We start from the raw sequence: 47023 nt of genomic DNA, 5'->3' as shown, positions 1-47023 counted from the left end.
CCAGGACCACACGAACTCAAGCGGTGTGGATTGTTTCGCCAACGTCAACGTCCCGCCGCGCATACGGAACGCGCTGCGGGTGTAGTGCGCCGACTGTTTGCCGTTTCGGTTTTTGAAGCTCGGGTACTTGGCGCGTCCGGCGAAGAAGTTCGCGAATGCGGTGTGCTGATGCCGCAGGGTCTGTTGCAGCGGAACGCTGGATACCTCGGACAAAAACGCCAACTCACTGGTGCGTTTCCATTCCGACAGGGCGGCGTCGGTCTCGGTGTAGGACGTTTTCGTGCCGTGCGCGTGGTAGGCGCGGTGCCGCTGGTCGAGGGTCTTGTTCCACACGAGGCGTACGCACCCGAACGTGCGACCCAACTGGGCCGCCTGGTCCGAGTCCGGGTAGGCCCGGCACTTATACGCCGTCCGCATACCGATCATTTTACACAACTAGCGATCATGAGTAAGCATGTGGGTGCGTGGTCACCCAACAGCACTCGGGATCGCTTTCCTCTCCAGCCCGAAGGCCGGAGCTTCCAGCGATTGGAGCTTGGTGATTGACCCGCGTCGACTGACCGTGCTGCGCGCACTGGCCGACCACGGCACGGTGCGCGCAGCGGCCGAGACGCTGTACCTCACCCCGTCCGCGGTCTCGCAGCAGCTCACCGCCCTGGAGCAGGAGGCGGGACAGGCACTGCTGATCCGCAGGGGCAGGCGGGTCGAGCTGACCGCGGCCGGGGAGCTGCTCGCCGAGCACGCGAAGGCCGTGCTGGCCGAGGTGGAACGCGCCGAGGCCAGCATGGCGGCCTGCGCCGCGGGCACCGTCGGGCGCGTCGAGGTGGCCTCGTTCGCCTCCGCCATCACGCGAGTGGTGGCACCGTCCATCACCGCGCTGCGCGCCACCGCTCCCGGGGTGACGGTGCTGGTGCGCGACGCCGAGGCGCACAACAGCCTGCTCATGCTGCTCGCCGGCGAGACCGACATCGCGATCTCGATGGAGTACGGCGCGACCGTCCGCTCCGACGAGGACCGGCTCACCAGGTATCCGCTCTACGCCGAACCGTTCGACGCGGTGCTACCACCGCGCCATCCGCTCTGCGAACGGGAGAGCCTGCCGGTGACCGAGCTCGGCGAGTCCGACTGGATCGCGCCGCTACCGGGCAACCCCTGCCGGGAGGTGGCGCAGACCTGCTTCGCAGACGCGGGATTCGCCCCACCCATCACCCACACCTCGGACGACTTCCACGCGGTGGTGGCCCTGGTGGCCGCCGGGACGGGCATGGCGCTGGTACCGCGCAGCGCCATCCCGACCGAGCACGGCGCCGAGGTGCGGCCGTTGCGCGACCGGGTCCCCACCAGGCGGGTCTTCGCGGCCGTGCGGCGCGGCAGGGAGGAGCACCCGCTGCTCCGGCGAGTGCTGGATGCCCTGCTCGCCTGCTCCGAAGAACTCTGACCGGATTTCGCCATCCCGGTCTCCGCGGGTAGTCGCTTGGTGGAGCCTCTCACCCGACTCTCGCTGCGTTGTTGGGCCGGTCGGTTGTTGGGCCGGTCGCTCCGGCGCGGCGATTTCGCGAGAAATCGACGCCGCCCCGAGGTCGAGCGGCGGTGCCGAGTACGGGAGCGGTGGGGTTCGGGGCGATGGGTCGGGGATTCCCCCTCGAGGTGGTTCGGCGCGGGGTGGTTCGGCGCCGTCGGCGCGTGAGATGCGGCATACTCGCGGAACACCCGCCGTTCGGGGAAACGTCCGACGATCGGCGTCCGACACACGGCGGAGGACGGCGAACAGCCGCGAATCACGCCAGGCTCGAAAGGAACGGCACATGGCACAGCAGGACAGCGAGCGGGCCGACAACGACTCCTCCGAGTCCCGGCAGCCCGTCCGGGTGGGCACTTCGGCCGGCTCCTCGGAAGGCAGGACCAACATCGCTGCCACGGTGGTGCAGAAGATCGCGGCTATCGCGGCGCGCGAGATCTCCGGGGTTCACGCGATGGGAGGCGGCGTTTCCCGCGCTTTCGGCGCGCTGCGGGAACGCATCCCCGGCGGTAGCGGCACCTCGACCGTCTCGGGCGTGCGGGTCGAGGTCGGCGAGAAGCAGACGGCGGTGGACCTGGACGTGGTGGTGGAGTACGGCCTGTCCATCGTGGAGCTGACCAGGAGCGTGCGGCGGAACGTGATCGAGTCCGTGGAACGCATGACCGGGCTGGAGGTCATCGAGGTCAACATCGACGTCAACGACATCCACCTGCCCTCCGAGGACGAGGAGGCGGAACCGGCGTCCTCCCGGGTCGAGTGAGTCGCGCACACCGGTGAGCACGGCCGGAGCGCGCACACCGTGCTGCGAATGGGGAGCGATACCACCTCCGGGCATGCACGCGGGTGCCCACCGGTGGTGTGATGCGGTGGAAGGATTCGACGAAAGCGAGCGGCAATGGCGCCTGTGGAACGACAGCTGATCATCGGGGGTGGCTTCCGGGAAGCGGCCGACGGCCGAAGGACCACCGACAACGACCCCCTGACCGGCGAGGTGTTCGCAACCGTCGCGGCGGCCTCGGTCTCCGATGTCACCGAGGCGGTCGACGCGGCCGCGGCCGCGTTCGACGAGTGGTCGCGCACCGGGGCTCTGCGGCGCAGGGAGATCCTGCTGCGGGCCGCGGACCTGCTGGGGCAGTACACCGAACAGGCCGTCGAGCTGATGGCCGGTGAGGTCGGCGGCACTCGGCCGTGGGCGATGTTCAACGTCGAGCTGGCCGCCGACATCCTGCGCGAGGCCGCCGCGGCCACCACCGGACCGCGCGGCGAGGTGCTCACCTCCTCCGACCCCGACGAGTGGAGTTTCGCGCTGCGTCAACCCGCCGGAGTGGTCGCCGCCTTCGCGCCGTGGAACGCACCGCTGATCCTCGGCACCCGCTCGTTCGCCACCGCACTGGCCATGGGCAACACCGTGGTGCTCAAACCGAGCGAACAGGCCCCGCTGGCGGCCGGTCTGTGGCTGGCCGGGATCCTGCGGGAGGCCGGGCTGCCGGACGGCGTGCTCAACGTGGTCACCAACGACGGCGCGGACGGCGCCGAGATCGGCAACGCCCTGATCGCCGACCGCAGGGTCCGGCGGGTCAACTTCACCGGATCCACCGAGGTCGGGCGTTCCATCGGGATCGAGGCCGCCCGCCACCTCAAACCCGCCGTGCTGGAACTGGGTGGCAAGAACTCGGTGCTGGTGCTCGACGACGCCGACCTGGACTACGCGGTGGACGCGGTGACCTTCGGCGCGTTCATGAACGCGGGCCAGATCTGCATGTCGGCCGACCGGGTGCTGGTGCCCGAGACGATGCGGGAGGAGTTCGGCGAACGCCTGGGCAAGAAGGTAGCCGGACTCCCCTTCGGTGATCCCCGGGAGACGGACACCGTGATCGGCCCGGTGATCGACGAACCGGCCGCGCGACGGATCGCCTCACTGGTCGACGACGCACTGGCCCGGGGAGCCGTGGCGCACTGCGGCGGGCAACCACCGGAGGGGGCGATGTACCGGCCGACCGTGCTGAGCGAGGTCGCACCGGAGCACCGGATCTACTCGGAGGAGATCTTCGGCCCGGTAACCACGGTGCTCGGCTACGAATCCGTCGAGGAGGCGATCGGGGTGGTCAACGACACGCCGTACGGGCTGACCGGTGGCGTGATCACCACCGACACGCGGAAGGGCTGGGAGATCGCGCGGCGTGTCGAGACCGGCATCTTCCACATCAACGACCAGTCGGTCGGCGATCAGCCGCAGGCGCCGTTCGGCGGGATCAAGGACTCCGGTTTCGGCCACTTCGGCGGGCGCAGCGGCGTCGAGGCGTTCACCGACACCCGCTGGGTGACCTTCCGGGAGCGGCAGGCGCGGTACCCGTTCTGAGAACTCATTGGAGTTTTCCGATCGGGTTGTCGGGTCGCTCGCTCGGCGGAACCTCTCGCACGGCTCTCGCTGCGGGGAGGCCCGACATCGGGTAGCGGCCTACACAACGTCGGGCCTTCCTCGCGAGAGCCGCACGGGAGAACCCGCGGCTGCTCGCGTTGGTAACGTGGCTTTCGACGTATCGGAACCGAAAATGCCCCACCTCTGTCGACAACACGACAGGAAAGCATCAGTTCAGCGCGCGTTGACCTCCCCGCCCCGAGGTCGAGTGATGCGTCCCCGCTCAGCGCACCGGTCGTCCGGCTTGCCACACCCGGTGGGTCAGCGGAACCCCGGGGCGATAGGCCAGCCAGGACGCGGCGGGGGCGTCCAGCGCGTGCACATCGGCACGGGCGCCCGGACGCAGCACGCCGAGCGCTCCCTCACCGGTGTCGCGCCGCAGTGCCCGGGCCCCTCCCCTCGTGGCCGCGTACACCGCCTCGGACACGGTCATCCGCAGTTGCAGCACCGCCGTGGCGACGCAGAACGCCATGGACGAGGTGTAGGACGAGCCGGGGTTGCAGTTGGTGGCCAGTGCCACCGTGGCCCCGGCGTCGAGCAGCTCCCTGGCGGGCGGCAGCGGTTGCCGCGTGGACAGGTCGCAGGCGGGCAGCAGGGTCGCCACGGTCCCCGACCCGGCGAGCGCGGCGATGTCGGCACCGGTGAGGTGCGTGCAGTGGTCCACACTGGCCGCTCCCAGCTCCACGGCCAGCGCCACGCCCGGGCCCGGTTCCAGCTGGTTGCCGTGCACCCGCAGCCCCAGGCCGCGTTCCCGAGCGGCCAGCAGCACGCGGCGGGCCTGCTCGGCGTCGAACGCGCCGCGTTCGCAGAACACGTCGCACCAGGACACGTGCTCGGCGACCGCGTCGAGCATCGGCCCGCACACCAGATCCAGGTAGCCCTCGGCGTCCCGTTCGGGAGGCACGAGATGGGCGCCGAGGTAGGTGACCTCGTCCACCTCGGCCGCCGCGATGCGGGCGGCGCGCAGCTCGTCCTCGACGGTCAGCCCGTAGCCGGTCTTGGTCTCCAACGAGGTCGTGCCCTGCGCGGCCGCCTCGGCGATGTGGGCACGCAGGTTCGCGGCGAGCCGCTCGTCGTCGGCCGCGCGGGTGGCGCGCACGGTCTCGGCGATCCCGCCCGCGGTGTAGGGCTGTCCGGCCATGCGGGCGGTGAACTCGGCGGTGCGATCACCGGCGAAGACCAGGTGGGTGTGGCTGTCGACCCAACCGGGCAGCACGGCTCGCCCTTCGAGATCGACGCGGTTGTCGGCCCGCGGTGCGCGCCCGGCCGCACCGACCCAGGCCACCCGGTCCCCCTCGAGCACCAGGGCAGCGTCGGTCCGCGTTCCCAGTTCCTCGTCGTTGGTGGTCAGCTCGGAGATTCCGGTGATAAGGGTGGACGTCATCGATCTTCCTCGTCACGTGGGTGGACTCGCGCGGAAACCTCGCCGCTCACGAGTCCTCGACCAGTTCCCGAATGCTTTCGCGCAACGTGCCCGCCACGTCCGGCACGAGCTGGTGGACGCCCTCGCGGACCACCCGCCTGCCGTCGACGACCACATCGGTCACGTCCCCCGACGTCGCCGCGGTCACAGCGGCACGCGGGGGAACCCCGGCCAGCCGCGGGCTGTCCAGGTCCAGGGTGACCAGATCCGCGCGGGCGCCGAGTTCGATGCTGCCCGCGTCCGGCCAGCCCAGCGCACGATGTCCGGTTCCGGTGGCCATCATCGTGAGCTCGTCCGGGGAGAAGTGGCCGCGCACCTCGCTGCGCAGCCGCATGCCGGACTCGACGGCACGTGCCTCGGCGAACGGATCGATCACCGAGTGCCCGTCACTGCCCAGCGACAGCGGGCAGCCCGCCACCGAGAGCTCGTCGGCCGGACCTGTCCCGTCCGCCAGGTCCGACTCGGTGGTGGGGCACAGGCACACCCCGGCGCCGCTGCGTCCCAGCCTGGCGATGTCGCCCGCCGTCGGGTGCGTGGCGTGCACCGCCGTGGTGGCGGTTCGCAGTATCCCCTGCTCCTCCAACAACTGGGTGGGGGTGCGACCGTGCACCGCGAGGCAGGCGTCGTTCTCCGCACGCTGCTCGGACAGGTGAACGTGCAGCGGCACCCCTCGGGTGCGGGCGAACTCGCGCACCACCGGCATGGCGGCTTTCGGCACGGCCCGCACCGAGTGCAGCGCGGCACCGAGGATCACCCCGTCGTGGCTGCCGTCGAATCCGTGCACCCGCTGGGCCCACTCGTCCGCGGTGTCGTCGGAGAACCTGGTCTGCACCCCTTCCGGCGGAGGGCCGAAACCACTGCTGAGATAGCAGGTGTCCAGCAGGGTCAGCCTGATCCCGGCCTCGCGGGCCGCTGCCACCAGCGCCGCGCTCATGGCGTTGGGATCGTCGTAGCGCTGCCCGCCCGGGGCGTGGTGCAGGTAGTGGAACTCCCCTACGGCGGTGAACCCCGCCAGCACCATCTCCGCGTACACCCCCAGGGCCAGCCGGTAGTAGGTGTCCGGGTCCAGTCGCTCGGCCACGCGGTACATCCGGTCGCGCCAGGTCCAGAACGTGCCGCGTTGCTCCGCTCCCCTGCCGCGCAGTGCGCGGTGGAAGGCGTGCGAGTGCACGTTCGCGGCACCGGGCAGGGTCAAGCCGCGCAGTCGTGGGGTGTCCGGCGGTGGTTCGACCGCCGGGGTGACGCCGGTGATTCGCGCACCGTCGGTCTCGATCAGCACGTCACGGCCGGGGCCGTCCTGCAGCCAGGCCCACTCGCACCAGTAGGACATCCGTTCGGGCAGCTCCTCTCGTGTCACGGGCACCGCCTGTTGTCGAGGCCGACGGACGTCGGGTCCGGCGGTCATCGGCTCCACCGCCGCAGCACCGTCGCGAGCGCTTCGGCACCGGCGTCGCAGTCGGCCGGTTCGGCGTGCTCCTCCGGAGCGTGACTGACACCGGTGGGGTTGCGCACGAACAACATGCCGGTGGGCATCCGCGCGGCGAGCACCCCGGCGTCGTGCCCGGCGCCGGTGGGCAGTTCCGGTGCGTCCAACATCGTGGTGAGTTCGTCGCGCAGTGAACCGTCGAAGGACACCGTGTCCGAATAGGACTCCTCGGACAGTCGCACCGAGCACCCCTCCTCGGCTGCCAGCACGCCCGCACGGCGGTGGAGCTCGTCGACCATTCCCCTGGTGTCGGCGTCGGTGTGCGCGCGGGCGTCCAGCCAGACGTCGACCGAGGCGGCGATCACGTTGGTTCCCGACGGGAGCGGCTGGATACGTCCGACCGTGGCTCTGGCGTCGTCGTGGTTCGCGGCGACGCGACGGGCTTCGGCGACCAGCAGCGAGGCGGGCAGCATCGGATCCCTGCGGTCACCCAGTGGGGTGGCTCCGGCGTGGTTGCCCTGTCCGGTGAACCGGAACCGCCACCTGCCGTGGGCGAGCATCGTGGACGCCACCCCGACGGGTCGCTGTCGGTGTACCAGTCCCCTGCCCTGCTCCACGTGCAGTTCCAGGAACCGGGACACCCGAGCCAGGTTGGACTCGTCCGGTCCGGTGTGGTCCGGGTTCTTCCCGGCAGCGCGCATCGCCTCGGCCAGTGTGGTTCCCGAGTCGTCACGCAGCCCGAGCACTCGCTCCGGCGCCACGGTTCCGGCCGCCAACCGGGAACCCAGACAGGGGAGCCCGAAACGCCCGCCCTCCTCCTCGGCGAAGACCACCAGGGCCAGCGGACGACCGGGGCGGAATCCCTCGGCACGCAACCGGTCCACCGCGGACAGGGCGCTGACCACGCCCAGCGGCCCGTCGAACTCGCCGCCGCCGGGTACGGAGTCGAGATGACTGCCGGTCGCGACCGCCCCCTCGCCGGGGCCGGACACTCCGGGTCCCGACCACCAGGCCCAGAGGTTGCCGTTGCCGTCGGGCACGACCTCCAGCCCCCGTCGTGCGGCCTGTTCGACGAACCACTCGCGCAGCTCGTGCTCCGGGGCTTCGAAGACGTGCCGGGAGTACCCGCCACGGCCGTGGTCCCTACCCACTCGCTCGATGTCGGCGAGCAGCTCACTCGGCGTGGACACCGTTCCCTCCGTTCACTCGCTCCTCGGAGCTTCCCGCTCTCCGGTGGCCGTTGCCGGTTCCGTTCCCCGCCCGTTCCGTTCCCCGCCCGGAGATTTCGCGAGAAATCGACGCCCACCGACGATCAACCGCGCGGCTTTCATCAGCCGCCCAGGCTTCGTCAAGGTCGTGGAATTCGGACACCGCGTTCGTCGGCCACCTCGCGCGCCCTGTCGTAACCCGCGTCGACGTGGCGCATCACCCCCGTGCCGGGGTCGTTGGTCAGCACCCGACGCAGCTTGCGCTCCGCCAGCTCACTGCCGTCGGCCACGATCACCTGACCCGCGTGCAGCGACTTGCCGATACCGACACCACCCCCGTTGTGCACGGACACCCAGGTCGCACCGGATGCCGTGTTGACGAGGGCGTTGAGCAGCGGCCAGTCCGCGACGGCGTCGGAACCGTCTGCCATCGCCTCGGTCTCGCGGTAGGGCGAGGCCACCGAACCGGTGTCCAGATGGTCCCTTCCCAGCACCACCGGGGCACGCAGTTCGCCGGAGGCGACCATCTCGTTGAACCGCACCCCAGCCAGTTCGCGCTGTCCGTAGCCCAACCAGCAGATGCGGGCGGGAAGCCCCTGGAACGAGACCCGCTCGCCCGCCATCCGGATCCAGCGGGCCAGGTGCTCGTCCTCACCGAACAGCTCCAGGATCGCCCGGTCGGTGGCGGCGATGTCGGCCGGATCGCCGGACAGCGCGGCCCACCGGAACGGCCCCTTGCCCTCGCAGAACTGCGGCCGGATGTAGGCGGGCACGAAGCCCGGGTAGTCGAAGGCTCGCCCGTAACCGGCGGTGCGGGCCTCGCCGCGCAGCGAGTTTCCGTAGTCGAACACCTCGGCCCCCGCGTCGTGGAAGCCGACCATCGCCTCGACGTGCCGGGCCATGGACTCCCTGGCGCGCGCGGTGAACTCCTCCGGGGCGCGGCCGGCGTAGTCGGCCCAGTCCGCGGTGGACACCCCGACGGGCAGGTAGGACAGCGGATCGTGCGCGGAGGTCTGGTCGGTGACGATGTCCGCCTCGACACCGCGCCGCAGCAGTTCCGGCAGCACCTCGGCCGCGTTGCCGATCACCGCCACCGAGCGGGGTTCGCGGCGTTTCCTGGCCGACTCGACGCGTTCGAGCGCGTCGTCGAGCCCCTCGGCCACCTCGTCCAGATAACCGTGCCCGACACGGCGGTGCGCCCGGTCCGCGTCGCACTCGACCACCAGCGCCACCCCCTCGTTCATGGTCACCGCGAGCGGCTGGGCACCGCCCATCCCGCCCAGTCCGGCGGTGACGGTGAGGGTTCCGGCCAGTGTCCCGCCGAAGCGTTTCGCGGCCACCGCCCCGAATGTCTCGTAGGTGCCCTGCAGGATCCCCTGCGTACCGATGTAGATCCAGGAGCCGGCGGTCATCTGGCCGTACATCGTCAGCCCCAGCGAGTCGAGCCTGCGGAACTCCGGCCAGTTCGACCAGTCCCCGACCAGGTTCGCGTTGGCGATCAGCACCCGCGGCGCCCACTCGTGGGTGCGCAGCACCCCGACCGGTTTGCCCGACTGCACCAGCAGGGTCTCGTCCTCGGAGAGCTCGGTCAGCTCACGCACGATCGCGTCGTAGCTGGCCCAGTCCCTGGCGGCCTTGCCGGTGCCGCCGTAGACGACCAGGTCGTCCGGCCGCTCGGCCACCTCGGGATCCAGGTTGTTGCGCAGCATGCGCAGCGGCGCTTCGGTGCTCCAGCTCCGCGCGGTCAGTTCGGTTCCGCGCGGGGCGCGCACGGTACGGCTCGCGGTTGTCACGAGTGGCCTCCGAGTACGGGATCGACGTGTTCGGCCGCCGCCCGGTGGACCTCGCCGGAGGCGAGCAGCTGTTCGGCGGCCAGGATCTGGGGAGCGACGTGCTCGTCCGGCCCCGGACCGGACACCTGGGTGCGCAGCAGGTCACGCACCGCAGCCGTGGCGGGTGCCGGACGCAACGGCGCGCGCAGGTCGAGCGCCCGGGCGGCTGTCAGCAGCTCGACGGCCAGCACCTTGCGCAGCCCGGACACGGCGGTGCGCAGCTTGCGGGCGGCCGACCAGCCCATGGACACGTGGTCCTCCTGCATCGCGCTGGTCGGGATGGAGTCGACCGAGGCGGGATTCGCCGCGCGCTTGAGGTCGGTGACCACGCCTGCCTGGGTGTAGTGCGCGATCATGTAGCCCGAGTCCACCCCGGGGTCGTCCGCGAGGAAGGCGGGCAGGCCCTGCGACCTGGCGACGTCGAGCATCCGGTCGGTACGGCGCTCGGCGATGCCCGCGACGTCGGCAAGCGGTATCGCGAGGAAGTCGAGCACGTGTGCCAGCGGCGCGCCGTGGAAGTTGCCGTTGGACTCCACGCGCCCGTCGTCGAGCACCACCGGGTTGTCGATCGCGGCGGCGAGCTCGCGTTCGGCGACGGTGGCGGCGTGCTCGATGGTGTCGCGCGCGGAGCCGTGCACCTGGGGTGAGCAGCGCATCGAATAGGCGTCCTGCACCCTGGTGCAGTCGGGTCCGCGGTGACTGGCCACCACGGGTGAGTCGGCGAGCAGCGCACGCATCCGCGCGGCCGAGTGGGCCTGTCCCGGATGCGGACGCAGCGCCTGCAGGTCGGCCGCGAACGCGCGGTCGGTGCCCAGCAGCGCCTCCACGCTCATCGCGGCGGTGACGTCGGCGACGTCGACCAGTTCGGACAGGTCGCGCAGTGCCAGCACCAGCATCCCCAGCATGCCGTCGGTGCCGTTGGTCAGTGCGAGACCTTCCTTCTCGGCCAGCGTGACCGGCCGGATTCCCGCCTCCGGCAGCGCCTCGGCGGCGGGTCTGCGCGCTCCCGCCGCGTCGAACACCTCGCCCTCACCGGTCAGCGCCAGCGCCACGGCGGCCAGCGGCGCCAGGTCGCCGGAGCAGCCCAGCGAACCGTACTCGTGGACCACCGGGACGATGCCGGAGTTGAGCAGCTCGGCCAGCGCGTGCGCGGTCTCGGGGCGCACCCCGGTGCGGCCGGTGGCCACGGTGTGCAGCCGCAGCAGCATCAGCGCGCGCACCACCTCCGGCTCCACCGGATCGCCCGCCCCGGCCGCGTGGGAGCGCACGAACGACGCCTGCAGCGCGGCCCGCCGTTCCGGTGGGATGTGGCGGATGGCCAGCGCGCCGAAGCCGGTGGAGACCCCGTAGGTGGGTTGTTCGGCGGCGGCGAGGGTGTCGATGTGCTTGCGGGTGTCGCCGATGCCCTGTTCAGCCGATTCGGAGAGCCGCACGCTCGCCCGCCCCCGGGCCACCGCCATCACCTGTTCGACGGTGAGTGGTTCCGGCCCGACCTCGGTGGGCGCGGTGCCGGAATGTCCCGGGACCGGATGCTGGGTGGGCGGATGCTCGACGTTGTACCGCATGGGTCCATCCCATCGCGGGACGCGCCTGCCGGAAAGCCGGGATACGGTGTTCGTGTCTGGGATTTCAGACACCGGCGCGTTGCCGGGTAGGCATACCGTTCCGGGGCGTCGGTCAGCCGGATCGGGATCGGCGAGCTCGGTGCGGCGGGCTCGGTTCAGCCGGTCGGGCCGGTCGCGTTCGAAGGAGAGAGCTCTTGGGATCCAGCAGCGACGTTCCGGCGCTGCGACGCGGACTCGCGGTGTTGCGGGTGCTGGCGGCACGGCCCGGACCGGTGTCGGCGGCGGTGATCGCGCGGGAGCTGGAGCTGCCCCGCTCCACGACGTATCACCTGCTGGCGGAGCTGACCGAGGCCGGTTTCGTGACCCACCTGCCCGAGGAACGACGCTACGGGCTGGGGGTGGCGAGTTTCGAACTGGGCTCGGCCTACCTGCGGCACGAGCCGCTGGAACGGCTGGCCGGACCGTTGCTGCGGGATCTGGTGGACCGGGTGGGTTACAACGCCCACCTCGGCGTGCTGCACGGCAACGAACTGTTTTACCTGATCAAGGAACGGCCGTCACGACCGCAGACGCTGGTCACCGACGTGGGCGTGCGGCTGCCCGCGCAACTGACCGCCTCGGGCAGAGCGATGCTGGCGCACCTGCCGCGCACCCAGGTCCGGGCGCTGTTCCCCCGCGCGGACAGTTTCGTGCTGCGCACCGAGCGGGGACCGCGGGACCTTCCCGAACTGCGGCGACTGCTCACGCGGGAGCACCGGATGGGGTGGTCGGTGGAGGACGGCCAGATCACCGAGGGGTTCGCCTCGGTCGCCAGCGCGGCGTTCGACCACGGCGGGCGTCCCACCGCCGCCATCAGCGTCACCATGCGGCACCACTGCGAACCGGTCGAGACGGCCGCGGCGGAGAGCGGACGATCCCGCGCACCGTGCGGGGCGAACTGGCCGGAACTCGCCCGGCTGGTGCGGGCGACAGCCGACGAGCTGACCAACCGGATAGGTGGGCGAACCGGCCGAGGTGATTGAGCCGCGACCCGACGTCCACGCGGCCGGCCGACACCGGTCGTGGTCAACGGTCGAGTCCGGACCGCTCCGGAACTCGGCAGCGCGCTACCGCCGGTCCTCGACGAACCGGGACCTCGGCGGAGGGGATGGGCCGTACCGGTGGCGGTGCAGGATCAGCAGCGCGAAGTAGCCGACGATACCCAGGATCGCGAGTAGGGCCAGCGCCTTGGATCCCCGCTGACCCGGCAGCATCAGGTTGGCACCGTTCAGCGCGATCATCAGCCCGAGCAGCAGCTGGTTGCGCCCGGCCGCGCGACTCGCGGCTGTGCCGCGAGCCCAGGGGCGTACCGCCACCCTCCCGGTCCAGCCCAGGGTCCCGAACAGCACGGCCGCAGCACTGCCGACGAATCCGACCGCCAGGGAAACGAGCAGGAACCAGTCCGTCATCCCGCCAGCCGCTTCGCGGCGTAGGGCGACTGCGAACCCGGCTGCGGCCGGGGACCGTACTTCCTGCGGTGCAGGATCGACAGGGTGAAGAAAGCGACCATGGTCACCACCAGCAGGGCGCTCAGCGGACCGAATCCCGTGCCGGGCACGGCTGCCGCGACACCGTTCATTCCGATGATCAGGCCGAGCAACATCTGGTTCCGGCCGCCCTCCCGGTTCGCCCGGGTCCAACGCGCCCAGCAACTGGCGGAGACCTTACCCGCCCAGCCGAGCGCGCCGTAGACGATGAACATCGCGCCGACGAGCAGCGCGAACACCAGCCACACGACATCGAAGGAGTCCATGACTCCGCGATACCAAACAACCGGCCCCGTTGTCCGACACGTTACGAAATCTCCACAGCGGACTGCCTCGGACAGCGGAACCGCCGTCCGAGCCGGTCGGGTGCGACGAACGCAGGGCCCTGACCGGACGGACGCCGCGCGGTCAGGGTGTCGCGGGAGTCGGGAGCACGCTCTCGGGCTCGGTGTCGTACTCCAGCTCCATGTCGTGGTCGATCCCCTCGCCACCGGTCAGGCGCAGCCGGACCGAGTCGGGTTCGGGACCACGGGCCGCCAGTGTGTAGTCACCTTCCGGAAGACCGTCGAACGCGTAGCTACCGTCGACTTCCGGGCTGGTCACGGCCACACTGGTACCGCGCTCGTCGAGCAGGACCAGGCGGAGCTCGGTCAGCGGGGTGCCGTCCGTACGGGCTCGCACGGTGCCCCGGATCCGCCCCGAGGCGAACAGCTCGAGATCGTGGTGGGTGTTCTCCCCGGCCCCGCACGTCACGGCAACCGCAGCGGGCCGGTGTCCGGGGGCCGAGGCGGTGAGCGTGTAGGTGCCCGCCTCCAGCCGGGGAAGCCGGTAGTCCCCCGCCGGTCCGGTGGTCGCCGCGTCGAGCACCTCTCCCCGGAAATCGGTGATCGTGACCGTGGCCCCGGCCAGCCCGCCGTCACCGCTGCCGGTGACAGTGCCGGTGACAGCGGCTGTGGGGTCACCGATTCCGCTGCCACCCACGGTCATGTCGCGACGGGTGGACCGATCGCCGACGCTGATCGTGCGGACTCCGGGAGCGTGTTCCCCGGATGCAGCCACGAGCAGGTAGTTCCGCTGAACACCCTGCGGCGTCTCCGACTCGGAGTCGGCGGGTGCGGACTAGCTCCCCTCCTCCTGAGCTCCGGAACTCACGTCGGCCTCGGCGTTACGCTCGGTGCCCAGCGGCTTCTCCCGCTGCAGCAGCGCTAGTACGAACGCCGCACCCAGCAGCGGGACGAAGTAGAAGAACACCGGCGGCAGCGCTCCGGCGAACGCCTCGACGAAGCCGTCGCGCAGCCGCGGCGGCATCTTCTCGAGTGCCTCCGGGGTGATGCTGCTGGCGTCGGTCGAGGCCTGCTCGGCCAACCGCGGCGGCAGCGTCTGGTCCAGCTGGTCGGACAGCCTGCTGTTGAACAGCGTTCCCACCAGCGCGGTACCCACGGAGGCACCGAGCTGCCGGAAGAAGTTGACTCCGGAGGTCGCCGATCCCAGGTCGGCCCGGGACACCGAGTTCTGCACGGCGGTGGTGAGCACCGGCATGATGGAGCCGATCCCGGCGCCGAGCAGCACCATGTAGAGGCCCGACTGCACGCGGGTGGTTTCGACGCCCATCGTGGACAGCAGGTACATCCCGACGCCTGCCAGCACCGTGCCGTAGATCGGGAAGATCTTGTAGCGCCCGAACCGCGTGATCAGCTGTCCGGTGAGGAACGAGGCCCCCATCATGCCGATGACCATGGGCAGCATCAGCAGCCCGGAGTTGGTCGCTCCCGCGCCACCGACGATCTGCAGATAGGTGGGAATGTAGGTCACGGCTCCGAACATGGCCAGCCCGACCGCCAGGCCCAGGGACACGCAGATCACGAAGATGCGGTCGGTGAACAGCCGCAGCGGGATCACCGGTTCGGTGGCGCGACGTTCGGCGAAGACCCAGCCCACGGTCAGTACGACGAACCCGGCCAGCAGCCCGAGGATCGTCGGGCTTTCCCAGGCGTAGTCGGTACCGCCCCAGCTGGTGACCAGCACCAGGCACGTGACGGCTCCCGCCATCAGCGCCGCCCCGGGATAGTCGATGCGCGGGGACCGGTCGCTGCCGGGAAGCTTGAGCACCAGGCTGACCACGGTGATCGCCACCGCACCCAGCGGAATGTTGATGTAGAAGATCCAGCGCCAGTTCAGCTGCTCGGTGAAGAACCCACCCAGCAGCGGCCCCAGCACCGTGCCGATTCCGATCAGCGGCGCCAGCATGCTCATGTAGCGTCCCCGCTCCCGGGGACTGGTGATCTCGCCGATGATCGACTGCGCACCGACCATCAGTCCACCGGCCCCGACTCCCTGGACGGCGCGGAAGGCGATGAAGGCGTTCATCGACTGCGCGATTCCGGCCAGCACGGAGCCGAGCAGGAACATGCCGATGGAGAACAGGAAAACGGGTTTGCGGCCGAGCAGATCCCCCAACTTGCCGTACAACGGCATGGTGACGACCTGGCCGAGCAGATAGGCGGTTACCGTCCAGGAGATCCGGTCGAAACCGTCCAGTTCACCGGCGATCGTGGGCAACGCCGTGGACACGATCGTCTGGTCCAGCGCCGCCAGCAGGATGCTCAGGATCAGACCGACGAAAATCAACCAGATGCGGCCCTGACTCAGCCGCGTCCCCTCTTCCGGAGGTGAGGTTTTCTCCCCGGTGGGTGACGTGGTCGCGTCGCGGGCGCGCGAGGGCGCGGCGTTCGGCAACGAAACTCCTCGTCGTCAACAGGCGGTGTCGCTCGTGGAGCGCGCGGTGTGGGGTCCCCGGTCATACCCGGCACCGGGGAGCCGTTCGGTTTCAGAGGCCGAGCTGAAGACGGTCGAAGGCCTCGTCGATCAACGCGTCGAGTTCGGCGTCACTGCCGCCGTGCCAGTGCTGGAAGGTCACGCGAGCCACCGTGGTGACCGTCGCCGCCACCAGCTTGGGGCGTAGCTCGCTCTCGACGCCCACGCCGAGGTGTTCCGCCACCGCTTCGGCGATGGCACGTTCGGCGGCGGCGAAGTTGGCCATGTGCTGCGGCAGCAGTGCCGGACACTCGGAGAGCAGCCGTTTGCGCAGCAGCATCTCCTCGCGCATGTCGACGACATCGACCGCTGCATCGTGCAGGGCCCGTCGCAGGATCGACAGCAACGGCTGATCGGAGGCGGCCTCCAGGGCCGCGCTGATCCGGCACTGGAGCTCGGCTCCGTCACCGACCAGAGCTTCTTCCTTGCTGCCGAAGTAGTTAAAAAATGTTCGTGTCGAGACTCCGGCCTCCTGGCCGATCGCCTCTACCGTGACCTGGTCCACACCGTGAGTCGCGGCCAGTCGCAGTGCCGCACCGCGGAGCGCACGGCGGGTGGCCCGCTTCTTGCGCTCGCGCAGACCCGCACCGGCAGTCACGTGTGTCGTCGTCACGCGGCTATTATTGCGCTCCATGCAAATTTTCGCAACATGCAAAATCATGTCGCCCGCCACACTTCGACACCTCGGTCGTATTTGCTTAATTGGCAACTTTCCGTGCCAAACACGCATGGCGGTTCTAGCGTGGGACACATGAGCCACCCACACGCGAACGCGACTCACCACGATGCCGCGCACGACCACCAGCACGACCGGGATCACCAGCACGACCGGGATCAGGCCGAGATCCTCGAACTGGACGCGGAAGTGCTCGCCGAGCACATCGCTTCGATCGCCGCGTGGCTGCCAGTCACGGCCGCTCCCCGCGAGATCGTGGACCTGGGCTGCGGGACGGGAGCAGGAACGTTCGCCCTGCTCAACCACTTTCCCGGGGCGCGCGTAACGGCGGTCGACTCCTCGGTCGGGCACCTCCAGCGGCTGGAGGAGAAAGCACGTGCCGTGGGGGCGGCGGAGCGCGTGCGTACCGTGCAGGCCGATCTCGACGCCGACTGGCCCGACCTCGGCACGCCGGACCTGGTGTGGGCGTCAGCCTCGATGCACCACATGGCCGATCCCGACCGCGCGCTGCGCCGGATCAACGAGATCCTCGCTCCCGGTGGGCTGCTCGCCGTCGTCGAGCTGGCGGGTTTCCCCCGTTTTCTGCCCGAGAACGCCCCGGAGGACCGACCCGGTCTGGAGGAGCGTTGCCACGCCGCGAGCGAGCGCCGCCACGCCGAGCACCTGCCCCACCGGGGCGCCGACTGGGGACCGAAGCTGACCGCCGCCGGCTTCACCGTGGTGGGTGAGCGCGGCGTCACCGTCGACATCGAGGGTTCCCGCGACGAAGCGGTCGGCAGGTACGCCCTCGGCAGCCTGCGGCGCATCCGCGGCGGCATCGCCGAGACACTGGCGGCCGAGGACCTGAGTGCGCTCGACCGGCTGCTCGACACCGAGGGGCCGGGCAGCATCCTGCGCCGCGACGACCTCGCGGTGCGCACCGAACGCACCGTCTGGGCCGCGCGCTCCGGGACCTGACTTCCGAGCGACCGCTGTCCGGAACAACCGCTGCCCGATACCAGCGCTGCCCGATACCAGCGCTGCCCGATACCAGCGCTGCCCGATACCAGCGCTGCCCGATACTAGTGTTGCCGGGCACCCGCTCATGCGGCGGGGAGCTCCCGCCGAGCGAGTGCCCGGCAACCCGGGCGGCAGCGCCGCGTCAGAGTTCGAGGCCGCGTCAGAGCTCGAGCTGGTCCACGAACCGTTTGGCCAGATCCTTCGGATTGGCCTTGTCCACCGACATCTTCTTGTTCATACGGGTGAGATCGGCCGTGGTCAGCTGTTCGGAAACCCTGTTGAGCACCTCGGCCCGCTCGTCGTTCAACGCCCCCTCGTGTGCCAGCGGCAGCACGTTCTGCGCGGGGAACATGTTCTTCGGGTCGTCCAGGGTCGCCAGGTTGTCGCGGTCGATCGCGGCCGTGGTGCTGAACAGGTTGGCCACCTGGATACGGCCGTCGTTGAGCGCGTCGACCCGAACGCTGCCCGCTTCCAGATTCTTGATGTCGGCGAAGGTGCAGCCGTACACCTCGGAGATGCGCTGCTTCCAGCGCGGTGCCCACTCGGAGGGCGCTCCCAGCACGAGGTCGCCACAACGCGATCCCAGATCCGACATGGAACGCAGCCCGGCCTCGGCGGTCTCGCTCGTCACCGTGAGCACGTCGGAGTTCTCGGCCGCGGAGTAGTCCAGCACCCGAAGGCTGTCCGGCAACGCTCCCTCGAGCTCCCGGTAGATCTTCTCGGAGCCGGTGGCCGAGGCGTTCTCCTCGAAGTGCCGCAGCAGGTTGCCCGTGTACTCCGGAATCACCGAGATCTCACCGTCGCGGACCGCGCCGACGTAGACCTCGCGAGCACCGATGCGGCCCTTGGTCGTGACCTCGGCACCGGTGCCGCGCAGCGCTTCGGCGTAGATCTCCATCAACAGCTGGCTCTCGCTGAAGTTGGCCGATCCCACGACGATAGGCCCGCCCGAGTCGGCACCCGACTCGGTGGGATCGGCGCATCCGGACAGCAGTCCCGTGGCGGCCACCAAGGCGACCACCGGTGCTACCAGCCGCTTCATCGTTGTTTCCTCCTGCCTCGGGGCCGTGCCCCGGTGTTCGCGGCGGTAAGCGTCACCCCGCGTGGTACGAGCAACCAGGTGAGCCCCGCCAGTGCCAGATCGACCAGCACGGCCAGCAGCGCGATCAGGATCGCTGCCGAGGCCATCTGGTCGTAGCGCCCGATCGTCTGCCCCTCGATCAGCAACTGCCCCAGACCGCCGAGACCGACATAAGCCGCCACCGCCGTGGTCGCCATGACCTGCAACATCGCGTTGCGCACCCCGCCCATCAGCAGGGTGAGCGCGTTGGGAAGCTCCACCTGCCACAACCGCTGCTTCGAGGTCATGCCCATGCCCTTGGCGGCATCCACCGCCTGGGAGGGAACGGCACGCACACCGGCGTAGGTGCCGGACAGCACCGCGGGAAAAGCGAGTACCACCAGCGCGGCCAGCGCGATGCTTCCCCGGAACAACACCGCGAGCCCGGTCACCAGACCAAGCGTGGGCAGGGCGCGCATGGCGTTGCTGAATCCCACGACGAACACCGAACCTCGACCGGTGTGTCCGATGTAGAGGCCGAGCGGAACCGCCAGCAGGGCAGCGGCGCAGACCGCGAACAAGCAGTAGAGCAGGTGCAGCCACGCCTGGCGCAGCACACCTTCGTCGCCGGTCCAGTTGGACGGGTCGAGCAGCCAGGCCGCTATGTCGGTGATCAAGAAGCGATCACCGCCCGCCCGGCGCGTTCCCAGGGAGTCAGCAGGCGGCAGCCGAGCACCAGCAGCAGATCGACCAGCAGCGCCAGCAGCACGGTGAGCACGATTCCGACCGGTATCTGCACCAGGTCCCGCTCGAAACCGACCATGAACAACCGCCCCAGCCCGCCGGTCCCCACCAGAGCACCCACGCTGACCAGGCTGATGTTGCTCACTGAGGCCACCCGCACTCCCGAGGTCAACGCAGGGACCGCCAGTGGCAGCTCCACCGTGAGGAACCGGCGGTGCGGGCGGTAGCCCATCGCGGTGGCAGCGATCGTGACGTGGGTGGGCACCGCCTCCAGGGCGTCGAGCACCGGGCGCACGAGCAGCGCGGTGGTGTAGAGCGTCAGCGCGATGACGACGTTGAGCGACGAGGTGAAGTCGGTACCGAGCAGGCTGGGCAACAGCACGAACACCGCGAGTGACGGGATGGTGTAGACGATGCCCGCGGTGCCGAGCAGTGCCGCCCGCGACCAGCCGACCCGTTGGGCGATCCTGCCCAGCGGCAGCGCCAGCAGCACCCCGGCCAGCAGCGGAACCAGCGAGAGGTAGACGTGTTGGCCGATCTGCTCCAGCAGCACCTCGCGGTTGGACGGACTGGAGAAGTACCTGAGCAGTTCGTCCATCACTGGACAGCACCCTCGGCGACCGCAGGATGTCGCCGTGATTCCAGGATGTCGAGCACCTGTCGGGCCGTGACCACGCCGAGGTGGACGCCGTCCTCGTCCACGACGACCCCGAGACCGGAGGGAGCCGACAGGGCAGCGTCCAGCGCGCCGCGCAGCGGGGCACCGCTGGTGTGCAGCGATCCACCCGCGGTCAGCTGGTCCTCGGTGAGCTGGCCGTGGATGGGGGCTCCCGGCGGGAGCCAGCCGCGTGGCCGGTCGTGCGGGTCGAGCACCAGCACCCACTCGGCCTGGCTGGGAACATCCGCGCTGGTGTCGCCGATGCGAACGGTGTCCACGGAACCGGGGACGAGCCCGTCCGAATCCACGAAGGACAGTCTGCGGTAGCCGCGGTCCCGCCCGACGAACGAGGTCACGAAGTCGTCGGCGGGTTCCGCCAGCAGTTGTTCGGGAGGCGCGTACTGCGCGAGGTAACCACCCTGCCGCAGCACCGCGACGTTCTCGCCGAGCTTGACCGCCTCGTCGATGTCGTGCGTGACGAACAGGACGGTCTTGCCCAGCTCGCCCTGCAACCGCAGCAGCTCGTCCTGCAGCCCCTCCCGCACCACGGGATCGACGGCGCTGAACGGTTCGTCCATCAGCAGCACGGGCGGATCGGCGGCCAGTGCACGAGCGACCCCCACCCGCTGCTGCTGCCCACCGGAAAGCTGGACCGGGTAGCGCTTCCGGAGCTCGGCCGGCAGTCCCACGCGTTCCAGCAGACCCTCGGCCCGACGCCGCGCGTCACGTCGGCTGTGTCCGAACAGCCGGGGCACGGTGGCGACGTTGTCGCGAACCGTGCGGTGCGGGAACAGTCCCGCCTGCTGGATCACGTAGCCGATACCCCTGCGCAGCCCGGCCGGGTCGGAATCGCGAACATCGTCGCCGTCGACCAGTACCGCCCCCGAGGACGGTTCGATCATCCGGTTGACCATCCGCAGCAGTGTGGTCTTGCCACAACCGGAGGGGCCGACCAGCACGGTTATCGTTCCCACGGGAACGGTCAGGCTCAACTCCTGCACGGCGACCGTGCCGTCGTCGTACTGCTTGCGCACGGACCGGAACTCGATCACCGAGCCCCCTCCCGGATCACCGACGGTCACTCGCCGACCGTCGCAAGCCTCGCCGAGCTTAACCCGATCAGCTGTCTCACGCGATGTAATGAGACTTACGCGTAACCACCGTTCCGTTCCGACAGCGGAAGTCACACGAACGTGCCCTGCGAAACTCACACCTGTGACACCGATGAACACGTTTCGAGCAAGACGGGCGCCGGAGTGTGGGACACCCGCTGGTGTGCACAATTGGTTGCGCACCGCCGAACCGGACGAGTGCGGACACCGACAGCGGGACGGGACATGAGCACCCAGGTTGAAGTCGCCACCGACTCCACGGGAGTCGAGGCGGTTCGCGAGCGACTCCACCACGAAGGCGTGCTCGCACGTCCGCTGCGGCACGTTTTCGCACTGCTGACACGCCGGCCGCACACCCTGCCGGAGCTGGTGCGGCTCTGCCGCACACCGCGCAGAACGGTGGAGGAACTGATTCGGCTGGCGGGCGAGGACGTCGAGCGAGGCCCGGAGGGCTACCGGCTGCGGGACTCGGCTCACGAGCTCTATCGGGAACGGATCCTGTTCGGCGAGCACGAGGCCCCACGGGAGGACGAGGAGGCCGAGCGGCTCCTCCGCGAGTTCATCGCCACCGGCCCGGTGCCCTGCGCCGCGCTGGACCACGTGACGGCCACCGCCGGGACCGCGGTGCGCCGCGCCGCGTGGCTGCGCGACAACTACGACCTGCACCGGGCTCACCTGCTGCTGCTCGGTGATCACGACCTGACCTCGCTGGCGAGCTGCCTGCTGGTTCCGGAGCTGCGGGTCACCGTGGTCGACCTCGACGAGCGGATCCTCGCCCACATCGACGGAATCGCGGCCGAGCACCAGCTGTCGGTGCACACCGTGCACGCGGACCTGCGGTTCGGACTGCCGACGGCGTTGGTGGACGGTTTCGAGCTGGTCTTCAGCGACCCGCCCTACACCCCCGAGGGGATGGGGCTGTTCACCGCGCGGGCCGCGGAGGCCATGGCCGACGGCAACAGCAGACTGCTGCTGGCCTACGGCTTCAGCCCGCGCACACCGGCACTGGGGCACAAGGTGCAGCAGGAACTGCTGCGGCTGGGCATGGTGTTCGAGAACATCGTCGCCGATTTCAACGAGTACCACGGGGCCGAGGCCATCGGGAGCACGAGCGCGCTGTACGTGTGCCTACCCACCGCGAAAGCCCACAAGTCGACGGGTGAGCGGCAGGCGATCTACACCCACGGCCCGCAGTCGCTGGAAAGCGGCGAGGAAGCTCCCGGCACCGATTTCCTGCGGGCGCTCGGTGGGACCGTCGGCAGCGAGGTGGGGGAACTGCGTTCGCCCGGCTGGCAACGTCCGCTGCGGACCGGTGGAGCGGTCCCGGTTTTCGACCTCCGCGCCGATCCCGGACCGTGGTTGCTGCGGATGCTGCTCGCCTGCAACGCAGATCGGGCGGGTTTCCTCGTGCCGAACCGGCATCCCGACATCACCAGCGAGCACGCGCAGAGCTCGCTGTCGCACGTGGTGGGAGCCAAGTACTCGCTGCGCTTCCAACGCGGCAAACCGGACGCCAACCACGCGGTCGTGGTCGCGGAACGCCGGAAACAGGGCGGCGGGATCGCCGGGTACCTCTCGCACCGGGCACACGGCAAGATCGGCAACGTCTGGCGCGAGGCTCTGATCGCGAACTCCGAGACCCCGCTGACCAAGCGTGCGGCGAAGGCGCACGTCGAAGCGCTCGTGGCCGACAGCGCCGATCTGGGGCTGCGGCTGATCGACCTCCCCCGCCACCGGCTGAGCACGTTGCTGCACACCGAAGCCGACTCGTGAACCCTTCACACGCGCCGCGTCGGGGTAGGCGTCGATTTCCCGCGAAATCGCCGCGCCGGAACCGCCGTCGGGACGCGGCCATGCGGGTAAGCAACGCGATTGTCCCCGGTGCGTGAGTCGGATGCATTGCGAGGCCGGGCCGCTCGCCGCGTAGGTCGCTACTCAAGAGCCGGCCCAACACAGCAAGGCGCCGACTCACGTGCCGGCTACCCGGCCACGCAATCCAAGTTCCGACACGGGTTCTAATTCGGCCCGCGTGCGGCGATGAGGGACCCTCCGGCGAGCATGGCGTGGAACTCGGCGGCGGGAACCGGCGGCGAGAAGAACCAGCCCTGGTGCTCGAATACCCCCGCGCCGAGCAGGGTGTCGAACTGCTGCGCGTTCTCGACCCCCTCGGCGATGCAGGAACGCCCCATGGCGTTGGCCATGTCCACCACGGCCTTGGCCACCGCGAAGTCGCTGTTGTCGGAGTGGATGTCGGCCACGAACCGGCGGTCGACCTTGATGATCTGCGCGGGTAGTTCCTTGAGCCGCGCCAACGACGAGAAACCGGTGCCGAAGTCGTCCACGGCGAACCTCGCACCCCGGTCGACCAGTTCCGTCATGGCCGCCCGAGCACGCGAGGGCAGATCGACCAGGGAACTCTCCACCAGTTCCAGCACCACTCTGTCCCAGGAGATACCCGCCTGGTTCACGCAGTCGGTGACGTAGTCGACGAAATCGTGATCGCCGGGAACCATCCCGGCCAGATTCACCGCCACCGACACCGCCGTCGCGCCGGATCCGGGCCACTCCGCCGCCTCGCGCAGCGAGGTGCGCAGCACCCAGCGGTCTATCTCGCGCATCAGCCCGCCCTGATCGGCGACCGGCAGGAAGGTCCCGGGGGAAAGCAGGCCACGTTCCTGGTGCGGCCACCGCAGCAGGGCCTCGGCGCTGACGATGATTCCGCGCCGATCCACCACCGGCTGGTAGTACAGCGTCAGCTGGTCGTGGTGCAACGCCTCCCGCAGCTGGCCCTCCAGGTGGAGCTGGCTGTCCGCCGAAGCCATCAACGACGGCCCGGCCAACGACACCCTGCCGGGCCCACCCCGCTTGGCCTCGAACATGGCGGCGTCGGCGAAGCGGAGCAGATCGGCACCGTCGTTGGTCCCGTCCGGCACGGAGGCACCGATGGAGGCCGACACCCGAACCAACTGGCCACGTACCGGAACGGCGGTTCGTAACAGACCGGAGACCCTGGTGGCCAGCGAGTCGGTACCCCCCACCTCGTGGACGTCGGAACAGATGACCACGAACTCGTCCCCGGAAATACGAGCGGCGACACAGCCGTCGGGCAGCCCGCCCTCCAACCGCCGGGCCAGTGCCACGAGCAGGTCGTCCCCCGCGTCGTGGCCGAGCGAGTCGTTGATCCGCTTGAAGTTGTCGATGTCGCAGAACAACACCGCGATGCGATCGGGGTCGCCCTCCGCGAGCATGTTGCCCAGCATTTCCTTGACCGCGGCCCGGTTGGGCAGTCCGGTCAGCTCGTCGTGGGTGGCCTGGAACCGCAGGGCCTCCGCGTTGCGGCGCCGTTCGGTGACGTCCTGGAAGACCACCAGCCAGGACTTCGTTCCGTCGTCGCGCACCGACAACGAACTGTGCAGCTCGCAGTAAACCGGTCGACCGTCGGAGCGGGCCAGCATCCGCTGCAGCGGTTCGTCGCGCCTACCGTTCGAGGCGTCCCGCAGCTCGGTTCCGCCGAGGCCGCCCCCTGGGTCGTCGGGATGCGTTATCCCGCTGACCGTATTGCCCCGCAGCTCCTGCAACCGGTAGCCGAGCAGGTCGCACATCGCGTCGTTGGCGTCGATCAACCGCTCGGTCTCGTCGAACAGCCCGATGCCGACCGGAACGACGCTTACCAGGTCGGTGAATCGCTGGCTGGAACGTTCCATGCGGGTGACGGCGGTGCGCTGCTCGGTCACGTCCTGGGCGGTCCCGACCAGCAGTGGGCGGTCGGCGACGTCGGTTATCACCGCTCCGTGACAGAGCAGAATCCGCATCTCCCCGTCCGGACGGATATAGCGGTACTCGATCTCGAGGGGAATGTGGTTCTCGATCAACTCCTGCCAGCAGCGGTCGACCCGCGGGCTGTCCTCCGGATGAATGTGATCGAGGTAGTACTCGTACGTGGTCTCGGTACCGGGAGGTGTACCGGTGATCTCCAGCAGGGTTTCGGACAACCGGAGCGTGTTGGTGTGCGGGTTCCCCTCCCAGGTGCCCAATCCGGCCACGCGCTGCGCGTTCTGCAACTTGCGGCGTTCGTTGGCCAGCGTCCGCGCGGTGGGGGTCATCAGGTCGGAGACGTCGACGAGCAACGTGACCGTCAACTTCGGGTTTCCGCGGTTCGGCCAGCTCAGGACACGGAACCAGATGTCCTGGGCACGATCGCTCGGCTTGGCGAACTCCCCCTCGACGGTCAGTAACTCGTTCAGGGAGCGCCCCGGCAGAGCACCACCGGAGTTCGCTCCCAGCAGCGTGGCGGCCTGATCGGTGGCGCGGATGATCGTCCCGGACGGACTGCTCAACAGCGCGGGTGCATCGGGCAACGGTTCCATCGCCGCGTCGAGATCGGCGGTCACACCGGGACCGACCGGCTGGTACGTCTCCGGGGGATGTGGTTTCCCCCGCCCCGTTCGCCGGTCCTGTCTGCTGCGTTCGGTCACGGACCAACCTCCGCATCGCCACTGCGTTCGCGCTACGCCCCCGACCGGCTGATCGTTCAATAGTGGCATGAACCACAACTGATAATTCCAACCATACCGGCGTTCGGGTGAAAAGCTAAGCCGCGACGTCACCGTTACGGCTGACTCTCCTCAAGCTGAGACGTGGAGCCGCCGACAACGTGACGCGCTGTCGAACAAATCACACAGTGACGTTCGGAACCGGGAACGTGCACGGGTTGGGTGCCACCGGGATCCCGCCGACCCGCCCGGCCGCTCGACGCGTCTCTCAGCCGGTCGTGGCGAAACGACTCGGGGCCGGTCGACGACAGGCCCTGTCGTCGACCGGCCCCGTCCTCTCGTACGGTTCCGGTTCGGCTTCCACCACGGGAACCAACCTGCCGAGTAGTCCCGCCCCACGAGGCATCCGACTGACGCGCCGGGAAGACGCGAACTCGCCCCCGAGAGGCGAATACGCTGTTCAGGCCGTGGCCACCCCGTCCTTCCGGGCGGCCTCGGCGACCGCGTCGGCGACCTCCGGCGCGACCCTGGGATCCAGCGGGCTGGGCACGATGTAGTCGGCGGCCAGCTCCTCCGAGGCGACGGCCGCGATGGCCTCGGCGGCGGCGACCTTCATCCGGTCACTGATCATCCGGGAACCGGCGTGGAGAGCCCCCTTGAAGATCCCGGGGAACGCCAGCACGTTGTTGATCTGGTTCGGGAAGTCGCTACGTCCGGTGGCGACCACACTCGCGTGCCTGGCCGCGACCTCCGGATGAATCTCGGGATCCGGATTGGACAGCGCGAACACGACGGCGTCGTCGGCCATCGTCTCCACCAGCTCCTCCGGAATGGTGCCCGCGGAGACGCCGATGAGCACATCGGCACCGCGCAGGGCTTCGGGCAATCCGCCGGTGACGTGCCGGGGGTTCGTGCGCTCGGCCAGTTCCGCCTTGATCGGGGTCAGGTTGTCCCTGCCGGAGTGGATCACACCTCGCGAGTCCGCCACGACGACCTCACCGACACCGGCGGCCTCCAGGATCTCGGCACAGGCCACCCCCGCGGCCCCCGCCCCGGAGATCACCACGCGCAGCGAACCGAAGTCGCGTCCCGAGAGCCGGCAGGCGTTGCGCAGCGCGGCGAGGGTCACGACCGCCGTCCCGTGCTGGTCGTCGTGCATGACCGGGCAGTCCAGGGCCTCGACCAGCCTGCGTTCGAGATCGAAGCACCGCGGCGCGGCCACGTCCTCCAGATTGACCGCTCCGAACGAGGGACGCAGCCGGACCAGGGTTTCCACGATCTCGTCGTTGTCGGTGGTGTCCAGCACCAACGGGATGGAGTCCAGACCGGCGAAGTTCTTGAACAGCGCCGCCTTGCCCTCCATGACCGGCAGCGAAGCACGCGGACCGATGTCACCGAGCCCCAGCACGGCGGTGCCGTCACTGACGACCGCCACCAGCCCACTGGTCCAGGTGTAGCGAGAAGTCAGCGTCTGGTCCGCGTTGATCGCACGGCTGACCTTGGCCACACCCGGCGTATACGCGATGGAGAGGTCGCGCGGACTCGTCAACGGGGCGGTGGGGGCGATGGCCAGCTTTCCGCCCTCGTGCGCTCCGAATATCTCCTCGTGGGTCAACTCCGCGTTCGGCGTTGCCGATGCGGACGCGGAATCGGACGTGTTCTGATGATCACTAACTGTGGTCACGGCGTCCTCCTGTTGCCTTGACCTGGCCACCGGGAGCGACTCCCGGGCGGCAGATGGGCGACGTCGCACGCCGTGTGGACTGGTGCCACTCGACGAGGCGTCTAGGGGCGACCGAGACCGACTGCCCAGGTCCGGGCAGCAGCTCGGCGGACGCTGCGGTTCGCCGAGTATGTCAGCCACCCCCGGGGCTGTCTGCGACTAGGGTCACACCACACCAGCATCTTCAACAAATTGTCAACACTCGTTCCGGTGATCGTCAGTACCGGGGGAGAAACCCCGCCGGTACTTTCCCGACGACACGACCGGAGAACACCGGTAATAGGCTGTCGGTGTGGACATGCGTCGACTGGGCATCAGCGGTGCCGTGGAATTCACCCCTCCGGCCTTTCCCGATCGCCGGGGGCTGTTCGTTGCTCCCTTCCAGCAGGAGGCGTTCGCCGAAGCGGTCGGACACCGACTGCCCCTGGCACAGCTCAACAACAGCGTGTCCCATCGCAACGTGGTACGCGGTGTGCACTTCGCGGACGTTCCGCCGGGCCAGGCCAAGTACGTCTACTGCCCACAGGGGAGCCTGCTCGACGTGGTGGTCGACGTGCGGATCGGCTCACCCACCTTCGGGCGGTGGGAAGCCGTTCGGCTGGACTCGCGGAACTACAACGGGCTGTACCTGGCCGAAGGTCTCGGGCACGCCTTCGCGGCGTTGGCCGATGACACGGTGATGATCTACCTCTGCTCGACGCCGTACAACCCTCCTGCCGAGCACGCGGTCAACCCGCTGGACCCGGAGCTCGGACTGCCGTGGAACGAGCTCGACGCGGAACCGATATTATCCGAAAAGGATCGTTCCGCGCCCTCGCTGGCCGAGGCGAACGAGGCGGGCATCCTGCCGCGCCACGCGGACTGCCTGGAACGCTACGAGCGACTGCGCTCCGCCGAATGACGGGCCGAGCGACGGGCGCCGAACGACAGCGACCGCCTCACCGCCGGACGCACGAGCACGGATCCTGACCACCAGGAATACGAGTCAGACTCGTTTTCACCGCGACCGCGGGATTCCCAACTCCGAACCACACCGAACGGCTCCCGGCGAGGCTACTCAACGTATCCGGCCGGGGCGCGGCACCAGTCGCCAGCGCAGCACCCCCAACACCTCCGCGGGGCCGAGTCGGCGGGAATCGGTGGAAGCCGCGGCGTGGTCCCCGGTGACGTGCCAACCCCCCTCGACACGGCACACCGCCCGTTTCACCGAGAGCTGGTTCGGCCTGGACGGCCACCTGACGAGCACGACGTCACCGGGCCTCGGCTCGGTACGCAACCGCAGCAACACGATGTCCCCGTCCCGCAGCGTGGGAGCCATCGAGGGCCCTCGCACACGCAGCCTGCGCCAGCGCAGCCGACCGAGCGAACTCACACCTACCTCCGTAAGACAACGACGATCGTAACGGAGTAGGGTCGGCCCCGTCGGAGCATTCACTGTCACTTTCAGGGAGGAAGTATGCGACTCCTGTCGCGGCTTCTCGGCCCGCGTCTGGAAGCAACCGCCCACTGCGACCTGCCGTGCGGCGTTTACGACCCGGCCCAGGCACGGATCGAGGCCGAGTCCGTCAAGGCCATCCAGGAGAAGTACCAGAACAACGAGGACCCCGAGTTCCGCACTCGCGCGATCAACATCGCCGAGCAGCGCTCGGAACTGGTCAAGCACCACCTGTGGGTACTGTGGACCGACTACTTCAAGCCTCCGCACTTCGAGAAGTACCCGCAGCTGCACGAACTGGTGAACAAGGCCACCAAGGCCGCCGGTGCGGCCGGCACCAAGGGCTCGATGGACCCGGCCACGGGTCAGGAGCTGCTGGACTACATCGCCGAGATCGACAAGATCTTCTGGGAGACCAAGAAGGGCTGAACGCCCCGTAGGTCCTCACACAACGCCGGCCGGCCGGAACACGCTTCCGCCGGTCGGCGTCGTTTTTCTCCGGTCGTCGAGCCAAGGCCGACGTGCGTTCGGCCGCGAACGCCGCAACCCTCGCCCCCTTCTTCGTCCTTTCGGCCACCGCGACGCGCAACCGTTCGGACCGGTCGGAAACCGCGCGGAACGCGATCCGACCGCAGCCGTCTCACACCACTTTCCTTATCTCCGGCATCACTTTTTCCACGGTCACGGAACCCAGGAAAATCGCGGCCACTCCGTGCTCGTCGTCCAGCACCAGTGTTATCGGCACGGTGGAAAGCGGAAGTCCGTCCAGGGCCAGTGCCACTTTACCGGCCGGGTCGTACAATGAAGGGTAGGTCACGTCCAGATTGTGCATGAAGTCCTGAGCGGACTTCCGGTTGTCGCGAACGTTCACGCCGAGAAACCGGATGTTCGCGTCCTCGGTCCGCCGGTTCAACCGTTCGAGTTCGTCCACCTCACCCCGGCAAGGAGCACACCACGATCCCCACAGATTGAGCAGAACCGCTTTGCCCTCGTAATCCGACAGAGCTATGGTTTTCCTCGGTTCCACAACGGAGGATCCGGACAAGTCCCCTACGCTGTCACGATCTCCTTCCTGGTACAGGATCCTCGTCCTACCGCCGGGGGACACGAACGAGAACTCGCCTCGCCCCGACCGCACTTCGCCTCCCGAAAAACCGCCGCAAGAAGCCGATGTCGTGGCGACAAGAATACCGGTCACCGCCGCGACGATCCGTTTCTTGACCACTCCCGACCGTCGAAATCGAACGAATTCGAATTTTCTTCGCTTCGACATGCGCGCATGGTACAACACCGACCGCGTTCCGGACGTGCCGCGAAAACCGAACACATACGGATTTCACGAGATGGCCTTCCCGAACGTGCTGTCCCTGCTTCGGAACGAATCAACACCTGCCGAACGGACCGGTGGTCGACCACCGCGCACGGACGCTGAATCGGGCAACCGGACGACCGGGGGCGGAATACCCTGGGCACGGAAACACCCCGCCGCTACCGCGGCTGAACCACCGCGAGCGTACGAGAACGGTCCGGATCCCGAGAACACTCCGCGCTCCTCGTTCCGCAGCGCTCGAAATCCGATTGCGCCCGACCGACTCAGTTGCCAGGCTCACTTCCGACCTCCACCCCACTCTCGAAACGGAAACCGGTATGGGTGTGCGGATCCGCGTGGCGAAGCCGGGTGAGGAACAACGTCTGAAGTGGATCCAGCGGGAGGCGTGGTCTCCGGAAACGAGTCCGGCACCACCACAATCGTCGAAGGGATCGATCTTCGACGGACCCGTCGAGGCGGGGAACGTGCTGGTCGCCGATGAGAACGGTCTCGCGGTCGGATACTCGAAACTCGTCCCGCTGGCCACCTCGTATCCCGATCTCGCTGACGCCACGGCTCATGTGCAACAGCTGCACGGTTTCTCGGTGCTGCCCGGTTACCGGGGACGGGGCATCGGAGGAACGATGCTGGAAGCCGTGCGCGCCGAATCGCTGCGGCGCGGCGCCACTCGCATCACGTTGCGGGTACTGGACACCAACGAACGGGCGATGCGGTTGTATCGCACCGCGGGTTACGAGATCGAGGGCAGGCTGCGCGACGAGTTCCGCATCGGGGACGGGTTCGTGGACGACGTGCTGATGGCGCTGGAGCTGCCCGCGTGATCGCTTTCGGAGTGAACGTCCGGGAGAACGTCCCGAACTCGAGAAGATGATCAGTTGCGCACGACTCGGTTAATCTGAACGGGTGTTAGATCACGCTGGGAGCAACCACGCTGGGAACAACGGAGTACGACGAGTCACCGAGGCCGACCTGCCCGCCGTGGTACGACTGGTGCACGAGCTCGCCGAGTACGAGAAAGCTCCCGAGCAGTGCGAACTCACCACGGAGCAGCTGCGGCGATCGCTGTTCGGACCGGCCCCGGCGCTGTACGGGCACGTGGCCGAGTTCGACGGGCGAGTCGTGGGATTCGCGCTGTGGTTTCTCAACTTCTCCACCTGGCGAGGGACACACGGTATCTACCTGGAGGACCTCTACGTGGAGCCGTCGTATCGACGGCACGGTCTGGGGCGAGCGCTGCTGGCGGAACTGGCGCGGGAATGCGTCGAACACGGATACGCCTGCCTGGAATGGTGGGTACTGAACTGGAACGAGCAGGCGATCGGTTTCTACGAGTCGCTGGGCGCGATTCCGATGGACGAGTGGACCGTCTTCCGGTTGACCGAGGAGGCACTCGATCGAACAGCCCACGGTTGACGGATTTCCCACGGGCGAAAGCACGGTAATCTGCGAAACCGACACGCACCACACCAGCGCGAGGTGTCACCATGCCCACTCGCCCGATCAGCCGATACTTCAACCACGGGCTCACGTTCCGCTGGGCGCAGGGCGACCGGGAAATCGCGGTCAAACGCGGTTACGTCGTGGAGGGCAATCCGTTCATCGAGGTCACTCGACCGAAGCACTTCACGATCGCGGACAGACCGAACGAGGACCCGGCGAGGGACCGCGAGAACTGGATAGCGGCGATCCCGGCCAACCCGTCGGACTGGGACAAGCCCGGCGCCCTGGCACGGCTGGCCGAGAGCTGGGCAGCGGCCAATCCGCGCAGCATCCCTTCGGAGAACCGCGGCGAGGGTGGCTCGAACCAGCGTCGCTGACGCTGCTCGCGACCGGCCGCGGCGCGGACCGGGAGCGGGCTGAAGAGCAGGAAGCCGCGTGCCGTTCGCACGAGATCCCGACGCCCACGGGAATCACCCCACGAGCGGGACACGCGCCCCCGGAAAACTCCGATCAGCCGGAGTGGTTCTCGTGCTCGGCGTCGGGGGCGGCGCTGGAGCGCAACCACCACTCCCGCCCCGCACGATTGAACAGGCACCAGAGCACCAGCACGGCGGGAACGGCGAACCCGAAGGCCACCAGCGGGCTGTCCGAGGGGCCCATCGCGTACCAGGAGGCACCGAGCAACAACAGTTGCAACAGCAGCACCGGTGTGCGGGCCCAGTGTTTGCTCCGCAGCAGCCCGATGCCCGCGAAGAGCACACCGAGGGAGATGAGGCCGAAATAGCCGGCTTCACCATAAGTGGAGCTGCGGGTGAGCGATCCCACCGAGCCGAGCTCGGCCTGGCTCGCCCGAATCAGCAGGGCCACGACGAATGTGATCCCGGCAACCGCCTGCAACACGGTCACCAGGCCGGCCAGGCGCACGGTGCGGGGGGCTGTCGCTGCCGACACGAATGCCTCTTTCCTGGGGTGATGTGTCCACGGTGACGTAACAGGGCTCGTGGGAGAACTCCCGGTCGGGAGGGCTTCCGGGCCGACCCTCTCACCGGACGACACCGTCGTTCCGGACGCCGGGAAAGGAGATCTCGCCGGACAGCCGTTCGCGGGTGGAACTTTCCACCGCGGGCACGTGCTCGCGCGATTCCGGGAGTACGAGCCCCTGAGCACCTTCTTTCGAGAATAGACCACTCATCCACGCCGGCGACACGCTCCCGAGACGGCGGCTCCGGTCCCATCCGGCACACCGCTCCGCCGCGAGCACCGGGAGTTACGAGACGCGGGTGGCGCCACACGAAACCTCCCGGGAACTACGGCTAGGCTTCGGGTGTGCGCGCTGTTCTCGTAGTCAATCCGGAGGCGACCTCGACCAGTGCCGCGGGTAGGGACGTGCTGGCCCACGCGCTCGCCAGCGAGGTCAAACTCGACGTGGTGCAAACCCGTTATCGCGGCCATGCCGCCGACGCCGCGGCACGAGCCACCCTCGAAGGGGCCGACCTGATCGTGGTGCACGGGGGTGACGGCACCGTCAACGAGGTCGTCAACGGAATGCTGCGCACGGAAGTGGCCACGACCACCCAGCGCCCTTGCCTGTCGGTGATCCCCGGCGGACTGGCCAACGTCTTCGCGGGGGCACTCGGCGTACCCCGGGATCCGCTGGAAGCGACCCACGGGCTGCTGCACGCCTTGGCCGAGCAGCGCAGTCGCTGGATCGGCCTGGGCAAGGTGGACGACCGGTGGTTCACCTTCAACGCCGGGGTCGGGATCGACGCGGACGTGGTCGCCGAGGTGGAACGCCGGCGCGGCAAGGGGCGGCGAGTGACACCGTGGCTGTACACCAGCGCCGCGACCCGTTGTTATCTGGCCAGCGCCCGACGTAAACCATTACTCACCGTGCAGGCCGACGACGAACCTCAGGTGACCGCATTACACGCGGCCATGATTTCCAACGCGGATCCGTGGACCTACCTGGGCCGCAGACCGGTGCACACCAACCCCGAGACCAGCTTCGAAACGGGTATCGGTGTATTCGCGCTCGGCAATATGCTTCCTCACTCAGTGTTACGACATGTAGCGCAAATGCTCAGCGATAGAGCTAAACCACAAGGAAAATCCCTTTTTAGGCGTGCGAACATCAGCAGGTTGCGAGTAACCTGTGAGCGGCCGTTGCGAGTACAGGTCGACGGCGACTCCCTCGGCGAGCTTTCGGTGATCGATTTCGTGTCGGTTCCGAACGCTCTGTGCGTCGTTGGATAACTTGCCGCAACGGAAGCACCACACAGGGTCGGCCGCACCGCCTCCGGTGGTCACCCAACCCCAGGTCAAGATCTGTCGATCTTCCGGGTGAGCTCACTCACTCGGTAGTGATCGTCCCCTTGACATTACGCGAGTTCGTGAAAGCATTCACAAGCGCACGGACTCCGTGAAAGCATTCACAAACACCCCGGAACAACGATCGGCGCGCATTGGCGTGCCTAGCGAGGAGCAAACGATGGACTGGCGCGACCGTGCGGTTTGCCGTGACGAGGACCCCGAGCTGTTCTTCCCCGTCGGGAACAGCGGTCCTGCCCTGCTGCAAATCGCCGAGGCCAAGGCTGTTTGCCGTCGTTGCCCCGTCACGTCCGAGTGCCTCGCGTGGGCCCTCGAGACCGGACAGGACGCAGGTGTATGGGGCGGTATGAGCGAGGACGAGCGTCGCGCGCTCAAGCGTCGCAACGCGCGGACACGCACTCGCACCACCAACGCCTGAGCGCCCGACAGATCCGTCCCGGCAGGACTCCGTGAGCGGAGACGGGCGAGACCCGTACGGATTCCCAGGGACGCAGTAATCGGACGCGCGACAGCCGGAAAACCGCAACAACCGCACAACACCATCGATCGATCCGCGTCGATGTCGGTCGCGAACGCGATCACCGCGTTCCACAGGGGGGCCGACAGGATCGATCGGAGCACGCTCCCCCGTGTGCGCCCACTATCGACGCACTCAGCGGCAGCGACTCAGCGACGGTACTTCAACGGGACTCGCAGCACCGCCTCGGTACCCCGCTGATCACGCCCGCGCAAACTCAACGACCCGCGGAGTTCCGACTCGACGAGGGTCCGCACGATCTGCAGGCCGAGACGTTCGGCGTGCTCGAGGGAGAAGTCCTTCGGCAGGCCCTGACCGTCATCGGAGATCACCGCGTCCAGCCAGCGCGCCGAACGCTCCGCCTGTACCACGACCTCCCCGCCCTCGCCCTCGGCGAAGGCGTGTTCCAGAGCATTCTGAACCAGCTCGGTAAGGACCATCACCAGCGGAGTCGCCAGCTCCGCCGCGACCTCACCGAAACGCCCCTGCCTGCGTACGGTCACACCGCCGCTCGCGCTGGCGAGGTCACTCATCATCGGAATGACCCGGTCGACGACGTCGTCGAGATCCACTCGCTCGTCGACCGACATCGACAACGTCTCGTGCACCAGCGCGATGGACGTCACCCGCCGCACCGATTCGTCCAGCGCCTGCCTCGCCGTGTTGTTGCCGGTACGCCGGGACTGCAACCGCAGCAACGCCGCCACGGTCTGCAGGTTGTTCTTGACCCGGTGGTGGATCTCGCGGATCGTGGCGTCCTTGGAGAGCAGCGCCCGATCCCGACGTTTGACCTCGGTGACGTCCCGGACCAGCACCAGTGCCCCGGCATCCTGGCCACGCGGCTGCAGCGGCAGCGCGCGGAACAACACCGTGGCCCCCTTGGCCTCGGCCTCGATCCGCATTCCCGGCTGACCGTCCAGAGCCTGCCGGATGCGCTGGGACACCTCGTCGGCGTCGAAGGGGTCGGACAACAGCGAACGGGTCAACGAGGCCAGCGGGCCACCCACGAGGTCCGCGGCGTGGCCCATCCGGTGATACGCCGAGAGCGCGTTGGGACTGGCGAACACCACCGTCCCGGCGCTGTCCAATCGAATCAGACCGTCCCCCACCCTGGGGCTGGTGTGCACGTCCGGAGAGGGTTCGGCGGTGGGAAAGCTACCGTCGGCGATCATCTGGCAGAGATCGGCGGCGCTGCCGAGGTACGAGATCTCCAGCGGACTGGGCACCCGGGGCACCGCGAGGTTGGTGTCCCGACTCAACACCGCGACCACCGAGTCGTCCAGCCGAACCGGAATGGTCTCGCGCCGAACGGGAACCCCCATGTGCCACCGGGGGTCCTCTTCCCTGCAGATGCGTTTCTCCCGCACGGCCCGCTGCAGCTGCGGATGCTCCTGGGGGGTCACCGCCGTGCCCACCAGGTCCTCCGAATGGGCCGTCGGCGCCGTTGTGGGACGCGCCTGCGCCACGCAGAGGAACCGATTGTCCCCCGGATCGTCCTGCCCGACGGGCACCCACAACAGGAAATCGGCGAAGGACAGGTCGGAGAGCAGTTGCCACTCCGCGACGACGAGCTGCAGATGGTCGGCCACCGTTCCCGACAGACCGGTGTGCTCGGCCAACAGATCACTGAGAGTAGACACGATCAGCCCTTTCGACCGCCCCACGACGAACCACGAACCGACGGCACCCGCTCCCGAGCGGTCGCGGCAAGACCTGGCGAAGCACCGGTAGCGGGCGAGCGGGAAACCTCGGTCAGTTCGGGTTCTCGATCACGGCCAGCAGGTCCCCTTCCCGGACCACGTCGCCCGGACTGACGGCGATCTCGTCGACCCGCCCCGGGCGCTCGGTGAGCACCGGGATCTCCATCTTCATCGACTCCAGCACGACCACCGAGTCCCCGTTGCCGAGCTGATCGCCCGGGCTCACGTCGACGGTCATGACGTTGGCAACCATCTCGGCGCGTATTTCGTGTGCCACCAGCTACCGCTTCCCTTCTGGAACCCGTCCGGCTGACGCTCGACCACCAGGAAACCACGTGGGCAACCGCCCACGAACACCAGGTCACCTCGCATGTCAGACTGTGGGGGGTCGAATTCGAGTCGGATTAGGAGTGCCCAATGGCCAAGCGGGCCCGCAAGAAGAAGGCCGCGCGCAAGAACAACGCCAATCACGGCAAGCGTCCGCTGCGCGGCAAGTGAGGGTTTTTCGCGGACTATACGGCTCGCTCGCGCCACCGCGGCACCATGCCGCGTCCGCGGCCCACAACGAAGTGGCCCCGAACCGGTCAGCCGGTTCGGGGCCATCTTTTCGTGTTGTCCGGCTTCTCGTGGCGTCCGGAGAGCGGCTACGGCGCAGCGGAGTCACTCTGCCGAGGAGGTCGGCCTGCTCCGCACCTCGACCGAGGCGCCCTCGGGGCCGTCCTCGACGGTCACCTCGGCCTGGCGCAGCACGTTCTCGCGGATCGAACTACGCAGCCTGTCGTGCAACTCGGCGGGAGCGTGCTCCCCGCCGCACTTGCGGTGCAGCAACTCCTTGAGGTGCTCTTCGATTCCGTAGTGCTCCAGGCAGGAGTTGCACTCGTCGAGGTGCTTGCGCAGCGCGGCTCGCCGCTCCTGGTCGCACTCGTTGTCCAGGAACAGCCACACCTCGGCGAGCACGTCCTCGCAGGAAGCCCGCGGGTCTTCGCGACAGCTCACGGCGTGCTCACCTCCCGCTCCTCGGATCGCAGGAAGCCGCGTTCACGCGCCACGTCGGTCAGCATCCCGCGCAGCTGCCTGCGCCCACGGTGCAACCGGGACATGACCGTGCCGATCGGAGTGTCCATGATCTCGGCGATTTCCTTGTAGGCGAACCCCTCGACATCCGCCAGGTAAACCACCATGCGGAACTCTTCCGCGAGCTGTTGCAACGCGTACTTCACGTCGGTGTCCGGCAACCTGTCGAGTGCCTCCAGCTCGGCGGAGCGCAGTCCACTGGAGGTGTGACTCTCGGCCTGCGCCAACTGCCAGTCGGCTATCTCGTCGGTGGGCTGCTGCTGCGGCTGTCGCTGACGCTTGCGGTAACCGTTGATGTAGGTGTTGGTAAGGATGCGGTACAGCCAGGCCTTGAGGTTGGTCCCCCTGGTATAGGACTTGAACGCCGAATACGCCTTGAGGTAGGTCTCCTGCACGAGATCCTCGGCATCGGCCGCGTTGCGCGTCATCCGCAGGGCGGCACCGTAGAGCTGGTCCAGCAGCGGCATCGCGTCACGCTCGAAGCGGGCGACCCGTTGTTCGGCCGTCTCGGTCGCCTCGGATTCCTCCGCCCGAGTGACTTCGTCCCGTTGCTGCTGCTCACCGGTTTCCGCCGGCTGCTCGTTCTCGGCAGTACTGGCCTGCCCATTGGTACCAGGCACCGGGCTCCTTCCCCGCCACCAAGACGAAAGTGGAGATGGTGACGCCCCCATGCCCTCACCGGCATGAGTACTCTCCCAGGATACCCCGGCACTTTCACGTGCACGCTTCGCGGAATCCCGCGAACCGCGTGACGACACGCACTCTTTCAAGCTGGGCTGCTGGCCGCCGGAGACGGCCGTACCACTCTGCTCGGTCAACACGTCCCGTGCAACGATCGACAACGGCGTGCTATTCCACCCACCGGTCCGATCCGAACCACCGGTCGCACTGAACCGCCGCAACTGGTGACGCCACGTCCGTGGCCCTGTGCGTGCGGCACCTCCCCGTAGGGGCGGCGTCGATTTCTCGCGAAATCGCCGCGCACTCGGTGGGGTGCCGCACGCACCCGCTTCCCTCAGTCGAGGAGGCGCAGAATCCTGCCGAGCCACTCGGAGACGGCACGCGAAACCGCTCCCGTGTCGGCCCGCAACGAGTGGTCCCCGGGAACCAGCACCACCTCACGGTTGGTGGACGGTTCCGGTTCACCGAACGGATCGCTCTCGCCCTGCACCACCAGGGTCGGGAGCTCGACCGCGAAGAGCTCGTCGCCTCGGTCCTTGTCAGGCTTTCCCGGCGGACGCAGCGGAAACGCCAGGCACAGCACGGCCGATGCTCCCCCGGCGTCGGCCGTGCGGCAGGCCACCCGCGCGCCGGAGGAACGTCCGCCGAAGATCAACGGGAGTTCAGGGAACCACCGCTGCCCCAGGTCCTCGGCCACGGCCAACCAGCAGGCGTCGAGCTGCCGGGCCGGAGCGGGCGCACGACGCCCGACCACCCGGTAGGGCTGTTCGACCAGCGCGACGTGCACCCCCGAGGAGGTGGCGGTACGCGCCGCGCAGACCAGATCCTCGGCCTCGAAACCCCCGCCGGCGCCGTGTCCCAGCAGCAGCGCCGCACGGCCCTCGGCGGCGCTGTGCAGTTCGGCACGGGCCACCCCGTGCGGAGTGTCCACCTCTACTCTTGTCATGATCCGAACAGCGCGTCCTTCTCGGGTACCGGCTCGGTCAGTCCCGGACTGTTGTTGGCCACACTGTTGACCGCACGCGAGACGGGGCGCATCCGTAGTCGCTCCACCAGTTCCCCCGAAGGCGGCACCAGCAGATCCGTGACGTCCTGGTTGTCCGGGTCCAGCCATTCCGCCCAGTCCCGGGACGCGAGCACCAGCGGCATGCGTTCATGCACCTCGGCGAGCTCACCAACCGCTTCGGTGGTAAGCACGGCACAGCTGACCAGCGGCTCGGCCTCCGGCTCCGCCGGGTCGCGCCAGGTGGCCCAGATTCCCGCCATGCCGAGACTGGAGTCGTCCGGATTGGTGACGTAGTAGGGCTGCTTGGGGCTGCTGTCCCGTTTCCACTCGTACCAGCCGTCGGCAGGCAGCAGGCAACGGTAATAACGAACAGCCCCCCGAAACGCCGGTTTGGTGGCCACGGTCTCGGAGCGGGCGTTGATCATCCGGCTTCCCACCGAGGGATCCTTGGCCCATTTCGGCACCAGTCCCCAACGCATCACCCGCACGGTGCGTTCGGAGCGGTCCGGATCGGGACTGCCCTCGGCGTCCCTCGGATGCCGCTGGACGATACTGAACACCGGTTTGGTCGGAGCGACGTTGTAGTCGGGCTCCGGCGCCCGGGAACCGGTCTCGTCCCGCGCGTCGAACTCGGCGGCGAGCTCGCTCGGCGCCTTCGACGAGGCGTATCTACCGCACATCGCTTCGCACCTCCACTCCCTCCACCGCGAAGCGACAGGCCCCGCGGAACCGGAACCCACGATTACCGTCCACGTTGCGGTTATGCTGCCAGTTCCGCCACGTGCTCGCGCAACCCGCACCTGGTTGACGGGCACCCGCGAAAGCACACCCGAACTTCCGGGACGGGCGCAGCGTGCGAGACCATCGAGCCATGAGCGCACCCTGGTCCGCCCCACCGGCCCGAGAAGCGGTGCACGCCACCGTCGAGGTCGCGGGTTCCAAGTCCATCACCAACCGCGCCCTCGTGCTCGCCGCACTGGCCACGGGTCCCTCGACGCTGCGATCACCGCTACGAAGCAGGGACACCGAACTGATGGCCGCGGCGCTGCGCACGCTCGGCGTGGAGGTCGCGGACGGACCCGAGGGCGAATGGCTGATAACGCCCGACAAACCGCACGGCCCGGCGACCGTGGACTGCGGGCTGGCCGGAACCGTCATGCGGTTCCTGCCGCCACTGGCGTGTCTGGCCGAGGGCACGATCACCTTCGACGGAGACCCGCGGGCTCGGGAACGACCGCTGGACACGGTGCTGCGAGCGCTGCGGACGCTGGGGGCTCGGGTGAGCGGCGACAGCCTCCCGTTCACGATCGAGGGCTCGGGGGGAATGGACGGTGGTGAAGTCACTGTCGACGCGTCCGCCTCCTCACAGTTCGTGTCCGGGTTGCTGCTTTCGGCCGCTCGGTACGAGCGCGGTCTGACCGTGCGTCACGAGGGGGAATCGGTGCCGTCACTGCCACACATCGCGATGACGGTGCGGATGCTGCGTGCGCGAGGTGTGGACGTGGACGACTCGGAACCCGACACCTGGACGGTGTCACCGGGCGGGATCGAGCCGCTGGAGCTGCGGATCGAACCGGATCTGTCCAACGCGGCCCCGTTCCTCGCCGCCGCCGCGGTGACCGGCGGCGAAATCACCGTGCCTGGCTGGCCCGAGCGAACCACCCAGGCCGGGGACGCCATCCGGTGGATCCTGCGGGAGATGGGGGCCGGGACCCACCTGGACGAGCGAGGGTTGACCGTCACCGGCCCGGAACGGCTGCGCGGCGTGGACGTGGACCTGCACGAGATCGGCGAGCTGACCCCTACTGTCGCCGCGCTGGCCGCGTTGGCGCACGGCGAATCGCGACTGCGGGGGATCGCGCATCTGCGCGGACACGAAACCGATCGACTGGCGGCGCTGCGCGCGGAGTTGACCGGCCTGGGCACGGAGGTCTCGGAGCATCCCGACGGGCTGACCATCGTTCCCCGGCCGATGCGAGGGGGGCAGTGGCACTCCTACGCCGACCACCGGATGGCCACGGCGGGAGCGATCCTGGGACTGCGGGTTCCGGGAACGGTGATCGACGACATCACGACCACCGGCAAAACACTTCCCGGGTTCGACGAGATGTGGACGAAGATGCTGGGCGGCCTGCGGTGACGGGAGCGGAGCGGTGATGGCCAAGCGGGGGTGGCGAGACCTCGACGAGTCCGATGTCCGGGTGCGCCCGAACCGGCGCAACAGCAGACCCCGCAGCAAGCAACGCCCCGGACACTCCGATGCGCTCGTGGGGATGGTGGTGGCCGTCGACCGGGGCAGGTGGACGTGCGCCGTCGACGGTGACCCCCGGCAGCAGGTGGTTGCCATGCGTGCCAAGGAACTGGGCCGAACCCCCGTAGTGATCGGTGATCGCGTCTGGCTGGTGGGTGACACCTCCGGAGAGCCGGACACGCTGGCCCGGATCGTGCGGGTCGAGGAGCGAACCAGCGTGCTGCGGCGTACCGCCGATGACACCGATCCGTACGAACGAGTGGTGGTCGCCAACGCCGAACAGCTGGTGATCGTGAGTTCGCTGTGGGACCCACCGCCCCGCTCCGGGTTCATCGACCGCTGCCTGGTCGCCGCCTACGCCGGTGGGCTCACCCCGGTGCTGTGCCTGACCAAGGCGGATCTGGCGGCTCCGGAGGATTGGATCTCCGGTTACGCGGAGCTGGGGATCTCCGTGCTCACTACTCGCCTCGACGCCGAACCCACGGAACTGCGGGCCGCGCTGGACGGCCGCGTCTCCGCACTGGTGGGACATTCCGGGGTGGGGAAATCGACGCTGGTCAATCGCCTCGTGCCCGATGCGGAGCGGGCTATCGGACGCGTCAGCGAGGTAGGCAAGGGCAGGCACACCTCGACCTCGGCGGTGGCTATGGCGATGCCCGAAGACATCGGCGGCTGGGTCGTGGACACCCCGGGGATACGGTCCTTCGGACTGGCACACGTCACCGCGAGCGATCTCGTGGACTCGTTCGAGGACCTCGCCGCGGCGGCTGAGGAATGTCCGCCGAACTGCGGTCATCTCGGCGGTACCGAGGATCCTGACTGCCACCTCGACACGTTCGTGGCCGAGGAAGGTCACGAAGCACAGCTGAACTCGCTGCGGAGACTGCTGCGCTCCCGCGCCGGACGTGACGAGTGAATCAAATTCATAAAGTTTGTCGTCCTGCGGTGCGGGTCGTTGCTAAGGTCCCGATCCGGTCGAAACGATCGTTACGGAAGGACCGGAATGCGAAGACTGGCCATCGGGCTGACAGCACTGGCTCTGACAGGCGTCACCGCCTGCGGGACCGGACAGACCACTCAGTCGAGTGGTAACCCGTCCGGTGACGCGTCCGAGAAGACCGAGCAGAGCCTGAGTCCGCTGTCGAACGTCTCGGCACTCGGCGACGCGGTCGGCGACGCGATGCAGGAGAGCTCCACCGTCAAGATGAGCATGCGGGCGGAGAATTTCCCGCCCGAGGCGGCGAAGACGATGAACTACGACTGCGACTTGGAGCTGGTCGGCCAGAACATGCACTGCACCGGCTTCATGGATTTCATCATGGAGTCGGACACCATGTACATGAAGTTCCCGAAGGAGATGCGGGAACAGCGCGGGATGACCAAACCGTGGGTCGAGATGTCGCCCGAGGACATGGGACAGACCAGTGCGGATTTCAGTGAGCTGACCAAGTTCAGCGACATCGAACGCATGCTGCCCGAGGGCGCGGAGATCAGCGAGAAGCGGAAAACCGAGCTCGAGGGTGAAAAGGCGGTCCGCTACGACGTGGCCGTCGACATGAACGTGATGGCCGAGAAGGGCGAAGAGCAGAACCGGAGCAACGCCCAGGAGATGCTCAAGGGCGGCGTCGAGAAGCTCCACTACGTGTACTGGGTCGACGAACGCGGCCTGCCCATGCGGATCATCACCAAAATGCCTCCCATCGAGGGAGCACCCGAGGACGCGCGAATGGTGATCGACTACTCGGACTGGGGCAAGAAGGTCGACATCTCGGCACCGCCCGCCGAAAAGGTGAATAAACAGTTCACCCAGGGTCCGGCATGAACCACCCGCCGGCATGCTCCCCGGGTGAACGGCGATGCCGAGTGTAGGCGTGACGGGAAATCCCTCGAAATCACCACGTGGGGCCATCGGGCTTTGCTAGGTTGCGGGTGATCCACCCACAGGGTGAGTCACGGTGAAGGGAGTTTCTCGTGCGCCGCACGACATTGGCACTGTCAGCGCTGGCACTGATCACCACGTTGGGGGCGTGTGGCACGACCTCCTCGGACCAGGCGAGCACGGGTAACGGCGGGGACGGGCAGTCGCAGTCCTCCGGCTCCGAGCAGACCTTCCACCAGATCTCCGGACTCGTGTCCCAGACGTCCAACACCATGGACGGCAAGCAAACGGTGACGATGAAGATGGAGATCGAGGGCGGCTCCGGCGCCCAGGGGTCGATGATGTCCGCCATGGGCGGCCAGACCTGTCAACTCGACCTCGCCGCGAGCGAGATGTCCTGTGACGGCGCCGTTCCGGTCGTGATGACCGAAAAGGCCATCTACATCAAGATGCCGGGTGCCGCGCAGAGCGGGAAGCCGTGGACGAAGACCAGCACGGGTTCCGCCGGTACGACCGGTAACATGGGCCAGCTCGGGAGCATGCGGCAGTACTCGGACATCGAGTCCATGCTGCCGGAGGGATCGAGCATCGAAAGCACCGAGCAGGTGACGCTCAACGGTGAGCAGGCCACCAAGTACGAGGTGGTCACCGATCTGAGCGAGGTCATGTCCCGGTCCGGGAACTCGGTCAAGGGCGCTTACGAGCTCTTCCAGAAGCAGGGCATCGAGGAACTGCGGAAGACCGTGTGGATCGGCCCGAACGACCTGCCGATGCGGGTGAAGACGGTCACTCCCAAGATGGAGGTAATGGGGACCGAGGTCCCCGAGACGACGACGAAGATCACCTACTCCGGTTGGGGTGAACCGGTCGACATCACGGTTCCGCCCGCCGACAAGGTCCAGGGCGCCTGAGACCGGGGCTCCCGCCGAGCTCGGTGTACTCGTTTCCCGGTCGGCCGACCTCCGCGGAAGTCGACCGGGAGTTCGGGTTTCGAGTGACCGGAGCTCCCCGGAACGGACGCTCCGGAACCGGATGTCACATCAGTTCGAGCATGAACGGCACCTCCTGCGGAGCGAACCAGGCCAGCTCGTGATCCTCGGCGTCCCCGAGAGCCAGCTCGGCCTTCTCCTCCCCGAGGTCCGCATCGTCGATGAGCTGAGCCGCCTGCCGCACCGCTTCCTCGGCCTCGGCGGTGTCCACATGCACCGCGGCGATCTTTTTCCAGGGCACCGGATTGGCCAGCCGGACCACCGCGTGGTCCAGATCCGGCCGCAGCGTGGCCTCCTCGTCCCGCACATCGGCCGAGACCACCACTCGTCGAGGTGACTCCTCCGTTTCGGCCTCCCGCGAATCACCGAGCTCCGTCGAAATCAGCCGGAGCGAGGCTCGGGCCGCCTCCCGCATGGCCGCGTACTCCAGCTCCTCGGCATCCCCGCTGGAATACGACTCCCGCAGGGCGGGAGTCAGTGCGAAGGCCGTGCCACTCAACGGCCGTAGCTGCTGTTGTTCGAAGAACTCCCGCAGCATCCGCACCGTGGCCGGCAAATAGATCCTCATACCTCGACCGTTCCGATCATCTCTTCAACCGACTCCTCGATCATCGCAGCAAGGACATCCACGTCCGGCATGGCTGCCCTGTCGGCGTTGAGGCCGATGAACAGTCCCCCGTTGTAGGAAGTGATCCCGACGGCCAACGACTGGTTCTTCACCAACGGGACCACCGGAAATATCTCGGACATCGGCGCACCGGCCGCGTACAACGGTACCTGCGGGCCGGGAACGTTGGTCACCAGCACGTTGAAGAGCCGGTTGGACAGCCCACTGGCGACCCTGGCCCCCAGGGCGTGCAGGGTCGGAGGGGCGAATCCGGAAAGCCGCACCAGTGCGTCCGCTCCCACGGACTGTCCCGATTCGGCGTGGGCACGCATGGCGTGACTCACCTGATGCAGCCTGATACTCGGGCTGGGCTCCCCCACCGGCAGATCCACCAGGTACGAGGAGACCTCGTCGAACGGGAGGTCGCCGACTTCGGCGCGCGCCACTGCCGCGGGGCCATCGGCTCGGACCGAGACCGGAACCATCGCGCGAACGGTACTACGAGTGGTTACCGCCTCACCCCGCGAAAGTAACCAGTTCCGGAAAGCCCCGGTGAGCACGGCCAACACCACATCGTTGATGGTTCCGCCGTGCTGTCGCCGCACGTTCCGGAGGTCATCGAGCCGCGCCCGGGCAACGGCGAACCGCCGCTGCGACGAAGTGGTCCCGTTCAACGGGGTCCCCGGCGGCGGAACAGCGGCGGTGCGCAGTGCGGAGTAGAGCCCCGCCACGGCTCCCGACAACTTGCGCAGCGTGGCGGTGGCGTCGACGGTGGTAGCACGAATGTTCTCCACCACCTCCCCCGGACGCCGAACAGCCTCCGTGACCGCGTTGACGGCGAGTTGAACGGCACCCGGCTCGGGGCGCGGCAGCCAGGGACCGGCGTGTCCCGCCGATGAGTCAGCGGGGGTGCTCTGCAGGATCAGCTGGCCGATGTCGATAGCCCCGATACCGTCGATCATGGCCTGATGGGTCTTCGTGATCACCGCTGTTCGATCCTCGGAGAGCCCCTCCACCAGGTAGACTTCCCACAGCGGCCGAGTGGTGTCCAGTTTCCGCGACATCAACCGCTGGGTGAGGTCGTGCAGCTGCTCGTCGTTGCCGGGTTTGGGTAGTGCGGAACGACGTACGTGGTAACTGATGTCGAAATTCTGGTCGTCCACCCAAACCGGTCTGGCGAGTCGACCCGGAATCTGCACGACTTTCTGGCGGTAACGCGGCACCAGCGCGAGCTTGCGTTCGATGAACGAAACCATACTGTCGTAGTCGAATCCGGAGCTCGGCCGCCGAAAAACAGCCACACCTCCGACGTGCATCGGTGTGGTGTGGTCCTCCAGATACAGGAATGAGGCATCCAGTGCGGACAACCGATCGGACATGACCGCGATACTGACACACGACGGACGCCGAACGAAGTGACGCCGAGCGGCCGTGTAACGGTGAACTCCCGGCGACGAAACCGATCAACGGCGGACCACTTCCGCCCCGCTCGTTCGACGAAGAGCGACAACTCTCCGAGAGGAGTCTCGCAACAGTGCCCGAAACCTCACCACGCGACCGATTCGTGACCGTCTACGGCCGTAAACCGGTGTTGGAAGCCCTGTCCGATCTCGAACTTCGCGTGGACAAGGTCGTTCTCGCCGAGGGAATCAGCGGCGGCATCGTCCGCGAGATCAAGGAAGCGGCCGACGACCGCGCTGTACCGGTGCGGCGCGCCAGCGCGCAACGCGTGAAGGTACTCGCGGGCAACGGACGCCACGACCAGGGTGTGATAGCCGACGTGGTGGCCCGGAAGATGCGTCCGCTGGAGGACGCGCTGGCGGATCCGGCAACCGCGCCCCGCGGCATGCTGCTGCTGGACGGGTTGACCACCCCGGCCAACGTGGGAATGATCCTGCGCACCGCGACGGCTTCGGGCATGGACGGCATCGTGCTGCCGCACCGTGGGGTGGCCAATGTGGACCCGTTGGTGGTCAAGGCTTCGGCGGGAATCGCCTTTCACGCTCCGATCCTGCGCAGCCCGGACGCCGGCACGGCCGCTGAAGCGCTGTCCGAGGCCGGGTATCCGTTGTACTCACTGGATGCCCATGCCGGGACGAATCTCTTCCGAGCGGACTTCCCGAACCGGGCGGTGTTCGTGCTCGGTAGTGAAACGGCCGGTCTCTCGGAGGAAGTGGGTCAACGGATCACGGAGCGGTTGCGCATTCCGATGTACGGCGGGGTGGAGTCGTTGAACGTGGCCGCCGCTGCCGGTGTGATCTGCTACGAACTCGCGCGAAGAGCTTCCGACTGAGTCGGGGGAAAACATCCCACGCCGGTACTGCCTGCCCCGACGATTTCGCGTGAGGTTGTCGGGGTCTGGGCTGGGTATGAGTCCGGCCCCACCCTGGTGGGTGGGGCCGGTCTCGGGGGGGTTGGGTCGGCGGTGTCCGTGTCTCCCACACCCGTGGGGGTGCAGTACCTGGGGCGCTGGAGGGCTTAGCTGCCGGGTTCGGGATGGATACCGGGCGTGTCTCCTCCGCTGTGGCCACCGACCCAAACAACCATGGGGCCGACTGGGTCAGCCGGTATGTAGTTAGTTGATAGGGG

The 47023-nt window shown here is 68.2% G+C and carries 47 protein-coding genes and 1 rRNA gene; 19 read left to right on the top strand and 29 right to left on the bottom strand.

The window, feature by feature from the left end; all coding sequences use genetic code 11:
• A partial coding sequence (locus BM394_RS22095; protein WP_139235289.1) for an RNA-guided endonuclease InsQ/TnpB family protein occupies positions 1-417 on the bottom strand: 417 nt, incomplete at its 3' end.
• A 121-nt stretch (positions 418-538) separates the two neighbouring features.
• Here BM394_RS22095 and BM394_RS22090 point away from each other — a divergent pair.
• From BM394_RS22090 to BM394_RS22080, 3 genes are all read left to right on the top strand, one after another.
• The gene (locus BM394_RS22090) at positions 539-1438 is read left to right on the top strand and encodes a LysR family transcriptional regulator (RefSeq protein WP_175530214.1); all 900 of its coding nucleotides are present in this window, start codon (positions 539-541) and stop codon (positions 1436-1438) included.
• A 367-nt stretch (positions 1439-1805) separates the two neighbouring features.
• The gene (locus BM394_RS22085; protein ID WP_092981749.1) at positions 1806-2279 is read left to right on the top strand and encodes an Asp23/Gls24 family envelope stress response protein; all 474 of its coding nucleotides are present in this window, start codon (positions 1806-1808) and stop codon (positions 2277-2279) included.
• 135 nt (positions 2280-2414) lie between these two features.
• The gene (locus BM394_RS22080; RefSeq protein ID WP_092981747.1) at positions 2415-3878 is read left to right on the top strand and encodes an aldehyde dehydrogenase family protein; all 1464 of its coding nucleotides are present in this window, start codon (positions 2415-2417) and stop codon (positions 3876-3878) included.
• Between the two features lie 283 nt (positions 3879-4161).
• On the opposite strand, the gene hutI is transcribed toward BM394_RS22080, so the two are convergent.
• From hutI to hutH, 5 genes are all read right to left on the bottom strand, one after another.
• On the bottom strand, positions 4162-5322 hold the full coding sequence (hutI, locus tag BM394_RS22075) for an imidazolonepropionase (RefSeq protein ID WP_092981745.1): 1161 nt from the start codon (positions 5320-5322) through the stop codon (positions 4162-4164).
• Between the two features lie 46 nt (positions 5323-5368).
• Positions 5369-6691, bottom strand: coding sequence for a formimidoylglutamate deiminase (locus BM394_RS22070; RefSeq protein WP_092981759.1), 1323 nt, complete (start codon positions 6689-6691; stop codon positions 5369-5371).
• A gap of 71 nt (positions 6692-6762) precedes the next feature.
• The gene (locus BM394_RS22065; protein WP_092981743.1) at positions 6763-7977 is read right to left on the bottom strand and encodes an allantoate amidohydrolase; all 1215 of its coding nucleotides are present in this window, start codon (positions 7975-7977) and stop codon (positions 6763-6765) included.
• A 158-nt stretch (positions 7978-8135) separates the two neighbouring features.
• Positions 8136-9788: a urocanate hydratase gene (hutU, locus tag BM394_RS22060; protein ID WP_092981741.1), complete on the bottom strand. Its 1653-nt coding sequence runs from the start codon at positions 9786-9788 to the stop codon at positions 8136-8138.
• The gene (gene hutH / locus BM394_RS22055; RefSeq protein WP_092981739.1) at positions 9785-11392 is read right to left on the bottom strand and encodes a histidine ammonia-lyase; all 1608 of its coding nucleotides are present in this window, start codon (positions 11390-11392) and stop codon (positions 9785-9787) included. The genes hutU and hutH overlap by 4 nt, the downstream gene beginning before the upstream one ends.
• 194 nt (positions 11393-11586) lie before the next feature.
• On the opposite strand from hutH, the gene BM394_RS22050 reads away from it, so the two are divergent.
• A complete protein-coding gene (locus tag BM394_RS22050) occupies positions 11587-12414 on the top strand; it encodes an IclR family transcriptional regulator (RefSeq protein WP_092981737.1) in 828 nt (275 codons plus the stop codon).
• An 84-nt stretch (positions 12415-12498) separates the two neighbouring features.
• Here the strand turns inward: BM394_RS22050 and BM394_RS22045 are convergent, their stop codons facing one another.
• The 5 genes from BM394_RS22045 to BM394_RS22025 all read right to left on the bottom strand — a co-directional run bounded on the left by BM394_RS22045 (position 12499) and on the right by BM394_RS22025 (position 16345).
• Positions 12499-12840 (bottom strand): hypothetical protein, encoded by a 342-nt coding sequence (locus tag BM394_RS22045; protein ID WP_092981735.1) that lies wholly within the window; start codon positions 12838-12840, stop codon positions 12499-12501.
• Entirely contained in the window at positions 12837-13184 is a 348-nt protein-coding gene (locus BM394_RS22040; protein WP_092981733.1) for a hypothetical protein, read from the bottom strand. Before BM394_RS22040 ends, BM394_RS22045 begins: the two co-directional genes overlap by 4 nt.
• A gap of 142 nt (positions 13185-13326) precedes the next feature.
• Positions 13327-13977: a carboxypeptidase-like regulatory domain-containing protein gene (locus BM394_RS22035; RefSeq protein ID WP_092981731.1), complete on the bottom strand. Its 651-nt coding sequence runs from the start codon at positions 13975-13977 to the stop codon at positions 13327-13329.
• Between the two features lie 60 nt (positions 13978-14037).
• Positions 14038-15654 (bottom strand): MDR family MFS transporter, encoded by a 1617-nt coding sequence (locus BM394_RS22030; protein WP_092981729.1) that lies wholly within the window; start codon positions 15652-15654, stop codon positions 14038-14040.
• A 91-nt stretch (positions 15655-15745) separates the two neighbouring features.
• Entirely contained in the window at positions 15746-16345 is a 600-nt protein-coding gene (locus tag BM394_RS22025) for a TetR/AcrR family transcriptional regulator (RefSeq protein WP_245780380.1), read from the bottom strand.
• A 138-nt stretch (positions 16346-16483) separates the two neighbouring features.
• Here BM394_RS22025 and BM394_RS22020 point away from each other — a divergent pair, with 138 nt between their 5' ends.
• Entirely contained in the window at positions 16484-17365 is an 882-nt protein-coding gene (locus BM394_RS22020; protein ID WP_092981725.1) for a class I SAM-dependent methyltransferase, read from the top strand.
• A gap of 202 nt (positions 17366-17567) precedes the next feature.
• Here the strand turns inward: BM394_RS22020 and BM394_RS22015 are convergent, their stop codons facing one another.
• From BM394_RS22015 to BM394_RS22000, 4 genes are read right to left on the bottom strand one after another with little or no spacing between them, the layout of a single operon-like run.
• On the bottom strand, positions 17568-18449 hold the full coding sequence (locus tag BM394_RS22015; RefSeq protein WP_092981723.1) for an ABC transporter substrate-binding protein: 882 nt from the start codon (positions 18447-18449) through the stop codon (positions 17568-17570).
• Positions 18446-19144: an ABC transporter permease gene (locus BM394_RS22010; protein WP_092981722.1), complete on the bottom strand. Its 699-nt coding sequence runs from the start codon at positions 19142-19144 to the stop codon at positions 18446-18448. Before BM394_RS22010 ends, BM394_RS22015 begins: the two co-directional genes overlap by 4 nt.
• Positions 19141-19809, bottom strand: coding sequence for an ABC transporter permease (locus tag BM394_RS22005; protein ID WP_175530211.1), 669 nt, complete (start codon positions 19807-19809; stop codon positions 19141-19143). The genes BM394_RS22010 and BM394_RS22005 overlap by 4 nt, the downstream gene beginning before the upstream one ends.
• On the bottom strand, positions 19809-20921 hold the full coding sequence (locus tag BM394_RS22000; protein ID WP_092981757.1) for an ABC transporter ATP-binding protein: 1113 nt from the start codon (positions 20919-20921) through the stop codon (positions 19809-19811). The genes BM394_RS22005 and BM394_RS22000 overlap by 1 nt, the downstream gene beginning before the upstream one ends.
• Before the next feature lie 285 nt (positions 20922-21206).
• Here BM394_RS22000 and BM394_RS21995 point away from each other — a divergent pair, with 285 nt between their 5' ends.
• Positions 21207-22754, top strand: coding sequence for a bis-aminopropyl spermidine synthase family protein (locus BM394_RS21995; protein WP_092981718.1), 1548 nt, complete (start codon positions 21207-21209; stop codon positions 22752-22754).
• A gap of 242 nt (positions 22755-22996) precedes the next feature.
• Here the strand turns inward: BM394_RS21995 and BM394_RS21990 are convergent, their stop codons facing one another.
• Together BM394_RS21990 and BM394_RS21985 are read right to left on the bottom strand one after the other, a co-directional pair.
• Positions 22997-25456, bottom strand: a complete 2460-nt coding sequence (locus BM394_RS21990) for a putative bifunctional diguanylate cyclase/phosphodiesterase (protein ID WP_217643662.1) — start codon at positions 25454-25456, stop codon at positions 22997-22999.
• Positions 25457-25934: 478 nt separating this feature from the next.
• The gene (locus BM394_RS21985; RefSeq protein WP_092981713.1) at positions 25935-27158 is read right to left on the bottom strand and encodes an NAD(P)-dependent malic enzyme; all 1224 of its coding nucleotides are present in this window, start codon (positions 27156-27158) and stop codon (positions 25935-25937) included.
• Between the two features lie 337 nt (positions 27159-27495).
• On the opposite strand from BM394_RS21985, the gene BM394_RS21980 reads away from it, so the two are divergent.
• The gene (locus tag BM394_RS21980; RefSeq protein WP_175530215.1) at positions 27496-28098 is read left to right on the top strand and encodes a dTDP-4-dehydrorhamnose 3,5-epimerase family protein; all 603 of its coding nucleotides are present in this window, start codon (positions 27496-27498) and stop codon (positions 28096-28098) included.
• 156 nt (positions 28099-28254) lie between these two features.
• Here the strand turns inward: BM394_RS21980 and BM394_RS21975 are convergent, their stop codons facing one another.
• On the bottom strand, positions 28255-28569 hold the full coding sequence (locus tag BM394_RS21975) for a S26 family signal peptidase (RefSeq protein WP_092981707.1): 315 nt from the start codon (positions 28567-28569) through the stop codon (positions 28255-28257).
• An 84-nt stretch (positions 28570-28653) separates the two neighbouring features.
• Between BM394_RS21975 and sodN the strand changes: the two genes are divergently transcribed.
• A complete protein-coding gene (gene sodN / locus BM394_RS21970) occupies positions 28654-29061 on the top strand; it encodes a superoxide dismutase, Ni (RefSeq protein WP_043576769.1) in 408 nt (135 codons plus the stop codon).
• A gap of 211 nt (positions 29062-29272) precedes the next feature.
• Here sodN and BM394_RS21965 read toward each other — a convergent pair whose 3' ends face one another.
• On the bottom strand, positions 29273-29959 hold the full coding sequence (locus BM394_RS21965) for a TlpA family protein disulfide reductase (protein WP_175530210.1): 687 nt from the start codon (positions 29957-29959) through the stop codon (positions 29273-29275).
• A 320-nt stretch (positions 29960-30279) separates the two neighbouring features.
• Between BM394_RS21965 and BM394_RS21960 the strand changes: the two genes are divergently transcribed.
• From BM394_RS21960 to BM394_RS21950, 3 genes are all read left to right on the top strand, one after another.
• A complete protein-coding gene (locus tag BM394_RS21960; protein ID WP_092981697.1) occupies positions 30280-30783 on the top strand; it encodes a GNAT family N-acetyltransferase in 504 nt (167 codons plus the stop codon).
• Between the two features lie 82 nt (positions 30784-30865).
• Positions 30866-31375 (top strand): GNAT family N-acetyltransferase, encoded by a 510-nt coding sequence (locus tag BM394_RS21955; RefSeq protein WP_092981693.1) that lies wholly within the window; start codon positions 30866-30868, stop codon positions 31373-31375.
• A 71-nt stretch (positions 31376-31446) separates the two neighbouring features.
• Positions 31447-31779, top strand: a complete 333-nt coding sequence (locus tag BM394_RS21950; protein ID WP_092924281.1) for a hypothetical protein — start codon at positions 31447-31449, stop codon at positions 31777-31779.
• A gap of 133 nt (positions 31780-31912) precedes the next feature.
• Here BM394_RS21950 and BM394_RS21945 read toward each other — a convergent pair whose 3' ends face one another.
• Entirely contained in the window at positions 31913-32353 is a 441-nt protein-coding gene (locus BM394_RS21945; RefSeq protein WP_245780378.1) for a hypothetical protein, read from the bottom strand.
• A gap of 375 nt (positions 32354-32728) precedes the next feature.
• On the opposite strand from BM394_RS21945, the gene BM394_RS21940 reads away from it, so the two are divergent.
• Entirely contained in the window at positions 32729-33655 is a 927-nt protein-coding gene (locus tag BM394_RS21940) for a diacylglycerol/lipid kinase family protein (RefSeq protein ID WP_092981690.1), read from the top strand.
• 235 nt (positions 33656-33890) lie between these two features.
• Entirely contained in the window at positions 33891-34148 is a 258-nt protein-coding gene (locus tag BM394_RS21935) for a WhiB family transcriptional regulator (protein WP_092629718.1), read from the top strand.
• 248 nt (positions 34149-34396) lie between these two features.
• On the opposite strand, the gene BM394_RS21930 is transcribed toward BM394_RS21935, so the two are convergent.
• On the bottom strand, positions 34397-35887 hold the full coding sequence (locus BM394_RS21930; protein ID WP_092981688.1) for a PAS domain-containing sensor histidine kinase: 1491 nt from the start codon (positions 35885-35887) through the stop codon (positions 34397-34399).
• Positions 35888-35999: 112 nt separating this feature from the next.
• Positions 36000-36224 carry a biotin/lipoyl-binding carrier protein gene (locus BM394_RS21925; RefSeq protein ID WP_165400765.1) on the bottom strand — a complete coding sequence of 75 codons (225 nt, stop codon included), beginning with the start codon at positions 36222-36224 and terminating at the stop codon, positions 36000-36002.
• A gap of 140 nt (positions 36225-36364) precedes the next feature.
• Between BM394_RS21925 and BM394_RS24000 the strand changes: the two genes are divergently transcribed.
• Positions 36365-36445, top strand: coding sequence for a 50S ribosomal protein bL37 (locus BM394_RS24000; protein ID WP_033374540.1), 81 nt, complete (start codon positions 36365-36367; stop codon positions 36443-36445).
• A gap of 162 nt (positions 36446-36607) precedes the next feature.
• Here BM394_RS24000 and rsrA read toward each other — a convergent pair whose 3' ends face one another.
• The 4 genes from rsrA to BM394_RS21905 all read right to left on the bottom strand — a co-directional run bounded on the left by rsrA (position 36608) and on the right by BM394_RS21905 (position 39388).
• Positions 36608-36943, bottom strand: a complete 336-nt coding sequence (rsrA, locus tag BM394_RS21920) for a mycothiol system anti-sigma-R factor (protein ID WP_092981684.1) — start codon at positions 36941-36943, stop codon at positions 36608-36610.
• Positions 36940-37641, bottom strand: coding sequence for a sigma-70 family RNA polymerase sigma factor (locus BM394_RS21915; RefSeq protein ID WP_092981682.1), 702 nt, complete (start codon positions 37639-37641; stop codon positions 36940-36942). Before BM394_RS21915 ends, rsrA begins: the two co-directional genes overlap by 4 nt.
• Positions 37642-38036: 395 nt before the next feature.
• The gene (locus BM394_RS21910) at positions 38037-38648 is read right to left on the bottom strand and encodes an alpha/beta hydrolase family protein (protein WP_092981679.1); all 612 of its coding nucleotides are present in this window, start codon (positions 38646-38648) and stop codon (positions 38037-38039) included.
• On the bottom strand, positions 38645-39388 hold the full coding sequence (locus BM394_RS21905) for an SOS response-associated peptidase (protein WP_092981677.1): 744 nt from the start codon (positions 39386-39388) through the stop codon (positions 38645-38647). Before BM394_RS21905 ends, BM394_RS21910 begins: the two co-directional genes overlap by 4 nt.
• A 191-nt stretch (positions 39389-39579) precedes the next feature.
• Between BM394_RS21905 and aroA the strand changes: the two genes are divergently transcribed.
• From aroA to BM394_RS21885, 4 genes are all read left to right on the top strand, one after another.
• Positions 39580-40848 carry a 3-phosphoshikimate 1-carboxyvinyltransferase gene (aroA, locus tag BM394_RS21900; RefSeq protein ID WP_092981675.1) on the top strand — a complete coding sequence of 423 codons (1269 nt, stop codon included), beginning with the start codon at positions 39580-39582 and terminating at the stop codon, positions 40846-40848.
• Positions 40849-40864: 16 nt separating this feature from the next.
• Entirely contained in the window at positions 40865-41875 is a 1011-nt protein-coding gene (gene rsgA, locus BM394_RS21895; protein WP_092981673.1) for a ribosome small subunit-dependent GTPase A, read from the top strand.
• An 87-nt stretch (positions 41876-41962) separates the two neighbouring features.
• Positions 41963-42781, top strand: a complete 819-nt coding sequence (locus BM394_RS21890) for an SCO4651 family lipoprotein (RefSeq protein ID WP_092981670.1) — start codon at positions 41963-41965, stop codon at positions 42779-42781.
• Between the two features lie 149 nt (positions 42782-42930).
• A complete protein-coding gene (locus BM394_RS21885; protein ID WP_139235288.1) occupies positions 42931-43749 on the top strand; it encodes an SCO4651 family lipoprotein in 819 nt (272 codons plus the stop codon).
• A 124-nt stretch (positions 43750-43873) separates the two neighbouring features.
• On the opposite strand, the gene BM394_RS21880 is transcribed toward BM394_RS21885, so the two are convergent.
• Together BM394_RS21880 and BM394_RS21875 are read right to left on the bottom strand one after the other, a co-directional pair.
• Positions 43874-44395 (bottom strand): DUF6912 family protein, encoded by a 522-nt coding sequence (locus tag BM394_RS21880; RefSeq protein WP_092981666.1) that lies wholly within the window; start codon positions 44393-44395, stop codon positions 43874-43876.
• A complete protein-coding gene (locus BM394_RS21875) occupies positions 44392-45813 on the bottom strand; it encodes a WS/DGAT/MGAT family O-acyltransferase (RefSeq protein WP_092981664.1) in 1422 nt (473 codons plus the stop codon). Before BM394_RS21875 ends, BM394_RS21880 begins: the two co-directional genes overlap by 4 nt.
• A gap of 155 nt (positions 45814-45968) precedes the next feature.
• On the opposite strand from BM394_RS21875, the gene BM394_RS21870 reads away from it, so the two are divergent.
• A complete protein-coding gene (locus BM394_RS21870) occupies positions 45969-46727 on the top strand; it encodes a TrmH family RNA methyltransferase (protein WP_092981662.1) in 759 nt (252 codons plus the stop codon).
• Between the two features lie 124 nt (positions 46728-46851).
• Here BM394_RS21870 and rrf read toward each other — a convergent pair.
• Positions 46852-46969, bottom strand: a 5S ribosomal RNA gene (gene rrf, locus BM394_RS21865).
• Positions 46970-47023 lie beyond the last annotated feature (54 nt).

The organism is Actinopolyspora lacussalsi subsp. righensis (assembly GCF_900116555.1).
GTDB lineage: Bacteria > Actinomycetota > Actinomycetes > Mycobacteriales > Pseudonocardiaceae > Actinopolyspora > Actinopolyspora lacussalsi.
This window is presented reverse-complemented; position numbering and strand designations above follow the sequence as displayed.

What these genes read in the sequence shown, in the direction of transcription:
- BM394_RS22085 (WP_092981749.1), top strand. Translation starts at nt 1,806, where the DNA reads ATGGCACAGCAGGACAGCGAGCGGGCCGACAACGACTCCTCCGAGTCC.
- BM394_RS22080 (WP_092981747.1), top strand. Translation starts at nt 2,415, where the DNA reads ATGGCGCCTGTGGAACGACAGCTGATCATCGGGGGTGGCTTCCGGGAA.
- hutI (WP_092981745.1), bottom strand. Translation starts at nt 5,322, where the DNA reads ATGACGTCCACCCTTATCACCGGAATCTCCGAGCTGACCACCAACGAC.
- BM394_RS22070 (WP_092981759.1), bottom strand. Translation starts at nt 6,691, where the DNA reads ATGTCCTACTGGTGCGAGTGGGCCTGGCTGCAGGACGGCCCCGGCCGT.
- hutH (WP_092981739.1), bottom strand. Translation starts at nt 11,392, where the DNA reads ATGCGGTACAACGTCGAGCATCCGCCCACCCAGCATCCGGTCCCGGGA.
- BM394_RS22045 (WP_092981735.1), bottom strand. Translation starts at nt 12,840, where the DNA reads ATGACGGACTGGTTCCTGCTCGTTTCCCTGGCGGTCGGATTCGTCGGC.
- BM394_RS22040 (WP_092981733.1), bottom strand. Translation starts at nt 13,184, where the DNA reads ATGGACTCCTTCGATGTCGTGTGGCTGGTGTTCGCGCTGCTCGTCGGC.
- BM394_RS22020 (WP_092981725.1), top strand. Translation starts at nt 16,484, where the DNA reads ATGAGCCACCCACACGCGAACGCGACTCACCACGATGCCGCGCACGAC.
- BM394_RS22015 (WP_092981723.1), bottom strand. Translation starts at nt 18,449, where the DNA reads ATGAAGCGGCTGGTAGCACCGGTGGTCGCCTTGGTGGCCGCCACGGGA.
- BM394_RS22005 (WP_175530211.1), bottom strand. Translation starts at nt 19,809, where the DNA reads ATGGACGAACTGCTCAGGTACTTCTCCAGTCCGTCCAACCGCGAGGTG.
- BM394_RS21995 (WP_092981718.1), top strand. Translation starts at nt 21,207, where the DNA reads ATGAGCACCCAGGTTGAAGTCGCCACCGACTCCACGGGAGTCGAGGCG.
- BM394_RS21980 (WP_175530215.1), top strand. Translation starts at nt 27,496, where the DNA reads ATGCGTCGACTGGGCATCAGCGGTGCCGTGGAATTCACCCCTCCGGCC.
- sodN (WP_043576769.1), top strand. Translation starts at nt 28,654, where the DNA reads ATGCGACTCCTGTCGCGGCTTCTCGGCCCGCGTCTGGAAGCAACCGCC.
- BM394_RS21960 (WP_092981697.1), top strand. Translation starts at nt 30,280, where the DNA reads ATGGGTGTGCGGATCCGCGTGGCGAAGCCGGGTGAGGAACAACGTCTG.
- BM394_RS21950 (WP_092924281.1), top strand. Translation starts at nt 31,447, where the DNA reads ATGCCCACTCGCCCGATCAGCCGATACTTCAACCACGGGCTCACGTTC.
- BM394_RS21935 (WP_092629718.1), top strand. Translation starts at nt 33,891, where the DNA reads ATGGACTGGCGCGACCGTGCGGTTTGCCGTGACGAGGACCCCGAGCTG.
- BM394_RS24000 (WP_033374540.1), top strand. Translation starts at nt 36,365, where the DNA reads ATGGCCAAGCGGGCCCGCAAGAAGAAGGCCGCGCGCAAGAACAACGCC.
- BM394_RS21910 (WP_092981679.1), bottom strand. Translation starts at nt 38,648, where the DNA reads ATGACAAGAGTAGAGGTGGACACTCCGCACGGGGTGGCCCGTGCCGAA.
- BM394_RS21905 (WP_092981677.1), bottom strand. Translation starts at nt 39,388, where the DNA reads ATGTGCGGTAGATACGCCTCGTCGAAGGCGCCGAGCGAGCTCGCCGCC.
- aroA (WP_092981675.1), top strand. Translation starts at nt 39,580, where the DNA reads ATGAGCGCACCCTGGTCCGCCCCACCGGCCCGAGAAGCGGTGCACGCC.
- rsgA (WP_092981673.1), top strand. Translation starts at nt 40,865, where the DNA reads ATGGCCAAGCGGGGGTGGCGAGACCTCGACGAGTCCGATGTCCGGGTG.
- BM394_RS21890 (WP_092981670.1), top strand. Translation starts at nt 41,963, where the DNA reads ATGCGAAGACTGGCCATCGGGCTGACAGCACTGGCTCTGACAGGCGTC.
- BM394_RS21880 (WP_092981666.1), bottom strand. Translation starts at nt 44,395, where the DNA reads ATGAGGATCTATTTGCCGGCCACGGTGCGGATGCTGCGGGAGTTCTTC.
- BM394_RS21875 (WP_092981664.1), bottom strand. Translation starts at nt 45,813, where the DNA reads ATGTCCGATCGGTTGTCCGCACTGGATGCCTCATTCCTGTATCTGGAG.